This window comes from Faecalibacterium sp. An77 (assembly GCF_002161315.1).
In the GTDB taxonomy this organism is placed as follows: domain Bacteria; phylum Bacillota; class Clostridia; order Oscillospirales; family Ruminococcaceae; genus Faecalibacterium.
Window position 1 is genome coordinate 113066 of the sequence record NZ_NFHK01000001.1, and the last position, 57671, is coordinate 170736.

Sequence of the window (57671 nt, forward strand, 5' to 3'; positions counted from 1 at the left end):
CTCGCTGGTCTGCGGGCATCACGTCTACCCCCAGAACATCCCCACCCGCGGCATCCGTGACGTGACGGTGGAGGATATCCAGTCCGCCGACAAGCTGGGCTGCGTCATCAAGCTCATTGCCTGGATGAAGCTGCTGCCCGGCGGCGGTGTGGCCGCCGGCGTGGAGCCCTGCCTGGTGCCCAAGGTCAACCAGCTGGCCGGCGTGGACGACGTGTTCAACGCCGTCAAGGTCAAGGGCGATATGCTGGGCGACGTGGTCTTTTACGGCAAGGGCGCCGGCAAACTGCCCACCGCCAGCGCGGTGGTGGCCGACGTGGTGGACGCTCTGAAACACGGGGTCCAGATGCACGACAGCCTTTTCTGGCAGCCCGCCCAGCCGGCGGAGGGGATGCTCACCGACCCCGCCCCCGCGGCATACTATGTGCGTGTGGAGGGGGCCGCGCCGGCGGTGGTGGAAGCCATTTACGGCAAGGGCCGCCTGGTGGCGGAACACTTCGACGGCTGCGCCTACCTGGTCGAGAAGGCGGACGCCTCCGCCCTGGAGGAAGCAGCCCGCAAGATCAGCGCCGTGGGCGGCAGCGTCAAGCTGGTGCTCCGCCGCCTGCCCGAGGAAGAATAAAGAGGGGAGAGACGGAAGATGAAAATTAAGGTATCCGTCCCGGCCACCAGCGCCAACGTGGGCTCGGGCTTCGACGCCCTGGGCCTGGCCGTGACCCTGTACAATACCGCAACCTTTGAGGAGAGCGACAAGCTGGATATTTCGGCGGCGGACGGCACTCGCATCCCCCGCAACGAGTCCAACCTGATCTATCGCTCGGCCAAGAGCCTGTTTGACCGGGTGGGCAAAAAGATGCCGCCCCTCAAGATCGTCCAGACCAACCCCATCCCCATGGCCCGGGGCCTGGGCTCCTCGTCGGCCTGCATCATCGCGGGCCTGCTGGGCGCCAACCGGATGCTGGGGGATGTGCTCAACACCCAGGAGCTGCTGACCCTGGCCACCGCCATCGAGGGCCACCCCGACAACGTGGCCCCGGCTCTGCTGGGCGGCCTGACCTCCAGCGTCTTTGAGGATGGGCAGGTCTATTCGGTCAAGCGGGATGTGGACCCCAGCCTCTGCTTTGCGGCCATCGTGCCCGACTACAAGCTGCTGACCGAGGCGGCCCGGGCGGCTCTGCCGGCCCAGGTGCCCCACAAGGATGCAGTCTATAACCTGTCCCGGGCGGCGCTGCTGCCGGCGGCCTTCTGCGACGGGCGGCACGATCTGCTCCCCATCGCCACCGGCGACCGCCTCCACCAGCCCTACCGCATCCCCCTGATGCCGGGGTCCAAAGAGGTCTTTGCCCTGGCCAAAGAGTGCGGAGCTCTGGCTGTTTATGTCTCGGGCGCAGGCAGCACCGTCATGGCGGTGGCCGAGCGCAGCGGGGCGGAGAAGTTCTACGCCGGTCTGGAACAGGGCCTGGAGGCTCTGGAGGGGCTGGACGGATGTGAAGCATTTACACTGCTGCGCCTGGACGCGGACAACACCGGCGCGACAGTTGAATGACAGAGGGAAAAGGGAAGAACCAAAACCATTTGGGGATGAACGCCCACTGTTGACAGAGGAAGAAAAAGAGGAGAGTGACAAGTATGGCGTTGATCGTACAAAAGTTCGGCGGCTCATCGGTCCGTGACCGCGAGCGTATTTTCAACGTGGCGCGCATTGTGGCCAACACCCACAACGCAGGCAACGACGTGGTGGTTGTGGTGTCCGCCCAGGGCGACACCACCGACGACCTGATCGCAAAGGCGGCAGAGATTACCCATAATCCCTCCGCCCGTGAGATGGATATGCTGATGGCCTCGGGCGAACAGATCAGCATCGCCCTGCTGGCCATGGCGCTGAATGAGATCGGCTGCCACGCCACCAGCCTCACCGGCTGGCAGGCAGGCTTCCGCACCGACCGTGCCTACACCAAGGCCCGCATCAAGCGGATGGATACCGAGCGGATCACCTCGGAGCTGGAGCGCAACCGCGTGGTGGTTGTGGCCGGCTTCCAGGGTCTGAACAAGCTGGATGACATCACCACCCTGGGCCGCGGCGGCTCGGATACCAGCGCAGTGGCCATTGCAGCGGCCCTGCACGCCGACCGGTGCCAGATCTTCACCGATGTGGAGGGCGTCTACACCGCCGACCCCCGCAAGGTGCGCAACGCCCGCAAGCTGCCTGAGATCACCTTTGACGAGATGCTGGAGCTGGCCAGCCTGGGCGCTCAGGTGCTGAACAACCGCAGCGTGGAGCTTGCCAAGAAATACAATGTCGAGCTGGAGGTCCTCTCCAGTCTGAACCCGGTGCCGGGCACAGTGGTTAAGGAGGTTGCAAAAGAAATGGAAGGTATGCTGATTAAGGGTGTTGCAAAAGACACCGACGTGGCCGTTATCACCATCATGAACGTCCCCGACGAACCCGGCATGAGCTTTAAGATCTTCGGCATGCTGGCCCAGAAGAAGGTCAACGTGGACATCATCCTGCAGTCCACCGGCCGCGACGGCAAGAAGGACATCATCTTCACCTGCTCCCAGGGCGATGCTCCCATTGCAGTCCGCGCTCTGAAGGAGAGCGGCAAGTTCTCTGAGGTCAGCTGCGACAACAGCTACGCCAAGGTGTCCATCGTGGGCGCCGGCATGCAGAGCCACAGCGGTGTGGCCGCCAGCATGTTCGAGGCCCTGTCCAACAGTAACATCAACATCCACATGATCTCCACCAGTGAGATCAAGATTTCCTGCATCATCGACAAGGATGAGGCCGACCGCGCTGTCAGCGCTATCCACGACAGCCTGTTCCACTGATTCCGCCGCTTTTGCAGAAAACCCCGCGAAGGGGCAGAAAATGAGCGTCTTTTACGGCAGATTGTGCGCCTGGCCAGCGGCCAAGTACACGGTCTGCCGTAAAATTTTGCTTTTTGGCAGGGGAGACCCAGCCCGGCCCCCGGCGGGGCGGGGCAGGGGACGCAGGCCGCTTTTGCCGCGCTGTGACACAATTTTTTAACTTTTTTCATCGTTTACAGACCGGCGCAAAAGCGGTATACTAACATCCGAGCTCTGCGGGGGCCCGTCCCCCGGCCCGGAGCGCGGACTACCAAACGATGGAGCAATCATGGAACAGAAACAACGACCCCCGGCAGGAACCGCCGGCAGGCCCCGCCTGACGCGGGAACAGTGGCTGGCGCGCCGCCGTCGCCGCCGCATCCGGCTGATCCGCAACTGGATTCTTTTTTTGTCGGCCTGCGCCGTCCTGGTGGGGCTGATGACCGGCGTGATTCTCTGGGCCCTGCCCCAGATCAGCGGCATGCTGGGCAAGCATCAGGAATTCACCGCCCCCACCTACGATTTGTCGGGCTATGTCTTTGACCCCGACGACCCCTATCTGGTTCTGGCGAACAACAACCTTCCCCTGGAACAGACCGAGGCCCCCATTCTGGAGGTGGCCGACGAGTCCACCGGCCAGCAGCTGGAACAGCAGGCCGCCGCTGCCTGGAAGGCCATGGCGGCCGCCGCCCGGGAAGTGGGGATTGAGCTCACCCTGACCGAGGGCTACCAGACCCCCGAGCGCCAGCAGGAGGCCTTTGACGCCCGCAAACAGACCTATCTTCAGGAAGGAAAGAGCGAGGAGGAGGCCGACGCCCGCGCGGCGGCCATCGTGCCCCGGCCCGGCTGCAATGAGAGCGGCACCGGCCTGGCGGCAGATATCACCTCGGCGGATTACCCCGCCCTGGACACCGGCTTCGCCGACACCGACGCTTTCCGCTGGCTGAAAGCCTACGCCGCCGACTATGGCTTCATCCTCCGCTGGCCGGAGGACTGCCAGGCCGTCACCGGCATGGTGTATCAGCCCTGGCACTGGCGCTATGTGGGTGTGGACAACGCCCGCGCCATCGCCGCCAGCGGCCTGTCCCTGGAGGAATTTGTGGCGGTGCATCAGCTCAGCTGAGCCCGCACCCTTTGCGATGACACATATACGGCCCGGGGAGACGGGCCAGGAGGATAGACAGATTGGAACGTAAGCAGCTTGCACCTGGGGTGCATCTCTCCTGCGATCCGGCCGAGAAACTCAACCGCTGCCGGATCAGCATTCACTTTACTTTTCCCGCCCAGCGGGACACCGCCACCGCCCACGCCCTGCTGCCGCTGGTGATGGAGCGGGGGTACGCTGGCTGTCCCGACATGACCGGCCTGACCAAAAAGCTGGCCCGGCTCTATGGGGCGGACCTGACGGTGGACGGCCGTCCCATGGGGGCCAACCGAAACCTGTGCATCAGCGTCACCGGCATCAAGAACCGGTTTGCCCTGGCCGGGGAGGACCTGAGCCAGGAATACACCCAGCTGGTGCTGGGGGTGGCCTTCCATCCCTGCATGGCGGACGGCGCCTTTGACGCCGAGGCGGTGGCCATCGAAAAACAGATGCTCCGCCAGTCCCTGGAAGACGAACTGAACGACAAGCGGCTGTACTGCATGCGCCAGACCGCCCGGGAATTCTATGGGGACAGCCCCATGGGCATCCGCCAGGAGGGCTATCTGGAAGAAGTGGACGGCCTCACCGGGGCCGACCTGGCCGCCGCCTATGAGGACATGCTCCGCACCGCCTCCATTGAATTGATGGTGCTGGGCTGCACCCCCGACGAGACCGCCCGCATCGAGGCGGCTTTCCTGGCTGAGCTGGACAAGATTTCCCGCCGTCCCCAGCCCATGGCCCCCTTCCTGGCCATGCCCCGCCAGACCACCGTCCACAAGACCGAATACTTTGATATGGTCCAGGCCAAGCTGTGCATGGCCTTCACCCTGGGCCAGCCCATGGACCTGGCCGACCTGGCTGCCTGCCGCCTGGCCATGGCCCTCTACGGCGGCAGCGTCACCAGCCGCCTGTTCCTGAATGTCCGGGAGCGGGACCACCTGTGCTATTACTGCGCCTCCTCCTTCCAGAGCTTCACCGGCAGCATGACGGTGTCCAGCGGCATCGAGCCGGGGGACGCCGCCCAGGCCGAGGAGGCCATTCTGAACGAGCTGGCCGACCTGTGCACCGGCCCCATCACCGACCAGGAGCTGGAGGACTGCCGCCGGGGCCTCATCGACGGGCTGGAAGGGGTAGAGGACTCCCTCAGCAGCCTGGAAAGCTGGTACGGCATGGAAATCATCCGGGGCGGGGCCATTACCACCCCCGCCCAGGCCCGGGCCGACCTGGCCGCCGTCACCGTGGACCAGGTCCGGGCGGTGCTGCGGCGGTTCAGCCTGTCGGTCAGCTATCTCTTGACCAAAAAGGAGGGGCCCTATGTCTGAGCATCTGCGCGCCATTCTGGACTGTGCCGGGAATGAACGGTACGTCCTGCCCTCGGGCCTCACCGTCCTAGTGCGGCCTATGCCCGGCTACGCCGCCGCCCACGCCATTGTGGCGGCGCGGTTCGGCTCCATTGACCTTCATTTCCGGCTGGGGGAGGAGGAACTGACCCTCCCCGCCGGCGTGGCCCACTACCTGGAACACAAGATGTTTGAGGACCAGGAAGGGGATGCCTTCGCCCAGTTCGCCCGCACCGGCGCCAACGCCAACGCTTTCACCAGCTTTGACCGCACCTGTTACTACTTCACCGCCACCAACGCGGTGGACGAGAGCCTGGACGTCCTGCTGAACATGGTGACCCATCCCTATTTCACCGACGAGACGGTGGCCAAGGAGCAGGGAATCATTGCCCAGGAGATCAAGATGTATGAGGACAGCCCTGACTGGCGTCTGATTACCGAGCTGTGCCAGTGCCTGTACTATACCCATCCCATCCGCAGCGACATTGCGGGCAGCTGCGAGAGCATCGCCCGGATCACCCCCGCCATGCTCTACGACTGCTGCCGGGCCTTCTATGCCCCCTCCAACCTGGTGCTGGCCGCGGCGGGCAACATCACCGCCCAGCGGGTGCTGGAGGCCTGTGCCCGGGCCGGGCTGGACAAGCCCGCCGCCGCTCCGGCGGCCCGGCGCCTGTTTGACCTTGAGCCCATGACCCTGCCCTGCGCCGAAAAGACCCTGAAAATGGCGGTGGCCAAGCCCTGTTTCGGCATCGGCTTCAAGGAGGAGCCTCTGGCCCCCGGCGACGGCCGCACCGAGGCTTTGTACGATTTGATCCTCTGCTGTATCAGCGGGGGAATGTCCCGGCTGTATCGCCGCCTCTACGATGAGGGTCTGGTGAACCCCGGCTTTGGGGGCGAGGTGCTGCGGGTGGACGGCTGCTGCTGCATCCTGTTCACCGGCGAGAGCGACACCCCCGACACGGTGGAGCAGCTGCTGCTGGAGGAGATTGAGCGGATTCGCGCCGAAGGGGTGGACCGGGAGATCTTTACCCTGTGCAAAAACGAAAAGTACGGCCAGCTGGTGGAAAATCTGGAAAACGTGGAGGATTCCGCCAGCCAGATGGCAGACTTTGCCCTCATGGGCCAGACGGTGGCCCAGCAGATCGAGATGCTGGCCGGCCTCACCCCCGAGGACGCCGACGCCGCTTTGCAGCGGATTTTGCAGCCCGGCCGGATGGCCCGGGTGCGGATTCTGCCCGACGGCTCTGCTGCCCCCGATTCCGACGAGACCGACTGAAACCCCAAGGAGGTACGTAATTATGACAAATCTTGTGACCTTTCCCGGGCTGGGCCTCAGCTTTGAGATCAGCCGGGTCGCCTTCACCATCGGGGGCGTGAACATCTACTGGTACGGCGTGGTCATCGCTGTGGGCCTTGTGCTGGCTATGATCTTCGCTATGCGCCACTGCACCGAGTTCGGCATCGACGGCGATTCTATGGTGGACGTCCTGGTGGTGGGCGTGGTGCTGGGCATCCTGTCCGCCCGGGCCTACTATGTGGCCATGGCCCCCTTCAAGTACCAATCCATCCGGGAGATCCTGTCCCTCCGGGACGGCGGTCTGGCTATCTATGGCGGCATCATCGGGGCGGTGGTCTTTGGCGGCCTGGCCTGCAAGTGGCGCAAGGTGCCGGTGCTGCCCATGTTTGACCTGACCGGCATGGGCTTCCTTATCGGTCAGTGCCTGGGCCGCTGGGGCAACTTTTTCAACCAGGAGGCTTTCGGCTGCAACACCACCCTGCCCTGGGGCATGTACAGCGCCGCCACCGAGGCCTATCTGCGGGGCAGCACCGTGACGGTGCCCGCCGGCGTCACCATCGACCCCACCATGCCGGTGCACCCCACTTTCCTGTATGAGAGCATCTGGTGCCTGGTGGGCTTTGTGGCGCTGCGGTTCTACATGAAAAAACGCCGCTTCAACGGCGATATCGCCCTGCTGTACGCCATCTGGTACGGCCTGGGCCGGTTCTGGATCGAGGGCCTGCGGACCGACAGCCTGCTGCTGGTGCCCTCCATGGGCCTGCGTGCGTCCCAGCTGGTGGCGGCCATCGCTGTGGTGGGCGGCATCATCGCCGAGGTGATCCTCCGCCGCAAGTACAAGGATCAGACCCTCATGGTGCATCTGGCCATCACGGCGGACAACCGCAAACTGCAGGCCCAGGTGGCCAAAAAGGAGGGCGTCGCCGTCAAGGACGTGGTCCTGCCGGTGGAGGAGGCTTATGCCGGCCTGTCCCGCGCAGAGTTTGCCGACCGCACCAAGACCTACAATGACCAGCTGAAGGAAATGCTGGAAGCCCGTCTGAAGGGCGAGCCCCAGCCCGACGCCCATACCGACGCGGACACCGGCGCCGACGGCCAGTAAGGCCCCGGCGGATGGTGCTCTCTCACAAAAAGCAGTCCGGTTTTTTGTGCTTTGTGCCGATGGACGGGAAAATGCGATTGTGATAGAATAAGGAAGAAATCAAGGCGTTACTCCCCGGAGGCGCTACTTGTACATCTGCCCTTAGAGGGGTAGGTGTATGTTGTAGTCGCTTCAGGGGATTTTTTTATTGGTTTGAGCGGTGCCCGCGTGACCGGGCCGGCCGGGGAGGAAAGTGGTTCCGACGTGCGCATCATCAAAAAGATCAACAACAACGCAGCGCTGGGGCTGGATGGCAGCGGCACCGAAGTGGTGGTGCTGGGCAAGGGGATCGGCTTTGCCGACATGCCCTACGAACTGACCGATTATTCCAAGATACAGCGTACTTTTTACGATATGGACCCCCGCTATGTCCAGATGGCAGCCGGCATCCCGGACGCGGTGCTGGAGGCCAGCGCCGACATTGCCGAGCTGGCCGAGATGGAGCTGGAGTGCGAGCTGAACCCCAATTTGCCCTTCACGCTGGCGGACCATCTGAACTTCGCACAGGAGCGGCTGCGCAGCGGCACCGTCCTGTCCACGCCGCTGTCCTACGACGTGCGGCACCTGTACCCCAAAGAGGCCGCCCTGGGCCGCAGGGCCCTGGACATCATGGAAGCCTATACCGGCACCCGCCTGCCCGACTGTGAGGCGGTGAGCGTGGCCCTCCACCTCATCAACGCCGAGAACGAGTCGGGGGATATCCATTCCACCATGCTGGCCCTCAAGATCACCGAGGACGTGGACGCCATCATTGAGAAGGAGCTGCACATCCGGCTGGACAAGGACAGTTTTCAGTATTCCCGGTTCGCCATGCACCTGCGCTACCTGATCCAGCGGCTGATGAGCGGCCGCCAGGTGGAGGACCAGGCCGTGGGCCTGCTGGGCCAGATGCGGCGGGAATACCCCCAGATTTATGTCTGCGCCAAAGCGGTGGTGGAGTATTTCGCCTCCGCCTGGAGCTGGCAGTGCAACGACGAAGAACTTTTGTACCTGATGCTGCACATCTACCGCGTGCAGCAGAAAGGGGACTGACAGGCCCTGCCTGTCCCGCAATCAGAATGGACCGGTCTATGGCGCGCGTGGCCCGGTGCAGATAAAAAGGAGAGATCAACCGTGAATCAGGAGCAGTTTTTGCAGCAGGTATACCCGTACATCGGCGGCCAGGCCAACGTGGGCCGTTGGCAGGCCAGCGGAGACAAGCTGTATATCACCGTCAAGGACCGCAGTATGGTGGATCTCGCATCGGTACGCGGGGTGCCCGGCGTGGCGGCGGCAGAACTGGGCCGCAGCCGCCTGAGCATCACGGTACAACCAGACTCTCAGGAGGAATTGTACATGGCTAAAAAAGGAAACTACGACGAGCTGGCCAAAAAGATCATCGCCCTGGTAGGCGGTGAGGCCAACATCGCCAACGTCACCCACTGCATCACCCGCCTGCGCTTCAATCTGAAGGACGAGAGCAAGGCCGACACCGAGGCCATCCGCAGCACCCCGGGCGTGGTGGGCGTCACCTCGGCCAACGGCCAGTATCAGGTCATCATCGGCGCCGAGGTCACCCAGGTGTATGAGAAAGTGGCGGCCCAGCTCCACAATCTGGAGGGCGGCTCCGCCGCTCCCGCCAAGCAGGAGGGCTCCTTCGTCAGCCGCCTGATCGACACCATCACCGGCATCTTCACCCCCATCCTGCCCCCGCTGACCGCCGCCGGTATGCTGAAGGCCGTTCTGGCCATCCTGGTGGCCTTCAAGCTGGTGGACAGCGCCTCCAGCACCTACCAGGTCATCAACTTCATGGCCGACGCCACCTTCTACTTCCTGCCCATCCTGCTGGCCAACTCGGCCGCCAAAAAGCTGGGCTGCAACCCCTACCTGGCCATGATGCTGGGCGGCATCCTCATCCACCCCAACTTTGTCAGCATGGTCACCGCCTCCAAGGAGACCGGTGACGCCATCACCGTCTTTGGCCTGCCCATCTACAACGCCACCTACTCCTCCTCGGTCATTCCCATCCTGCTGGGTGTGCTGCTGATGTCCAAGGTGGAGCCTCTGGCCAACAAGTTTGCACCCAAGGCGGTCCGCTTCTTCACCGCACCTCTGATCACCATGCTGGTGGTGGGCATCGCCACCCTGTGCGTCCTGGGCCCCATTGGCTACGTGATCTCCAACATCCTGGCCTCCGCCATCAACGGCCTGAGCGCCATCGCTCCCTGGCTGGCTCCCACCATCATCGGCGCGCTGCTGCCCTTCCTGGTCATGACCGGCACCCACCACGCTCTGACCCCCATTGGCATCAACAACCGTATGACCATCGGCTTCGACACCATCATCTACCCGGGCCAGCTGGCTTCCAACATCGCTCAGGGCGCCGCCGCTCTGGCTGTCTCCTTTAAGACCAAGAACATGGAGCTGAAGGAGCTGACCTCCTCCACCGGCATCACCGCCGTCTGCGGCATCACCGAGCCGGTGCTGTACGGCGTCACCATGAAGATCCGCACCAACATGATCGCCGCCATGGTGGGCGGCGGTGTGGGCGGCTTCTTCATGGGCCTGATGAACACCAAGAACTACTCCGGCGGTTCGCCGGGCCTGCTGACCCTGCCCAGCTACATTGGCCTGGATGCACCCATGAGCAACTTCTACTTTGCCTGCGCCGGCGCAGCCATCGCCTTTGTGGTGGGCTTCGTGGTGTCCTTCATCCTGTACAAGGACCCCGTGGAAGGCCAGGAAAACGCCTGATTCTCTAAAAGAAGGAGCTTGCAGCCTATGTATTTCCCGAAAAATTTCCTGTGGGGCGGCGCCACCGCCGCCAACCAGTGCGAGGGCGCCTATGACGAGGACGGCAAGGGCCTGTCCATCCAGGACGTCCTGCCCAAGGGGTTCAAGGTCATCACCGACGGCCCCACCCCCGACAACCTCAAGCTGAAGGGTATCGACTACTACCACCGCTACAAAGAGGACATCGCCATGTTCGCCGAGATGGGGTTCAAGGTTTACCGGTTCTCCATCGCCTGGAGCCGCATCTTCCCCACCGGGGAGGAGGCTGTGCCCAACGAGGCCGGCCTGAAGTTCTATGACGCGGTCATCGACGAGTGCCTCAAGTACGGCATCGAGCCCCTCATCACCATCTCCCACTACGAGACCCCTCTGGCCCTGGCCAAAAAGTACAACGGCTGGAGCAACCGCATCATGATTGACCTGTACCTGAAATACTGCCAGGTGCTGTTTGAGCGGTACAAGGGGAAGGTGAAGTACTGGGTCACCTTCAATGAGATCAACTCCATCCTGCATCAGCCCTTCATGAGCGGGGCCATCCTGACCCCCAAGGCCCAGCTGAGCAACCAGGACCTGTACCAGGCCATCCACCACGAGCTGGTGGCCAGCGCCCGGGCGGTGGAGCTGGCCCACCGGATCGACCCCAACTACAAGGTGGGCTGCATGATTCTGGCGGTGACCATCTATCCGCTGTCCCCCAACCCCGACGACATCATCGAGGTGATGCGTCTGGACGACGAAAACTACCTGTTTGCCGACGTCCAGGCCCGGGGCGCCTACCCCTATTTTGCCAAGCGGCTGTTTGAGGAGAAGGGGGTTCAGCTGGAGATCACCGACGCCGACCGGGAGGCCCTGACCCATACGGTGGACTTTGTCTCCTTCAGCTACTATTCCAGCAACTGCGCTTCGGCCGACCCCACCAAGGGCGAGCCCACCGGCAGCAACATGACCACCAACCTCAAGCGCAATCCCTACTCTAAGGTCAGTGAGTGGGGCTGGCAGATCGATCCCCAGGGCCTGCGCTATACCCTGAACCGGCTCTACGCCCGCTACCAGAAGCCCCTGTTCATCGCCGAGAACGGCCTGGGCGCCAACGACACCCTGGTGCCGGACGGCAAGGGCGGCTTCACGGTGGAGGACGACTACCGCATCAAGTATATGAACGACCACCTGGTCCAGGTCAGCGAGGCGCTGCACGACGGGGTGGACGTGATGGGCTATACCGCCTGGGGCTGCATCGACCTGATTTCCTGCTCCACCGCCGAGATCAAAAAGCGCTACGGCATGATCTACGTGGACCTGAACAGCGACGGCACCGGCACCCTGGCCCGCTGGCGCAAAAAGAGCTTTGACTGGTACAAGGAAGTCATCGCCACCAATGGCGAGAGCCTGAAAGTCTGAGCCTCTGCATGACACTCTGAAGACGGCCGCCCGGGTGGAGATTCCACAGGGCGGCCGTTTTTGACTGGGAAACCCCGGGCCCGGCGGCCGGCCGGGACGGCTCCCCGCCGAAACCACGCTGCAAGGCGAAAAGATTCGCCGGAAAATCCGAAAAACCCCTTGCAATGCCCCCGATTTTCTGGTATACTATATCAGCCGCTTGGCGTGGGCGCCCAAAATGGCCCGGATGCGGGCCTGCCTTGACAGCCAGCGAGTACACAGAAAAGGATGAAACACATGTACGCAATCATTGTTACCGGCGGTAAGCAGTACCGCGTGGAGCAGGGCGACATCGTCTACATTGAAAAGCTGGACGTTGAGGCTGACTCCGAAGTGAAGTTCGATCAGGTCCTCGCTGTGGGCGAGGAAGGCTCGGTGAAGGTGGGCGCTCCCGTCGTGGAGGGTGCTTCGGTCACTGCCAAGGTCATCAAGAATGGCAAGGGCAAAAAGCTGAACATCATCACCTATCGTCCCAAGAAGCACAGTGCTCGCCGCATGGGCCATCGTCAGCCCTACACCAAGGTTGAGATCACTGCGATCAACGGCTAAGGAGGAAGTATACAATGGCACACAAGAAAGGCGTAGGCAGCACCAAGAACGGCCGCGACTCCATGGCCCAGCGTCTGGGCGTGAAGCGTGCCGATGGGCAGAAGGTTCTGGCTGGCAACATCCTGGTCCGGCAGCGCGGCACCCACATTCAGCCGGGTGAGAACGTTGGCAAGGGCAGCGATGACACCCTGTTCGCTCTGGTGGACGGCACCGTCCGTTTTGAGCGCGTGGGCAAGTCCGGCAAGAAGTGCAGCGTCAAGCAGTAACTTCCCAAGGACCTGACAAACTGCAGATCGAAGAGCCGGACCGTTTGGCCCGGCTCTTTTATGTGTAAGAGAGTTTGGATGACGCCCCGGATGCAGGGGAATGCTGAGAGCAGAATCTCCGCAGCCCGGGCGCCGGCCCGCTCACCTGCGGCAGAATAAAGGAGAAACACATGGCAGCACAGACAAATTTCATTGATATCGCCACCATCTGGCTCCACGCGGGCAAGGGCGGCGACGGGGCGGTCAGCTTCCACCGGGAAAAGTTCGTGGCGGCGGGCGGCCCCGACGGCGGCGACGGCGGCCGCGGCGGCGACATCATCTTTGTGGTGGACGATCACCTGACCACCCTGATGGATTTCCGCTATAAGCGCAAGTACACCGCTCAGGAGGGCGGCCCGGGCCGGGGCAGCAACTGCCACGGCGCCAACGCCCCCGACCTCATCATCAAGGTGCCCATGGGCACCGTCATCAAGGACACCGCCAGCGGCCTGGTCATTGCCGACCTGTCCACCCACGACCCCGTGGTGGTGGCCAAGGGCGGCCGGGGCGGCTATGGCAACGCCCATTTCGCCACCCCCACCCGCCAGGTGCCCAAGTTCGCCAAGCCCGGCATGCCCGGCGAGGACATCCAGGTCACCCTGGAGCTGAAGCTGATCGCCGACGTGGGCCTGATCGGCTTCCCCAACGTGGGCAAGTCCACCCTGATTTCCACCATCAGCGCCGCCCGGCCCAAGATCGCCAACTACCACTTTACCACCCTGGTGCCCACGCTGGGCGTGGTGTCGGTGGGTGAGGGCGCCAGCTTTGTCTGCGCCGACATCCCCGGCCTGATCGAGGGCGCCAGCGAGGGCGTGGGCCTGGGCCACGATTTCCTGCGCCATGTGGAGCGGTGCCGTCTGCTGCTCCATGTGGTGGACGTCTCGGGCAGCGAGTGCCGGGACCCCATGGACGACTTTGAGAAGATCAACCAGGAGCTGGAGCGGTTCAGCCCGGCCCTGGCCCAGCGGCCCCAGATTGTGGTGGGCAACAAGTGCGACCTGGCCACCGAGGAACAGATCGAGGCCTTCCGCCAGTATGTGGAGGCCAAGGGTCTGACCTTTGTGCCCATCTCGGCGGCCACCATGCAGGGGGTCAAGGCCCTGCCCGGCCTGGTGTACAACCGTCTGAAGGATATCCCGCCGGTGCCGGTCTTTGCGACCGAGTACAAAAAGCCGGAGGTCAAGCCCGACGACCGCAGCTTCACCATCACCCGGCTGGAGGCCCACCGCTGGTCCATCGACGCTCCCTGGCTGGAGCGGATTCTGGCCGGCAGCAACGTGGACGACTACGAGAGCCTGCAGTTCTTCCAGCGGCAGCTGGGGGAGAGCGGCATCCTGGACGCCCTGGTGGACAAGGGCGTGGAGGAAAACGACACCATCCTCATCGGCGATTATCAGTTCGACTATATCTTCTAACCGGAGGGCAGCGCCATGGACAAGACACCCGCGGAAAAGATCGACCTGCGTGAGATCAGCCCCCTGGCCCTGGCCTTTGTGGGGGACAGCGTGCTGGAACTGCTGGTGCGCCGGCGGCTGGTGGAATATCACCGGCTGGCTCCCGGCCGCCTGAACGCCGAAAAGATCAAATATGTATCCGCCCGGGCCCAGTTCCGGGAGGAGCAGCTGCTGGAGCCTCTGTTCACCACGGAGGAGCTGGAGATGTTCAAGCGGGGCCGCAACGCCAGCCGCGCCGCCGTCTCCAAGCACGCCACACCCCAGGAATACCGGGCCTCCACCGGCTTTGAGTGTTTGCTGGGCTGGCTGTACCTCCAGGGGAACACCGCCCGCATCGGCGAGCTGTTCGAGGCGCTGTGGGCGGGGTATGACCCCGCCGCGCCCGGCAGCTGACCCTGACCCCCAGAGGGCCCGCCATCCCGACGGAAAAAGCCCGCTGCTTCCCGCACGGGAATCCGTGAAGGGGAGGCAGCGGGCTTTTCAGGTGTGTGAAAGGTCAGGGAAGGGAAGATGCGCCCGGAAACGGGTTACGCTCCCGGACCAAAGCCGGGGAATCAGCGGCAGTTCTTGCTGCTGGTCTTGGTGGACTTGGCGTTCTGTGCGCCCTCGTCGTCAGCGCCCTTGGTGTACTGGTTGGGGTGCTTGTGCTCGTTGGTGGAGCTGGTGGTGCGGCTGTTGGACGCACGGTTGCTGTGGGTGCTGGACTGGGCGCCGGACTGCTTGACGTTGTTGCTGCGATTTTCCATGATTTGATTGCTCCTTTCGGATTGTGGTCAGGTTGTGGTCGCATTTCCTGCGGGGACGGCTGCCCCCGCTGGTCATAGTTTGGCCGTTTGCGACGGCTTTATACATCTGCCGCAAGGGCACAAGGGGGAGATTTTCTTGCCGACCGAATACTTTGAACAGCGGGAGCGGGCTTTGTTGGGTTCCCGCTATGAGGAGCTGTACGCCCCGCCGGCGGCTCAGGCCGCCCGGGGGGTTACCGTCTCGCCGCTGCGGATGTCCCCGGCGGATTTCGCAGCCGGGGCCGGCTTTGCCGTGACGCCTTCCCCCTTCTGCGGGGCGGGGTTCCTGGTGCAGGAAGAGGACTTCAAGCCGGGGCGGCACCCCTGGCACCATGCGGGGGTATTCTATTCCCAGGAGCCCTCGGCCTCGTCGGCGGCCCCCCTGCTGGGGGTCCGGCCGGGGATGCGGGTGCTGGATCTGTGCGCCGCGCCGGGAGGCAAAACCAGCCAGCTGGCCGCCGCCCTGGCGGGGGAGGGCCTGCTGATCGCCAACGAATACGTGGCCGCCCGGGCCGAAATCCTCAAGAGCAACCTGGAGCGTATGGGAGTGGCCAACGCGGTGGTTCTGAACGAGAGCCCCGAGCGGATTGCGGCGGCCCTGCCCGAGTTCTTCGACCGGATTCTGGTGGACGCCCCCTGCTCGGGCGAGGGCATGTTCCGCAAGGAGCCCGCCGCCCTGGCCCAGCATTCGGCGGCCCTGGTGGCCCAGTGCGCCGCCCTGGGCTCCTCCATTCTGGACAGCGCCGCGGCGGCTCTGGCTCCCGGCGGCGAGATCGTCTACTCCACCTGTACCTTTGCCCCCGAGGAGGACGAGGGCCAGGTGGCGGCCTTTCTGGCCCGGCACCCGGAATTTGCCCTGGCCGACGTGATGGAACGGGCTTTTGCGCCCTTCGGCAGCCCGGGAGAGGAAAACCGCACCGGCGGCCTGCCTCTGGATGTGAGCCTGGTCCGCCGGATCTGGCCCTGCCAGGGGGGCGAAGGGCATTTTATGGCCCGTCTGGTGAAGGCGGGGGCCACCGATCCCGCCCAGCGGGCCGCCGAGGAGGAGGTGTGGCTGGCCCGGCTCCAGAAGCCCCAGCCCGACCGCAAATCCTCCGCCCCCAAAGGGAAAAACCGCACCCCTGCGGGCCGCAGTCCCCGGGGCGGAAAGCCGGAACCCGTCCCGGCAGGGCAGATGCTGGCGGCGTGGAAGGATTTTGCCGCCCAGTTTTTCCCCGCCCTGGCGGATAAGCCCGCCGTGGTGCTGGGAGAATCGGTGCTGCTGCCCCCGGTCTGCCCGGCCCTGGGCCTGCATATCCTGCGGGCGGGGGTGCTGGCCGGCACCGTCCAGAAGGGACGATTTGTGCCGGGACATCACCTGTTCACCGCCTTCGGCAAAGAGTGCGTCAATACAGAGGCCCTGACCCGCAGCGATCCCCGCTGCCGGGCCTACCTGCTGGGGCAGGAGATCGAGGCCGCATCGGCCAAAGACGGCTGGTGCTGCGTGACGGTGGACGGCTGCCCCCTGGGCGGCGGCAAGGTGTCGGGGGGACGGGTGAAAAACCACTATCCCAAGGCCCTGCGGCTGCTGGGCTGAGGCGGCGGCCAAACTGGCGCTTGAAGAAAGAACCAGTTTGTGCTAAAATTGATAAGAAAGTCTGATGAAAGATACCTTCAGGACTTCACCAGAGGGAAAGGACACGCCGCGCCGGGTCGGCTGGCATCGGGGCGGCACGTGAAAGATACAGCTAGGAGGCTCAATCCCATGTCAGGACACAGCAAATGGAACAACATCAAGCGCAAGAAGGAAAAGACCGACGGCGCCCGCGCCAAAGTCTTTACCAAGATCGGCCGCGAGATCAGTGTCGCGGTCCGCAACGGCGGCCCTGACCCCGCCTCGAACGGCAAGCTGGCCGACCTGATCAGCAAGGCCAAGCGGATGAATGTTCCCAACGATAACATCCAGCGCATCATCAAGAAGGCCGAGGGCGGCGACAAGACCGAGTACGAAGCCATCAACTACGAGGGCTACGGCCCCGGCGGTGTGGCCGTCATGGTGGAAACCCTGACCGACAACCGCAACCGTACCGCTGCCGACCTGCGCCACTATTTTGATAAAAACGGCGGCAATCTGGGCACACTGGGCTGTGTGGGCTTCCTGTTCACCCAGAAGGGCGTCATTGACATCTCGCTGGAGGACAAGGACGCCGACGAGGCCATGATGGACGCTCTGGACGCCGGCGCCGAGGACTTCGACGCAGGCGAGGACGCCGCCGAGATCACCACCGATCCCGACAGCTTCTCGGCCGTGTGCAACGCACTGGAGGCCAAGGGCTATGAGTTCATCTCGGCCGACCTGGCCATGGTGCCCATGACCACCACCCGGCTGACCGACCCCGATCAGCTCAAGCTGATGGGCAAGCTGCTGGATGCTCTGGAGGAGGATGACGACGTCCAGAACGTCTGGCACAGTCTGGAGAACGAAGAGGACCTGCCGGAATAATCCGCACACACAAGCCGGGCCGTGGCTTTGGCCCGGATGAAGCGTGTCTGTGACACGCTCCAGGGGGAACCCATTTCTGCCTGCCTGCGCAGGTCAGAAATTCCTTCCCCCTGGTATATCCCTCTTGCGCTTAGCCGATTTTTGCAGCGCGCCGTAGCGGCGCTTGCAAAAACGGAGCGCTGCGCCAGCGGCGGCTCCCTGATTCATCCACTGGATGCGGTTGCCGCCGCTGCCCAGGGGACAAAATTGCCCGCAGAACCGCGCACTCGCCCTGATGGGCTCGCACACTCTCTGCGGGCAATTTCCCTGTATGTGTCCAGACCGTACGCACTTGTCGTCCGGTCTGGACTTTTTCTACAGGTTGATAAATCAACACAAACCACCGGAGAGGGGGAGCGCAGATGGAACCGCAGAAGATCCTTTGCCCGTACTGCCGGGCCGAACTGACCGAGGGGGCCGCCAGCTGTCCCCATTGCCGGCGGAGCTTTGCCGGGCGGAATCCGGCGGGGGCCCTGCCGGTGGGCACTTTGCTGGCGGGCCGGTACACGGTGGGGGAGATGCTGAGCATCGACGGCGAAGGCATCCTCTATCGCGGCGTGGAAAACCGGGGCCGGTTCCGGGTGACCATCAAGGAATACCTGCCCATCACCCTGTCGGCGGAGCGGGGCAGCGACTGTCAGCTGCGGGCCAAGCCCGGCAGCGAGGTGCTGCTCAAGACCACCCGAATGGATTTCGCCGACCTGTACCGGTCCATCCAGCGGATCACCCCGGCCACCGGCCTGGAGGCGGTGCTGGATGTGGTGGAGGCCAACAACACCGTCTATGCCGTCCTGGAAAACCCCGGCGGCGTGCCGCTGGACCAGTGGCTGGACAAGCAGCGCCGCACCATCACCCCCGAGGAGGCCTGCGCCATGCTGCAGCCGGTGTTCAACGGGGTGGCCGCCATGCATCAGGTGGGGCTGGTTCACCGGGGCATCTGCCCTGAGAACATCCGGGTGCTGGACAATGGCCGGGCCCGGCTGACCGGCTACGCCACCATCGGCCTGCGGACGGCAGGCAGCGGCCTGCACGGCCAGCTGTATGAGGGATATTCGGCCCCGGAACAGTATTCGGCTGTGGAGTTTGAGGGCCGCTACACCGACGTGTACAGCCTGTCGGCGGTGCTGTACCGGATGGTGTGCGGCCAGAGCCCGGTGCCGGCCGCCCAGCGGATGGTCACCGACTCCAACCCCAAAGCCCGCACCGTCAACCCGGCGGTGCCGCCCTATGTATCGGAAGCGCTGGCCCTGGGCCTGCAGCTGGACCCGGCCCGCCGGATTCAGACGGTGCCCCAGCTGAGCCGGGCCCTGTCCTCGCCGTCGGCGGCGGAGGAGGAAGCCCGCACCGTCCATGCGGCCGGACGCCGCAAGGCGCGGGAGAAAAAGCAGAAGCCCGCTCTGACCCTGACGGCCATTCTGACCGGCATTCTGGTTTTGCTGGCGGTGCTGACCCTGCTGACGCTGTGGAGCCTGCTGGGCCGCAGCCAGCCTCCCGCCGACCAGACTGCCCCCTCCGAGTCCACCAGCGCACCCAGCGTTGTGACGGTGAACTACGTCCCCAACTTTGTGGGGATGAGCTATTCCCAGATTCAGAACAACCGGGAATACACCGGCATCTATCTGTTCTACGTCACCGAAGAATACAGCGACAGCGCCCCGGCGGGCACCGTCCTGACCCAGGACCCCGCCCCCGGCACCGCCATCACCGAAGGGGAAAACTCCACCATCCGCCTGGTCATCAGCAAGGGCCCCCAGATGGTGGAAATGCCCAATACCATCGGTTTCACCCAGGAGGGAGCCATCCGGGAGCTGGAAAGCCGGGGCCTGGTGCCCAGCTGCTTCATGGTGGTGAACGACGGGTCGTATGCGTCGGGCTGCGTGGTGGCCTGCAGCGTGGAGCCGGGCACCATGGTGGAGGCAGGCAGCACCATTGTGGTGTATATTGCTGCCGACCGGGATGTCCAGATCACCACCACCCCCGATACCGTCCCGGATGCGGGCGGCGCCCTGACCGAGGAGGACATCGACACCAGCGGCGTGGATACCGACTGAGGCAGTACTCCGGTTTTGCAAGCATCCGCCGCCCCACCTTTAACACTTTTTTCTTTTTCGTCTTTGTCCGCTCCGCTGGGGCCAGAGGGCCAGGGAGGGGGTTTCGACTCCCCCTCCCTAACGACCAGGCCTCTTGCGCTTAGCCGATTTTTGCGGCGCGCCGCGGAGGGCGCTTGCAAAAACCGGAGCGCTGCGCCAGCTTCGGCCCGGCTGTTTCGTCCACTGGACGCGCCGGGCCAAAGCTGCCCTGGACCCAAATGAGGAAGTCGCGGCGTTCAAAAGCCTAAAAAACACTGTCATGCCTGGCCCGTTTAAACTTAGAGAGCCTCAAACGGCGGCACGGGTGTTTTTCTTAACGGCTTTTGCCCGCCGCTCCGATTGCTGAGAGCGCCCGCTTTGGCGGGCGCGGGGCTCATGAGCAAACCCACACCAACAGAAAACCCCCGCCTCTTTTTGAGAAGCGGGGGTTTTGTTATAGTTTTTTTAGGGCGTACCGGGTAATAGAATTAAGTCAAAACAGGCTTTGTTCTCTTGTGCTTAGCCAATTTTTTCTGCGGGCATGAATGCCCTTGTAAAAATTGGAGCGCTGCTCCGGGTTGCGGTGCCCTGCTTTTGCTTCGAGCGTCGCCGCGCTCTCGCAAAAGACAGACCGCTGTCCCTGCTCCGCCTCGGCTGTTTCTGCCGCAGACAGCGCCTCGGCTGCGCAGCCAAACACACCTCGCTGCATCGTCCACTGGCCGCGCTTCGGTGTGCTTGCCCCAACTCCGGCTCGGCTGTTTCTGCCACAGGCAGCGCCTCGCCTACGTTGCCGAACGCAACGAGCGAGCCGGGGCGTAAAGGTCCCGTGGAACCTTCGGAGACCCGCAAACTTCATGGTACACAGTGAAACCCCCGCCCCGGTAGAGGGCGAGGGTTATTTTATTTATAGATTGTCAGAGCATACCGGTTGAAAAAAGCGAGCTAAAATGGACTTTGTATCGCACTGCGCCGCAGGCGCAAACGTAACAAGGGAGCCGGGGCGTAAAGGTCCCGTGGAACCTTCGGAGACCCGCCAACTTGATGGTACACAGTGAAAAGTCTTTTGCCTACTTTTCTTCAGAAAAGTAGGTTGGTGTAGCCCATGAGGTACTGGTCCACCTGGGCGGCACAGTCGCGGCCTTCACGCAGGGCCCAGACCACCAGGCTCTGGCCCCGGCGCATGTCGCCGCAGGCAAAGATTTTGTCCGCGCTGGTTCGGTAATCGGGTGCGTCGGCACAGCCCCGGGCGTTCAGATTCACCCCGAAAGCCTCAGCTGCATAGGGCTCGCAGCCCACAAAACCCGCCGCAATCAGCGCCAGCTGACACTCGTAGGTAAAGGTTTCCCCGGTGGGCACCATCGACGTGCGCCCCGTCTCCGGGTCCCGCTCGGGCCGCAGCCGGGCAATGACCGCCCCGCACAGCTTGCCTTCCTCGTCGGTCAGGAACTCCTGAACCGTGGTCTGGTAGGCCCGGGGATCTTTGCCCAGCCGGGCCAGACTCTCCACCTGACCGTAATCCGTCTTCTTCACCCGGGGCCATTCGGGCCAGGGATTGGATGCGGTGCGCTGGGCGGGAGGCTCCGGCATCATCTCCAGGGCCAGCAGGTCGGTGCAGCCCTGGCGCAGGGCGGTGCCCTGGCAGTCGTTGCCGGTGTCACCGCCGCCAATCACCAGAACGTTTTTCCCCGCCGCCGAAATGGCTTTGCCGTCCGACAGGTCCGAGTCCAGCAGACTCCGGGTGACGCTGGTCAGGTAATCCACCGCAAAGCAGACCCCCTGGGCATCCCGGCCCGGAACGTTCAGGTCCCGGGGCCGCTTGGCTCCACAGCAGAGCACCACTGCGTCGTAGTGGGCCGCCACCTCGGCAGCGTCCACCGTATGGCCCACATCCATCCCGGTGAGGAACTCGATCCCCTCCGCCTGCATGATCCGGATGCGCCGCTCGATGACCTCTTTCTCCAGCTTCATGTTGGGGATGCCGTACATCAGCAGGCCGCCGGGCCGGTCCTCCCGCTCGTAGACGGTGACGCTGTGGCCCCGCCGGTTCAGATATTCCGCTACCGCCAGGCCCGCCGGGCCGCTGCCGATCACCGCCACGCTCTTGCCGGTGCGGGCCGGAGGCGGGGCGGGCTTCATCCAGCCCTTGGCGTAGCCGGTCTCGATGATGGCGTGCTCGTTCTCCCGCACCGTCACCGGGCTGCCGGTGACGCTGCCGCAGGTGCAGGCCGCTTCACACAGGGCCGGGCAGACCCGGCTGGTGAACTCAGGGAACCGGTTGGTGGCCAGAAGCCGCCGCAGCGCCAGCTCCCATTTGCCCTGCCACACCAGCTCGTTCCACTCGGGAATCAGGTTGTGCAGGGGACATCCCGACGCCGCCGGGCCGATCATCAGCCCCGCCTGGCAGAAGGGGACCCCGCAGTCCATGCAGCGGCCCGCCTGGGTCTGCTGCTCCTCCCGGGAGAGGAAAGCATGAAACTCGTTGTAATGCTCCAGCCGCGCCAGGGGCTCGGCGTCGGCGCTGACTTTGCGCTCAAACTCCATAAATCCTGTGGTTTTGCCCATGATAGGTTCCCTCCCTCACTTGACTTTCTGCTGGGCGTAGAAGGCTTCGATCTGGGCCTGCTCGCCGTCCAGGCCGCGCTCCTCCATGGAGGCGATGATCCGAAGCATCCGGTCGTAATCGTAGGGCAGGACCTTCTTGAACTTGGGCAGGTAGTCGCTGAACTGATCCAGGATTTCCTGGCCCCGGGGACTGCCGGTGGCCTCCACATGGGCCCGGATCAGCTCTTTCAGGGCGGCCACGTCGTGCTTGTGCTCCACCGGCTCCAGGCTGACCGTCTCCTTGTTGACCCGCTGGTAGAAGTCCCAGTTTTCGTCCAGAACGTAGGCGATGCCGCCGGTCATGCCGGCCGCAAAGTTCTTGCCGGTGGGGCCCAGGACCACCACCGTGCCGCCGGTCATATACTCACAGCCGTGGTCGCCCACGCCTTCCACCACCGCCGTGGCTCCCGAATTGCGGACGCAGAACCGCTCGCCGGCCACGCCCGACAAAAACGCTGTGCCGCCGGTGGCGCCGTACAGGGCCACGTTGCCGGTGATGATGTTGTCCTCGGGACGGGATGCCATCCCCTCGGGGGGCCGGACGATGATCTTGCCGCCCGACAGGCCTTTGCCCAGATAGTCGTTGCAGTCGCCGGTGAGGCGGAGGGTCAGGCCCTTGGGAATGAAGGCGCCGAAGCTCTGGCCGCCGGCCCCGGTGCACCGCACCGTAAAGGTATCGTCGGGCAGGGCGTTGCCGTATTTCCGGGTGATTTCGCTGCCAAAGATGGCGCCGAAAGCCCGGTCGGTGTTGGACACCGCTACATCCACCGTCTGGGGATTCTTGCTGTTCAGGCGGAATTTCTTCATCAGCACCCGCATGTCCAGGGTCTGTTCCAGGTGAAAGTCGTAGGCATCGGCGGGCTGATAGTGCACGTTCAGATTCTCAATGGCGGGGTTGTGGAGGATGGACTCCAGATTCAGTTTGACGGCCCGGCCGGCGGCGGGCTTCACCCGCAGCAGGTCGGTGCGGCCCACCAGCTCGTCGATGGTGCGCACACCCAGCTTCGCCATATACTCCCGCAGCTCGGAGGCCACAAAGGTCAGGTAATGGATGATATACTCCGGCTTACCCATGAAGTTCTTGCGCAGCTCGGGGTTCTGGGTGCAGATGCCCATGGGGCAGGTGTCCAGGTTGCACACCCGCATCATGACGCAGCCCTCGGCCATCAGCAGGCTGGTGCCGAAGCCGAATTCCTCTGCGCCCAGCATGCAGCTGATGGCCACATCCCGGCCGCTCAGCAGCTTGGAGTCGCTCTCGATCCGCACCCGGGTCCGCAGGCCGTTGAGGATCAGGGTCTGATGGGTCTCGGCGATGCCCAGCTCCCAGGGCAGGCCCGCATTCTGGATGGAGGTGCGGGGGGCTGCGCCGGTGCCGCCGTCGTAGCCCGACACCAGAATCACCTGGGCGCCGCCCTTGGCCACGCCGGCGGCGATGGTGCCCACGCCGGCCTCACTGACCAGTTTTACGTTGATCCGGGCGTCCCGGTTGGCGTTCTTCAGGTCGTAAATCAGCTGGGCCAGGTCCTCGATGGAATAGATATCGTGGTGGGGCGGGGGAGAGATCAGCCCCACGCCGGTGGTGCTGTGGCGGGTGCGGGCAATCCAGGGATAGACCTTGCTGCCGGGCAGCTGGCCGCCCTCGCCGGGCTTGGCGCCCTGGGCCAGCTTGATCTGGATTTCCTCCGCCGACACCAGGTACTGGCTGGTGACGCCGAACCGGGCCGAGGCCACCTGTTTGATCTTGGAGTTGCTGGGGCTGTGGTACCGCTCGGGGGGCTCGCCGCCCTCGCCGGTGTTGCTGCGGGCCCCGATCTGGTTGAAGGCCAGGGCAATGGTCTCGTGGGCCTCGCTGCTGAGGGCGCCGTAGCTCATGGCCGCACCCTTGAACCGCTTGAGGATGGAGGACACCGGCTCCACCTCTTCCAGAGGGATGCCTCCCTCCTGAGGATAGGCGAACTCCAGCAGGCTGCGCAGGTGGACGCCGTTGTCGCCCATCTGGTCCACCGCCCGGGTGAACTGTTTGAAGGCATCGTAATCGTTCTCAAAGCAGGCCTTCCGGAACAGGTGGATGGTCTGGGGGGTGAACAGGTGATCTTCGCCGCCGGCGCGGTACTTGTGGTCGCCGCTGGAGGCCAGCTGCATATTGATGTCCAGTCCCAGGGGGTCGAAGGCGGCGGAATGCCGGGCCTCCACGTCGGCCTGGATCTCCTCCAGCCCAATGCCCCCCACACGGCTGACGGTGCCGGTGAAATACTTGTCGATGACCTCTTTGGAGATGCCCACCGCCTCGAAAATCTGGCTGCCCTGGTAGCTCTGGATGGTGGAAATGCCCATCTTGGAGGCAATCTTGACGATGCCGTTCAGGACGGCGTTGTCGTAGTCCTGCACCGCGGCATAAAAATCCTTGTTCAGCAGGCCGTCCCCGATCAGCTGGCCGATGGCCTCATGGGCCAGGTAGGGGTTGACGGCGCAGGCGCCGTAACCCAGCAGGGCCGCAAAGTGATGGACTTCCCGGGGCTCGGCGCTCTCCAGAATCAGGGCCAGGGCGGTGCTCTTTTTGGTGCGGACCAGGTACTGGCTCACCGCCGACACCGCCAGCAGGCTGGGAATGGCCACATGGTATTCGTCGATGTCCCGGTCGGACAGGATGATGATGTTGGCCCCGTCCTTATAGGCCCGGTCCACCTCCAGGAACACCCGGTCGATGGCTTTTTCCAGGCTGGTGTTCTTGTAGTAGTTGATGGAGACGGTGGCTACCTTGAACCCCGGCACGTTCATGGCCTGGATTTTCAGCAGGTCGGTCTCGCTGAGAATGGGGTTGTGGACCTTGAGCACCTTGCAGTTTTCGGGCCGGTCCTCCAGCAGGTTGCCGTGGGCCCCGATATAGACGCTGGTGGAAGTGACCACCTTTTCCCGGATGGCGTCGATGGGCGGATTGGTGACCTGGGCGAACATCTGCTTGAAATAGCTGAACAGGGGCGGGTGACGGCTGCTGAGCACCGCCAGGGGGGTGTCGGCTCCCATGGCGCCGCTGGGCTCCGCGCCCTGGCGGGCCATGGGCAGAAGCAGCTCGTGAATCTGCTCGTAGCTGTAGCCAAAGGCCTTTTCCAGCCGGGTGAGCTGGTCGGGGGTGTAGGAGGGAACCTTCCGGTTGGGAATTTTCAGGCTGCTCAGCTGCACCAGGCACCGGTCAATCCACTCGCCGTAGGGCTCCCGGGCGGCATAGGCTTCTTTCAGCTGCTCGTCGTCCACCACTTCGCCCTTGACCGTGTCCACCAGCAGCATCTTGCCGGGGCGCAGCCGGTCTTTCACCAGGACGTTCTCGGGCGGGCAGTCCAGAACCCCCACCTCCGAGGACAGGATCACCCGGCCGTCCCGGGTGATGGTGTAGCGGCTGGGCCGCAGGCCGTTGCGGTCCAGCACCGCGCCCACCACGTCGCCGTCCGAGAACAGGATGGCCGCCGGGCCGTCCCAGGGCTCCAGCATGGTGGCGTAATACTGATAGAACGCCCGCTTTTTGGGGCTGATGTTCTGGTTGTTCTCCCAGGGCTCGGGAATGGTGATCATCACCGCCAGGGGCAGGTCCATCCCGTTCATCACCAGGAATTCCAGGGTGTTGTCCAGCATGGCCGAGTCGGAGCCGGCGGTGTTGACGATGGGGAGAATCTTGTTCATGTCCTCCTGCAGGATGGGGGAGGAGATGGACTCCTCCCGGGCCAGCATGGCGTCGGTGTTGCCCTTGATGGTGTTGATCTCGCCGTTGTGGAGGATGAACCGGTTGGGGTGGGCCCGCATCCAGCTGGGGGTGGTGTTGGTGGAAAAGCGGCTGTGGACCATGCCGATGGCGGATTCATAGTCCTCGTCCTGCAAATCCAGGTAGAACTGCCGCAGCTGGTGGACCAGGAACATCCCCTTGTACACGATGGTGCGGCTGGACAGGCTGGCCACATAGGTGCCGCTGGAAGCCTGCTCAAACACCCGCCGCAGCACATACAGCCGGCGGTCAAAGTCGATGCCCTTGCTGACCTTGGCCGGCTTCTTAATGAAGCACTGCCAGATGGAGGGCATGCAGTCCCGGGCCTTCTGGCCCACGGCGTCGGGGGCCACCGGCACCGCGCGCCAGGCCAGAAACTCCAGCCCTTCCTTTCGGGCCACCACCTCGAACAGTTTCATGGCCCGGGCCCGCAGGTGTTCGTCCTGGGGGAAGAAAAACATACCTACACCGTATTCCCGCTCGCCGCCGATGTCGATGTTGAGCCGGTCGGCGACCTTGGAGAAAAAGCGGTGGCTGATCTGGAGCAGAATGCCCACGCCGTCGCCGGTTTTGCCCTCGGCGTCCTTGCCGGCGCGGTGCTCCAGGTGTTCCACGATGGTCAGCGCGTCGCTGACGGTCTGGTGGGTTTTGCGGCCATGGATGTCCACCACGGCCCCGATGCCGCAGGCATCGTGCTCGAACCGGGGGTCATACAGGCCGGCAGGCGCTGTGCGTTCGGTCAAATGATCCATTTCCTTTCCCATCCTTCTATCGTATCTGAAATGGCAGGCCGCCGGGGCACCATCCCCGGCCGGCGGGAAAAACAAAAAAGGCGTTTCCGACAGGCATAGCGTGCCCGCCGGAAACACCTTTGTTTCCCTGGATCTATTATACAGCGTATTGAAATAGTTTCAAGTGACGGATGCAACAAACAACACACCACCCCGCCCGCGGATTTTCTGCGAAAACCACAAGAGAGACGGATGGAACCGGCGGCCCGTTCACAATTTGTTCATGTGTCACTCTCACCACTCCCACCACTCTCACCACTTTCACCACTCCCACCGGGGGACGCAGCATCCTGTGGGAAAAGCGCCAGAAAACCGCGGCCCAAAGGACACACTGGCCGCCGGAGGGGGCGGGGTGTAGACTGGATGCGGAAAGGGGAGAGCATCCCCGGTCAAACGAAAGGAGAGATGATCGATGAATCACGCCCATACCGCGCCCGCCCGGAGCCGAAAGGCAGGTGAGGACGCATGATGGAGGAGGACCGCTTTCTGGAGGAGCTGATGAAGCTGACCCGGGCCGAGGTGCTGAGCAGCCGGGCTTTTGCCCTGTGCTGGGACTGTCCCGACCAGGGCACCCGTGCCGACCGCACCCATGCGCTGCAGCTGCGGGCCACCAACCCTATGGATTCCAGCCCGCTGCCGGGGTGGGGGCTGGCCCTGGAACGGTTCCAGGAGGCCCGGGCCAACGCCTGGGAGGCCTACAAGGCCGACAAGGAGGGCTTTCTGGAACAGGCGCTGTCGGGCGGGCTGTGGGAATCGGCGGCGGTGCTCACCGCCCGGACCCTGCCCGCCATCCACTATGTGGTGGAGGGCCTGCTGCCCCAGGGGCTCACCATATTGGCATCGCCCCCCAAGTACGGCAAGAGCTGGCTGATGCTGGACCTATGCGTCCAGACCGCCCGGGGCGGCCAGCTGCTGGGACGCCGGTGCAGCCGGTCCAGCTGTCTGTATCTGGCTCTGGAGGACAGCCCCCGGCGGCTGCAGGACCGTCTGTGCAAGCTGCTGGCAGGCCAGCCCTGCCCGCCGGGGTTCTATTACCAGACCAGCTCCCCCGGCATCGGGGAGGGGCTGCTGGCCAACATCGAACTGTTTGCCCAGCGGCATCCCGACTGCAGGCTGGTGGTGATCGACACCCTGCAGAAGGTGCGCACCAACGCCGACCGCACCGCCGGCGGGGCCTATGCGGCGGACTACAGGGACGCCGGCGCGCTGAAAGAGCTGGCCGACCGGCTGGGGCTGTGTCTGGTGCTGGTGCACCATCTGCGAAAGATGGAGGATACCTCCGATCCCTTTAACCGGATCGCCGGCACCAACGGCCTGTCGGGCGCGGCGGACACCAATATCGTGCTGGCCCGGGCCAGCCGCCAGGACGCCGAGACCGCCTTTCACCTGACCGGCCGGGACGTGGAAGAGCAGCACCTGGCCATCCGGTTCAATAAGGAGCGGTTCCGGTGGGAGGTGATGGGGGATGCCGCCGACCTGGAAACCCAGCGCCTGGCCGCAGCCTATGAGGAAAACCTATGGGTGCAGACCATACGGCGCGGGGTGGACCAGGCCCCCGACCACCGGTGGCAGGCCACGGCCGTGGGCCTGATGAAGGGATGTGCGGCCCTGTACGGCCGGTGTCCCGCCGATACGCCCCAGGCGGCAGGCCGCCAGCTGGAAGCACTGTTCCCCCTGCTGCTGGAACGGGACTGCATCCAACATACCAGCCGGTACAGCAGCGGCTCTCGGGTGCATATCTTCCGCCGTCTGTCGGAGGAGGAGGCCCTCTTTGGCCCATCCGCCGGTGGAAGTGGTGAGAGTGGTGAGAGTGGTGGGAGTGGTGAGAGTGGCACATGAACAAATTGTGAACGGGCCTCGTCCCACTCTCGTCCTGCGGCAGCAAAAGACGCAGTGAACCACCGCCCGCCGCTCCGATTGCGGAGAGCGCCCGCTCTGGCGGGCGCGGGGCCCGTGAGTGAGCCGACACCAACAGAAAACCCCCGCCCAGATAAGTAGGGCAGGGGTTGAGGTATTTTATAGGCTTTCAAGGCGTACCAAACGAAGAAACCAGGCTACGCGAAACTTTGCATCGTACCGCGCCGCAGGCGCAAACGCCGGGGGCGAGCTGCAAACACAGCGACCGCGTCCAGTGGACGATGCAGGGAGCTGTGTTTGGCGCAGCGCTCCGGTTTTTGCAAGCGCCATCTCTGGCGCGCCGCAAAAATCGGCTAAGCGCAAGAGTGGCGTAACGGCCCCGCGGAACCTTCGGAGACCCGGAAAGTGTATGGTACACAATAAAACCCCCGCCCAAAGGATGGGCAGGGGTTGAGGTATTTTATCGGTTTTCAGGGCGTACCAAACAAAGAAACCAGGCTAAAAAGGGCTATTGCCCTCTTGCGCTTAGCCGATTTTTGCGGCGCGCCAGGGCCGGCGCTTGCAAAAACCGGAGCGCGGCGCCAAACACAGCTCCCTGTTTCGTCCACTGGACGCGGTCGCTGTGTTTGCATACCGCGCCGCAGGCGCAAACGCCGGGAACGAGCCAGGGCGTAAAGGCCCCGCGGAACCTTCGGAGACCCGCAAACTTGATGGTACACAGTGAAGCTTTTTGCCAAGCTTTTTCTCGAAAAAGCGGGGATTAGTAGGTGATGCCCTGGGCCAGCATGGCGGTGGCCACCTTCAGGAAGCCGGCGCAGTTGGCGCCCACCATCAGGTTGCCCTCGGCGCCCACCTCGACGGAAGCGTCGTAGCTGGCGTGGAAGATGCCCTCCATGATGCCCTTCAGCTTGGCGTCCACTTCCTCGAAGCTCCAGCTCAGGCGCTCGCTGTTCTGGCTCATCTCCAGGCCGGAAGTAGCCACGCCGCCGGCGTTGGTGGCCTTGGCGGGTCCGTACAGGACGCCGTTGGCCAGGTAGACCTCGATGGCCTCGGGGGTGCTGGGCATGTTGGCGCCCTCGCACACCACGGTGCAGCCGTTCTTCACCAGGATCTCAGCCGAAGCCTTGTTGATCTCGTTCTGGGTGGCGCAGGGCAGGGCGATGTCGCAGGGGGTCTCCCAGATGCGGGTGCAGTCGGCCACGTAGGTGGCGCCGGGATGGGTCTCGGCGTACTCCTTGATGCGGCCGCGGCGGACCTCCTTCAGGTCCTTGACGTAATCCAGGTCGATGCCGTTGGGGTCATAGACGTAGCCGTTGGAGTCGCTCATGGTGACCACCTTGCCGCCCAGCTGGGTGGCCTTCTCGCAGGCATAGATGGCCACGTTGCCCGAGCCGGAGATGACCACCGTCTTGCCTGCAAAGCTGTCGTTGCGCATGCACTTGAGGGCCTCGGCGGTGAAGTAGCACAGGCCGTAGCCGGTGGCCTCGGTGCGGACCAGGGAGCCGCCGAAGGTCAGGCCCTTGCCGGTGAGCATGCCGCCCTGGAAGCTGTTGGTCAGACGCTTGTACTGGCCGAACATGTAGCCCACCTCGCGGCCGCCCACGCCGATGTCGCCGGCGGGGCAGTCCACAAACTGGCCGATGTGGCGGTACAGCTCGGTCATGAAGCTCTGGCAGAAGCGCATGACTTCCATGTCGCTCTTGCCCTTGGGATCAAAGTCGGAGCCGCCCTTGCCGCCGCCCATGGGCAGGGTGGTGAGGCTGTTCTTGAAGATCTGCTCAAAGCCCAGGAATTTCAGGATGCTCTGGTTGACCGACGGATGGAACCGCAGGCCGCCCTTGTAGGGGCCGATGGCGCTGTTGAACTGGACGCGGTAGCCGCGGTTGACCTGGACCTTGCCCTGGTCGTCCACCCAGGGCACACGGAAGGTGATGATCCGCTCGGGCTCCACCAGCCGCTCAATGAGGCCGGCCTTCTCATATTCGGGGTGCTTCTCCACCAGGGGCTGGATGCTCTCCAGCACCTCGGCCACAGCCTGCAGGAACTCAGGCTCGTGGGCGTTGCGTTGAGCCAGACCGTCGTAAACACGCTTGAGGTATTCGTTTGTCAGCATAACAGAAACTCCTTTCCCTACTGAGGCCGGCGGCAGGGCCGCGGGCCGCTCTATACCAGATGCCAGACCCCGGCCGCTCCAACCGGCGGCGGAAGATGCGGGGGAAAAGCCGGTTCCCTCTTTGCAGCGGGGGTGCTTTATTATTATAAAGCATTCAGGAAAAATTTTCAATAGAAGCGGGGTGATAAAATTTAAAAAAACAGAATAAAACCTCAAACCGCTTCAGAAAACCAAAAATAAAACCGAAAAAGCAAGATTTGCTTCCGATCGTAAAGCGAATGGGGGCAAACAAAAACGTCCGGGCCGGGCGCAGCGCACCCACAGCCCGGACCAAGCCGGAAACACAGCGCCCTGCCCCGCAGCGGGGGCAAAGCGAAAAAACAGGGTTACAGCAGGGCCTGGACGGCGTCGGCAGCGCCCTCCAGATACTCTCCGCCGTAGGCCTCCACCCGGCCCTCGTCGGCCAGAGCGGCCAGAGAGGGGTCAATGGGCATCTTGGCCAGGACCTTCAGGCCGTACTTGGCGGCAATCTGCTCCACGTGGCTCTCGCCGAACAGGGAGATGTGCTTGCCGCAGTCGGGGCAGACCAGATAGCTCATGTTCTCGATGATGCCCAGGATGGGGACATTCATCTTCTGGGCCATGTTGACGGCCTTGGCCACAATCATGCTGACCAGTTCCTGGGGGCTGGCCACCACCACGATGCCGTCCACCGGCAGGCTCTGGAACACGGTCAGAGGAACGTCGCCGGTTCCCGGAGGCATATCCACAAAGAGGAAGTCCACGTCCTTCCAGACCACATCGGTCCAGAACTGCTTGACGGCGCCGGCGATGACGGGGCCGCGCCAGACCACGGGGTCCTCTTCGTTTTCCACCAGCAGGTTGATGCTCATGACATCAATGCCCATCCGGCTCTGGATGGGCCAGCAGCCCTGGTTGTCGGCCATGGCGCGGCCATGGATGCCGAACAGCTTGGGGATGGACGGGCCGGTGATGTCGGCGTCCAGGATGCCGCAGTGATAGCCGCGGCGGCGCATGGCGCAGGCCAGCAGGGCGCTGGTCATGCTCTTGCCGACGCCGCCCTTGCCGGACACCACGCCGATCACCTTTTTGACGCTGCTATGGGGGTTGGGTGCTTCATGCTGGGGGGCCTGCTGCCGGGACGGGCAGTCTGCCCCACAGCTGGAACAATCATGGGTGCATTCTTCGCTCATTCTCTCCTGCGCCCGCCGGTGAAAGCGGGCGTACCTCCTGTTTGATCATAATAATGCCAGGGGCGCGGGCCCCCGTTTGGCTTGCCTACCTATGATAGCACAAAACGCCGCCAAGTACAAGGATTCACTGGGTACCATACACTCTGGCTGCTCTTTAGAAAGCCCAGCCGGTGGAACAGTCTGCCTCGCTCACGTTACGTCCGGGCTGCGCCCGGGTGCGATGCGGCGTTTCGCATAGCCTGCTTTTCTCACCCGGTACGCCCTGAAAACCCATAAAACACAATACCCCCTGCCCAGCCCAAACAGGAAATCTATATTTTATAGGAAAACAGACTGGACAAAACCCCGGACTCACCGGGCCGCAGGCCGGGAGCCTTCTACAAAACCCCGGACTCACCGGGCCGCAGGCCGGGAGCCTTCTACAAAACCCCGGACTCACCGGGCCGCAGGCCGGGAGCCTTCTAAAGAGGTGAAAACCTGATCGCCGGCAGGGCCTTATGAAGCCCACAGCAGTCAGCGGTACCAGGTGCACCTCTTGCGCTTAGCCGATTTTTGCGGCGCGCCACGGCGGGCGCTTGCAAAAACCGGAGCGCGGCGCCAACGGCGGCTCCCTGTTTCGTCCACTGGACGCGGTCGCCGCCGTTGCCTTTGCCTACTTTTCTTCCAGAAAAGTAGGGATAGCGTAGTCATCGTCCGCATATCCTGTCAGGAAGGGAGGGGGTCGCTGTGCGGCAGAGCTATCTGAAAAATGCCGCCCTGCTTACCGTGTCGGACGTAGGGCTGCGGCTGGCGGGCATGGGCCTGCGGATTTACCTGGCAAACGCCCTGGGAGGCGAGGGGATGGGCCTGTATCAGCTGGTGCTGGCGGTGTACTCCCTGTTTGTCACGCTGGCTACATCGGGGGTGTCGGTGGCCTCCACCCGCCTGATGGCCGAGGAACTGACCGGCTCCCCGGCCCGGGCCAAAGGAATGCTGCTGCGGCTGTGCGGTATGGCGGCGGCCCTGGGCGGGGCCGCCATGGGCGCCCAGTGGATTCTGGCGGAGCCGGCGGCCCGGTGGTGGCTGGGCGACGCCCGGGCGGCGGCCGCCCTGCGGGCAGGGGCCTTCGGGATGCCCTTTATGGCGGTGGCGGCGGTGCTGCGGGGCTTTTTCGTGGCGCGGCAGCAGGTGGGGGCCAACGTGGCCAGCCAGGCCGCCGAACAGCTGTTCCGGATGGGGGTGATGGTGGCGGCTCTGGAACTGACCCAGGGTCAGGACGTGGGAGCCCGCTGCGCCTGGGTGATGGCGGCCACCGCCGGCGGCGAAATGGTGTCGGCGGGCCTGATGGCCCTCTTTGCCCGGCGGGAAGGAACGGCGGCCTTTGGCCATGACCGTAGCCGGGCTCCGCTCCACGCCGGACGGCGGATCTGGGAGATTTTGTGGCCGGTGCAGGGGGGACGGTGCCTGTCCAGCGCCCTCCATACCGCCGAAAACATGCTGGCCCCCGCCTGCCTGACCGCCTATCTGGGCGGACAGCGGAGCGTGGCGGTGACCCAGTACGGCTGTCTGAAAGGTATGGCCCTGCCCCTGATGAACTTTCCCTTTGGCCTGCTGGGCAGTCTGGGGGTGCTGCTGATGCCCGAGATCACCCGGGCCCATATCCGGGCCGACCGGGTGCGTCTGGAAGCGCTGCTGCGGCGGATGCTGCGCCTCACCATGTATGTGTCGGCGTTGGTGGGGGCGGTGTTCTGGGTGTGGGGCCGCCCTCTGACCGAGGCCCTCTATGGCAGCGCCGAGCCCGGGGGCTATCTGGAAATCCTGGCCCCCGCCATGCCTCTGCTGTACCTGGAAAGCATGGTGGACGGGGCTATGAAGGGGATCGGAGAACAAAAAGCCGTGTTCCGCTACAGCGTGTGGGACTCCATTCTGCGGATTGCGGGGGTGATGGTGCTGCTGCCCCGGTGGGGGATGAAGGGCTTTCTGTTTGTCATCCTGCTGTCCAGCCTGTTCACCTGCGTGTCCAATACCCTCCACCTGGTGAAAGCAGCTTCCATCCGGCCCGACTGGCTGGGCTGGCTGGCGGGCCCGGCCTTTGCGGCGGGCCTGGCTGGTCTGGCGGGCTGGGGAGTGCGCCAGGGCCTGACGGCCTGGCTGGCCGGGGGCCGGGTGACCCAGCTGGCGGCGGTGTGCGCCGGCGCTGCGGTCATGACGGCGGTGTGTCTGGGGGCGGGCTGGCCTCTGGGTCTTTCGGAGGAGGTGCGGGCCATCTGGGAAAGCCGCCGCCAAAAACCAAAAGTTCTGGACACCGGCCTGTGAACGGAGTATAATATAGGATGTGTATCTGCGCGGGGACAGCGGCTGTCTGGCCCTGCGCGGGCCGAAATCAACGGCGGTGCGCCGCCGGGAGAAGATGAGGACGTGTCTTTGAAAAAGGAAACCAAACGCAAGGGCGGGATCATGCTGCGGCGGGGACTGCTGTTTTTGATCGACCTTGTGATCGTATGCTTCAGCTTTTATCTGGGCCTGCTGCTGCGGGCCGACGGCGCCCCCGAGGTGGACGTCTGGTGGCCCCATAACCTGGCCCTGCTCTATCGGAACCTGCCCTGGATCGCGGCGCTGTATATGCTGTCCTTCCTGGTGGGCGGCCTGTACACCATTCTGTGGAAGTACGCCGGCGAGCGGGACCTGATCCGCCTGGCCTTCATGGTGGCGGTGCCCACGGTGGCCGTGTACTTTGTCAACCGGCTGTTTGTCCACGGCGTGCTGTTCAACTCGGCCAACTGCATCGCGGCGGTGTTCATCCTGCTGTTTGTGGGCGGCATCCGGATGGCGTGGCGGCTGTTCCTGGACCACCCCCTGGGCGCTGCCCTGCGGGGTGTGCCGGTGAACGACCCCAACCGCCCCGTTCTGATCGTGGGCGCCGGAGAGGCCGGCGCCTGGGCCATCAACGTCTGCAAGTCCAACAAGACCTATGGACGCCCGGTGGTGGTGGCGGACGACGACCCCGAAAAGCTCAATCAGACCATCCACGGCGTGCCGGTCAAGGGCACCCTGGAGGATATCCCCGAGCTGTGCACCCGCTATAATATCTATGGCATCATCATCGCCATCCCCACCCTGCGGGGCAGCCGGCTCAACCATGTCATCGACCTGTGCACCTCCACCCACTGCAAGGTCCAGATGCTCAGCGATCCCCAGTCGGTGGGTGCGGGCAGCATGCCCCAGAACGCCTTCCGTGAGCTGAACACCGCCGACTTCCTCTCCCGGGACGAGGTCACCCTGGACACCGAGAAGATCAGCGGCTACCTGAAGGACAAGGTGGTGCTGGTGACGGGCGGCGGCGGCAGCATCGGCAGCGAGCTGTGCCGCCAGGTGATGCGGTTTGGCCCCGCCAAACTGCTGATCTTCGACATTTACGAGAACTGCGCCTACGAGCTCCAGATGGAGCTGCAGCGCAAATATGGCCGCAATGCCCCCATTGAGGTGCTGGTGGGCTCCATCCGGGACAAGCACCGGCTGGACGAAGTGTTCGAGACCTACCATCCCCAGGTGGTGTTCCATGCGGCGGCCCATAAGCATGTGCCTCTGATGGAGGTCAACCCCGCCGAGGCGGTGAAAAACAACGTCATGGGCACCAAAAACCTCCTGACCAGCGCCAGCGAGCACGGGGTGGAGCGGCTGGTGCAGCTGTCCACCGACAAGGCGGTCAACCCCACCAGCGTCATGGGCTGCACCAAGCGCCTGTGCGAAATGCTGATCCAGACCTTTGCCCAGCACACCGAGATGAAGTGCATGGCGGTGCGGTTCGGCAACGTGCTGGGCAGCCACGGCAGCGTCATCCCGCTGTTTGAGTCCCAGATCAAGCAGGGCGGCCCGGTGACCCTGACCGACGCCAACATTGAGCGCTACTTCATGACCATCCCCGAGGCGGCCCAGCTGGTGCTGCAGGCGGGGGCCCTGGCCGAGAGCGGCAGCATCTACGTGCTGGATATGGGCGAGCCGGTGAAGATCATCGACCTGGCCCGCCAGATGATCCGCTTTTACGGCTATGAGCCGGGGGTCAATATGGAGATCAAGATTGTGGGCCTGCGCCCCGGCGAAAAGCTCTATGAGGAGCTGATGATGGACGAGGAGCAGGACAAGATGCGCCGCACCGAGCACAACAAGATTTTCGTGGCCCCGGCCCGGAATATCCAGCTGGATGTGTTCTATCAGCAGCTGCAGGATCTGTTCCACGCCGCCGAGCACAACGACGAGGGCGTGGTGGAGCAGCTGCAGAAGATGATCCCCACCTTTACCCCGGTGCGGGACAGCCTGAAAAAGTAACCCCGGGCCGGCCGCGGCCCCATCCAAATACCATGAGAGGGAAGTCGATGTTATGATGGAAAAGAAACCGTTTGTCACCGAGGCACAGATCCAGAACATTCTGCCCGATGTGCCCACCCCCTTCCATATTTACGATGAGAAGGGCATCCGGGAAAATGCCCGCCGGATCAACCAGGCTTTCAGCTGGAACAAGGGCTTCAAGGAATACTTTGCGGTCAAGGCCCTGCCCAACCCCTCCATTCTGGAGATTCTGCGGGAGGAAGGCTGCGGCGTGGACTGCTCCTCCCTCACCGAGCTGATGCTCAGCGAGGCGGTGGGCTTTGAGGGCAGCGAGATCATGTTCTCCTCCAACCAGACCCCCAGCGAGGACATGAAGAAGGCCTATGACCTGGGCGCCTATATCAACCTGGACGACGCCACCATGGTGGGCTTCCTGGAGCGGGTGGCCGGCGTGCCCGAGACGGTGTTCTGCCGGTACAACCCGGGCGGAACCTTCAGCCTGGGCCAGAGCAAAGAGGGCTTCCAGGTGATGGACAAGCCCGGCGACGCCAAGTACGGCATGACCGAGGCCCAGATGGTGGAGAGCTTCAAGCAGCTGAAAGCCAAGGGCGCCAAGAACTTCGGCATTCATGCCTTCCTGGCCTCCAACACCCTGTCGGATGACTATTACCCCGAGCTGGCCGGCATCCTGTTCCAGCTGGCGGTGCGGGTGTCCCAGGCAGCGGGGGTCCATATCGGCTATATCAACCTGTCGGGCGGCGTGGGCATCCCCTACCGCCCCGACCAGCGCGAAAACGATATCATGGCCATCGGCGAGGGCGTCCGCAAGAAGTTCGAGGAAATCCTGGTGCCCGCCGGCATGGGGGATGTGTCCATCTTCACCGAGCTGGGCCGGTTCATGACCGGACCCTACGGCGCTCTGGTGACCACCGCCATCCACGAGAAGCATATTTATAAGGAGTACATCGGTCTGGACGCCTGTGCGGCCAACCTGATGCGCCCGGCCATGTACGGCGCCTACCATCACATCACGGTGCTGGGCAAGGAGGACGCCCCCTGTGACCACGTCTACGACGTGGTGGGCGGCCTGTGCGAGAACAACGACAAGTTCGCCATCGACCGCGCCCTGCCCAAGATCGACATCGGGGACCTGGTGTATATCCATGACACCGGCGCTCACGGCTCGGCCATGGGCTACAACTACAACGGCAAACTCCGCAGCGCCGAGGTGCTGCTGTGTGAGGATGGTTCCCACCGGCTGATCCGCCGGGCCGAGACCCCCCACGATTACTTTGCCACCCTGGACTTCACCCCCTTCTTCAAGCAGATGTTCCCGGGGGACTTCGAGGATAAGTAAGGCCGCCGGCCCACGGCCCGGCCTGAGATGAGGAAAAAGCGATGTTTTTTGGTTTTCAGCTCACCTGCGGCATGATGCTGCTGTACTACGGCTACACCGTCATGAAAAATCCCCGGGTCTGGGGCGATCAGGGCCGCCAAAGCGTCAAGCCCGAAAACTTTGCCGAGTATGCCCGCCAGAACGGCCTGTTCTTCATGAAAGCGGGGTTCATCATCTGCGTCATCGGGGCGATGGACGCTCTGGGCTGGCTGGATGGCCTGCTGTACGTGCTGCTGTACGTCTTTGGCCTGGCCTTTGCCTTCTACCCCCTGGGCCGCTGGTGCAAAGAGAAGGAGGGACACTTCTGGCCCTGGCGTCACACCCAGAGCGAGAAAAAGCGGATTCGCGCCCTGCGCCGCCAGCAGGAGGCCCAGCAGGCCGACCAGAACCCGGACAGCCCGGAGGATTCGGACAGCGCCCGGTAAACCCTGCACATCGTATCATAGAAAAACCCGGCCAGGGAGGTACCCGGCCGGGTCTTTTTGTTTGTATTGTGTTCAGCGCACCTGGGTGCGGTCCTGCATCCGGTACTGGAGGGCTTCCAGCAGGGCGTCCTGCTGGATGTCGTCGGTGCCGGCCAGATCGGCAATGGTGCGGGCCACCCGCAAAAGGCGGTCGTGGGCCCGGGCCGACAGGCCCAGACGGTCATAGGCTGCCTGCAGCACCTGCTGGGCGGCGGGGGACAGACGGCAGACCCGCCGCACCTGCCCGGCAGACAGCTGGGCGTTGCAGTGGGTGCCGCGGTAGCCCAGCTGGGCAAAACGCCGGGTCTGGATCTCCCGGGCGGCCAGCACCTGACGCCGCAGCTGGGCGCTGCTCTCGCCCTGGGCCGCGCCGTGGAGCTCGCTGAACGCGATGGGGTCCATCTCGACGCACAGGTCGATGCGGTCCAGCAGGGGACCTGAGATGCGGCTGCGGTATTGGCGGATGGCGGTGGGGGTGCAGGTACAGGGCCGGGTGGGATGGCCGTAGTAGCCGCACTTGCAGGGGTTCATGGCGGCCACCAGCTGGAACCGGCTGGGATAGGTGGCGCTGCCGGCGGCCCGGCTGATGGTGATTTGTCCGTCCTCCAGGGGCTGGCGCAGCACCTCCAGACTTTCCCGGGAAAATTCGGGCAATTCGTCCAAAAAGAGAACCCCCGCGTTTGCCAGACTGCACTCTCCCGGGCGGAACTGGCTGCCGCCTCCCGCCAGGGAGACGGGGCTGGCCGAGTGATGGGGACTGCGGAAGGGCCGTGCGGTCACAAGCCCGCCGCCCCGGGGCATCAGCCCCGCCACCGAATAGATTTTGGCGGTCTCCACCGATTCCTCCCGGGTCATGGGAGGCAAAATGCCGGGCAGACGCTTGGCCAGCATGGATTTGCCGGTGCCGGGCGGCCCGATCAACAGGACGTTGTGTCCGCCGGCGGCCGCCACCACCATGGCCCGCCGCGCCACCGACTGGCCCAGCACGTCGGCAAAGTCGGGGTAGGCCGACCACCCGGCGTCGGGGTCAAAGGGGACGGGCTGCGTCGGCTTCAGAGGGCTGCGCCCGTCCAGGGCATGGACCACTTCGTGGACGGTGCGGGCAGGGTAGACCTGCATCCCGCTGTCCCCGCAGGCTTCGGCGGCCTCGGCGGCGTTGTCGGCCGGCAGGTACAGGGCTTTCACACCCCGCTCGGCGGCGGCCAGCGCCATGGGCAGCACCCCGGTCACCGGGCGCAGTGCGCCGTCCAGGGCCACCTCCCCCAGAAAGGCGGTGTCTGCCTGGGGCGGGTCAATCTGCCCGGCGGCGGCCAGCACCGCCAGCAGCAGAGGCAGATCGTAGACGGGACCGGTCTTGCGGACGTCGGCGGGGGCCAGATTCACCGTCACCCGCCCGGAGGGCCACCGGTAGTGGAGGTTGTGGACCGCCGCCCGCACCCGGTCGGCGCTCTCACGCACCGCGGAGTCGGGCAGACCCACGATGGAAAAGGCGTCGACGCCGCCCGACACGTCGGCCTCCACGGCCACGCCGAAACCCTGCAGCCCGTTCAGGCCGAAACTCTGCAATACAGCGTACATGGATGGGTCCCTCCTCCCGCGTGAACCGGTCAGCCGACCGGTTTGGTCTTGTCCAGGGCGTCAAACTGACGGACAATCTGAGGATCTTTCAGCTTGATGACTTTGCCGGTGAGATAGTGCAGGGTGTTTTCCTCGGGAATGTCCAGAAAACTCACCCGCACCGCACACAGGGCCTGGGTTTTGGCCCCGGCCCGCTCGTTGGCCTTGCGGTTGCCGTACTTGATGTCGCCCAGCACCGGACGGCCCAGATAAGCCAGATGAGCCCGGATCTGATGGGTCCGCCCGGTAATCAGCCCGATTTTGCACAGGGCATAGGGCCCCGCCGTCCGCAGCACGTCCACATCGGTGATGATCTGCTTGCGGCGGCCCGCCTGGTCGGAATGGGCATGGATGCTGACCTTGTTGGTCTTTTCGTCGTGCTCCCACCAGGCGGTGAACCGGCCCCGGGGCGGGATGCCCACCGTGATGGTGTAGTATTCCTTTTTCAGCCGGTCGGTGCGGATGATTTCGTTCATATCCCGCAGAGAGGCGTAGTTTTTGGCCGCAATCACCAGGCCCTCGGTGCCCCGGTCCAGCCGGTTGCACAGAGCCGGCGCAAACCGGTTTTCCCCGCCGGGGGTGTATTCCCCCTTGTCGGTGAGATACTGGGTGAAGGCGTCCACCAGATTGGCGTCGCCGGTGCGGTCGCTGTGGCACAGCAGATGGGCGGGCTTGTACAGGACGGCGATGTTCTCGTCCTCATAGATGACCTGGACTTTGGGCTGACGGGGCCGGGCGGGTTTGGCCGGCTTGGATGCCCGGGCCGGAGCGGCCTCGGGCGGGAAAAACTCGTCGTTGATGTACAGCTCAATCAGGTCCCCGGCGGCCAGCCGGGCGTCGGGGGCGGCCTTTTTGCCGTTGACCTTGATCCGCTTGTTGCGGAAGCTCTTGTACAGCAGGCTGGTGGGCAGGCCCTGGGTCACGCTCTGCACAAAGCGGGACAGGCGTACCCCTTCGTCGTTGGGGGTTGCGGTAAATTGTTTCATAGCAGATTCCTCACTTTGTACCCATGATAAACGATTTCGGGGTGCAAGTCAATTCGTGGGGAAAATTTGCCCCCGGGGTCTTGTCTTTTGGCCCAAAGAAAAGTATCCTTTAAATAAAAAGACCAGACCGCGCCGGCAGCCGGCCGGAGAGAGGAGGGGGCGTCATGGCGCAGAAAAAGGAACCCAACAAGAGCATACACGCCGGGCACCGCCAGCGGATGCATCAGCGTGTGGAGAAGTATGGTCTGGAGAGCCTGGCGGAACATGAAATGCTGGAGTACCTGCTCTACTTCACCAACGCCCAGAAGGACACCAACGCCATTGCCCATGACCTGCTGGAGACCTTCGGGGACTTTGCCGGGGTGCTGGAGGCTGATGAAAAGGAGTTGTGCGCCGTGAAGGGAATCGGGCCGGCATCGGCCCGTCTGCTGCACCTGCTGCCCCAGGTGGCGGCCTGCTATCAGCACAGCCGGGTGAAGGACGGCCGCCGCCTGCGGACCACCGAACAGCTGGGCGCCTACGCCATGGCCCGCTACCAGGGCATCCAGAAGGAGCGGGTTTTGCTGATTTGTCTGAGCCGCCAGCATCGGATCACCTCCACCGCCTGGATCAAGCAGGGCGGGGAGGACCGGGTGGCCCTTCCCATCCAGGAGGCGGTCCGTCAGGCATTGCGTGCCCGGGCCGAGAGCGCCGTCCTCTGCCATAACCATCCCGGCGGCAGCGTTCTGCCCTCCCGCCAGGACCTGGAAGCCACCGCCAGCCTGGCCAAGGGAATGGCCGTGGTGGGCATCGAGCTGCTGGATCATATCATCGTCACCGATACCGAATACGCCTCCCTCCGTCAGCGGTGCGGCCTGGACCTTGTGACGGTGGGCCAGCCCCGCATGGCCATGCTGCGGGAGCCGGACGCCGCAGAAACGCCCGCCCCCGAGGAAGCCGCCGCTTCCGGCGAGCCCGACCCCGCCGGCGGGTGAAGGCCCCGGGTGCATACCGGCGGGACGCCGGGCCAGACTGAGAGAAAAAGGCGGGAAAAAGATTTGTGGGATGGACTGTACAGAATAAATCAAACGTGGTATAATCTTTGTGAGAGATACAACTATTGATTGTGAAGCCTGCGCCGGAATCCCGGCGGGGAGGAGGCCGTCTATGGCAGAAAATCAATTCAAACTGGTGTCGCCCTATCAGCCCACCGGCGACCAGCCCCAGGCCATCGAACAGCTGACGGCGGGGGTGGAGCGGGGCGACCGCTGCCAGACCCTGCTGGGCGTCACCGGCAGCGGCAAGACCTTTACCATGGCCAACGTCATCGCCCGGTGCAACCGGCCCACCCTGGTGCTGGCCCACAACAAGACCCTGGCCGCCCAGCTGTGCACCGAGTTCCGGGCGTTTTTCCCCGAGAACGCGGTGGAATACTTTGTCTCATACTACGACTACTACCAGCCCGAGGCCTATATCCCCAGCACCGACACCTATATTGAAAAGGACAGCGCCATCAACGACGAAATCGACCGCCTGCGCCATTCGGCCACGGCGGCTTTGTCCGAGCGGCGGGACGTCATCATTGTGGCGTCGGTGTCCTGCATTTACTCCCTGGGTGACCCCATCGACTACCGCAGCATGGTCATCAGCCTGCGCCCCGGTATGGAAATGAGCCGGGATGACCTGTGCCGCCGCCTGGTAAACCTGCAGTATGAGCGCAACGACGTGAATTTCGTCCGCAACAAGTTCCGGGTGCGGGGGGATACGGTGGACATCTACCTGGCCTATATGAGCGAAATGGCCATCAAGGTGGAGTTTTTCGGGGATGAGATCGACCGCATCACCGAGTTCAACCCCCTCACCGGAGCCAAACAGAACATCGTCAAGCATGTGGCCATCTTCCCGGCCAGCCACTACATTGTCAGCGCCGAGAAAAAGGCCGCCGCCATCGAGAAAATCCGGGCCGAGTGCGACGCCCAGGTCAAACAGTTCACCGCCGAGGGCAAGCTCATCGAGGCCCAGCGCATCGCCCAGCGCACCAACTACGACATCGAGATGCTCAACGAGGTGGGTGTGTGCAAGGGCATCGAGAACTATTCGGCGGTGCTGTCGGGCCGGGCTCCCGGCAGCATGCCCACCACCTTGCTGGATTATTTTCCGGAGGATTTCCTCCTGTTTGTGGACGAGAGCCACGTCACCCTGCCCCAGGTGCGGGCCATGTACGGCGGCGACTACGCCCGCAAAAAGACTCTGGTGGAGTACGGCTTCCGGCTGCCCTCTGCCTTTGACAACCGCCCCCTCAAGTTTGAGGAGGTGGAATCCAAGCTGAACCAGATCATCTTCGTGTCGGCCACCCCCGGCCCCTATGAAAAGGAGCATAGCACCCAGGTGGCCCAGCAGGTGATCCGGCCCACCGGCCTGCTGGACCCGCTGATTTCGGTCCGCCCGGTGGAGGGCCAGGTGGTGGACCTGTTGGGCGAGATCAAGGCCCGCACCGCCAAGGGCGAGCGGATTCTGGTCACCACCCTGACCAAAAAGATGGCCGAGGACCTGACCGATTACCTCACCGACCAGGGGGTCAAGGTCAAGTATATGCACCACGAGGTGGATACCTTTGAGCGGATGGAACTGATCAAGGACCTGCGCCTGGGCGCCATCGACGTGATTGTGGGCATCAACCTGCTGCGGGAGGGCCTGGACCTGCCTGAGGTGAGCCTGGTGGCCATCCTGGACGCCGACAAAGAGGGCTTCCTGCGCAGTGAAACCAGCCTGATTCAGACCATCGGCCGGGCGGCCCGCAACGCCGAGGGCCTGGTCATCATGTACGCCGACACCGTCACCGACAGCATGGAGCGTGCCATCACCGAGACCGAGCGCCGCCGGGCCATCCAGATGGCCTACAACGAAGCCCACGGCATCGTCCCCAAGACCATCGTCAAGGAGATTCGGGATACCATCGAGATCAGCGACAAGGCCGAAAACGCCAAGGCCAACACCCGCCGGATGGGGGCCAAAGAGCGGGAGGCTGCCATTGACCGCCTGACCCGGGAGATGAAGGAGGCCGCCAAGCTGCTGAACTTTGAGCATGCGGCCTTCCTGCGGGATCAGATCGACCGGCTGCGCCGGGGTGAAAACCCCACCACCGACTCGGACGCCGAGAACGAGCGCCGCCAGAACCACGCACAGACACAGAGAAAAGGAAGAAAATACTTTGGCAAACGATAAAATTGTCATCAAAGGGGCCCGGGAACATAACCTGAAAAACGTCAGCCTCACCCTGCCCCGGGAGAAATTCATTGTCATGACCGGCCTGTCGGGGTCAGGCAAATCCAGCCTGGCCTTCGATACCATCTACGCCGACGGCCAGCGCCGCTATGTGGAGAGCCTGTCCAGCTATGCCCGGATGTTCCTGGGCCGGATGGACAAGCCGGACGTGGACGAGATCACCGGCCTGTCGCCGGCCATCTCCATCGACCAGAAAACCACCAGCCACAACCCCCGGTCCACGGTGGGCACCGTCACCGAGATTTACGACTACCTCCGCCTGCTGTACGCCCGCATCGGCGTGCCCCACTGCCCGGTGTGCGGGCGGGTCATCAGCCAGCAGACGGTGGATGAAATGGTGGACGCCGTCCTCAAGCTGGAGGAGGGAACCAAGTTCCAGGTTCTGGCGCCGGTGGTCCGCCAGCGCAAGGGCACCCAGCAGAAAGAGCTGGACGCAGCCCGCCGCAGCGGCTACACCCGCGTGAAGGTGGACGGCAGCCTCTATGACCTGGATGAGGAGATCACCCTGGAGAAAAACATCAAGCACACGGTGGAAATCGTGGTGGACCGCCTGGTCATCCGCAAAGGCGTCCGCAGCCGTCTGGCCGACAGCCTGGAGACGGCGCTGGGTCTCACCGGCGGCGTGGCCGAGGTGGAAGTCATCGGCGGCGAGACCATGACCTTCAGCCAGAACTTCGCCTGCCCCGAACACGGCATCTCCATCAGCGAGCTGACCCCCCGGCTGTTCTCCTTCAACAATCCCCAGGGCGCCTGTGAAAAGTGCACTGGCCTGGGCATCTTTATGAAGGTGGACGAGGACCGCATCATCCCCAACCGCAGCCTGTCCATCCGCGAGGGAGCCATCAAGGCCAGCGGCTGGTATTACGCCGAGGGTTCGGTCAGCGAGATGTACTACATTGCCCTGGGCAAAAAGTACGGCTTCGACCTGGATACCCCCATCAAAGATTTCAGCCGCCCCGCCCTCAACGCCCTGCTCTACGGCACCAACGGGGAAAAACTGGAGCTCCACCGCACCAATGAGTTTGGCAGCGGCCAGTATTACGCCGAATTCGAGGGCATTGTGGAAAATCTGGAGCGCCGTTTCCGGGAGACCAACAGCGAGTGGATCAAGGAAGAGATCGCCGGGGTGATGTCGAGTGTGGAGTGCCCCGCCTGCCATGGCCAGCGGCTCAAGCCGGTGGTGCTGGCGGTGACGGTGGGGGATCTGAACATCAGCCAGTTCTGTGAGATGTCCATCCGGGACGAATTGGCCTTCATCCGGGCCAACGAGGGCAACCTCACCGAAAAACAGCGCCAGATCGGCGATCAGATTATGAAGGAGATCCGCACCCGCCTGGAATTCCTCCAGAGCGTGGGCCTGGACTATCTGACTCTGGCCCGCTCGGCAGGCACCCTGTCGGGCGGCGAGAGCCAGCGCATCCGCCTCACCACCCAGATCGGCAGCGCCCTGTCGGGGGTGCTGTACGTCCTGGATGAGCCCAGCATCGGCCTGCACCAGCGGGACAACGACAAACTGATCGACACCCTCAAGCACCTGCGGGACCTGGGCAACACCGTCATCGTGGTGGAACACGACGAGGACACCATCCGGGCGGCGGATTATATCGTGGACGTGGGCCCTGGCGCAGGCGTCCACGGCGGTGAAATCGTGGCCGCCGGCAAGGTGAAGGATATCTGCAAGGCCAAGCGCAGCGTCACCGGAGAGTACCTGTCCGGCCGCAAGCGGATCGCGGTTCCCGAGACCCGCCGCCCCGGCAACGGCCACTGTCTGCGGGTCACCGGCGCCCGGGAGAACAACCTCCACAACCTGACGGTGGACTTCCCCCTGGGGACCTTCACCTGCGTCACCGGCATTTCCGGCTCGGGCAAGTCCAGCCTGGTGAATGAGATTCTGTACAAGACCCTGGCCGGGGAATTGAACGGCGCCCGCAGCCGTCCCGGCAAAAACGACGGCATCATCGGCCTGGAATATGTGGATAAGGTCATCGGCATCGATCAGCAGCCCATCGGCCGCACCCCCCGTTCCAACCCCGCCACCTATACCGGGGTGTTCAACGACATCCGCAACGTCTTTGCCCAGACCCAGGACGCCAAGATGCGGGGCTATGGGCCGGGCCGGTTCAGCTTCAACGTCAAGGGCGGCCGCTGCGAGGCCTGCGAGGGCAACGGCATCCTTCAGATCGAGATGCACTTCCTGCCCGACGTCTACGTCCCCTGTGAGGTCTGCAAGGGCGCCCGCTATAACCGGGAGACCCTGGAGGTCAAATATAAGGAGAAAACCATCGCCGAAGTGCTGAACATGACGGTGGAGGAGGCCTGTGTCTTTTTCGCCAATCAGCCCAAGATCGCCCGCAAGCTCCAGACCCTGCTGGACGTGGGCCTGGGCTATGTGACCCTGGGCCAGAGCGCCACCACCCTGTCGGGCGGCGAGGCCCAGCGGGTCAAGCTGGCCAATGAGCTGGCCCGCCGTTCCACCGGCAAGACGGTGTATATCCTGGACGAGCCCACCACCGGCCTGCATATTGCGGACGTGCACCGCCTCATCGAGGTGCTGCAAAAGCTGGTGGACGCCGGCAACACGGTGATTGTCATCGAGCACAACCTGGATCTCATCAAATGTGCCGACTATATCATTGACCTGGGCCCCGAGGGAGGCAGCGCCGGCGGCGAAATTGTGGCCGTCGGCACTCCCGAACAGGTGGCCGAGGTGCCGGGCAGCTTTACCGGCCAGTATCTGAAACCGCTGCTGGAACGTGATCTTTTGGCCCGCGCCCAGGAGAAGGCCGAAAAAGAACAGAAAAAATAAAAAAATGGGTTGACAAGCGGCCCCAAAGTGAGTATAATAGCCCATGTCGCCCCGCTCTGGTAGGATCGGGGGCCGATATCCGGGTGTAGCGCAGTTTTGGTAGCGCGCTTGAATGGGGTTCAAGAGGCCGTGAGTTCGATTCTCGCCACTCGGACCAGAATCCGGGCTGTATCTCGCAGGAGATGCAGCCCGGATTTTTTTATTTTCCACACAGAAAGGATTCACCAACGTCTATGAAATGGTTTGTTTGTCTCCGGGCTTTGCTGGGGCCGGACCCCGCCCGGGAGAAAGGGGAGAGAGGAGAAAATCAGGTGGCAGCCCGCCTGGCCGAAAAAGGCTGGTTCCGGGTCAAGGGCCTGTGCCTGCGCAATTTGTACCTGCCGGCGGGGGAGAACGCCACCACCGAGGTGGATATGATCTACCTGACCCGGAAAGGGATTTACGTCATCGAGAGCAAAAACTACACCGGCCGGATCTACGGTGACGAGGACCGGCCCCAGTGGACCGCCGCCGTGTATGCGGGCCGGGGCTGGCTGGGCCGGGTCAAAACCGAAAAGCACAGCCTGTACAACCCCATCTGGCAGAATGCAGGGCATATGCGGGCCTTGTCCCGCCTGGTGGGGCCGGAGGTGCCCCTGTGGTCGGTGATTGTGTTTTCGGGCCGGTGCCGCCTGGCGGATGTCCGGTGGGACCGGGACGACACCGCCGTCTGCCGGGTGGAGGAGCTGCCCCGGGTCCTGCGGAAGCTGGGCCGCGGCAAACCCCTGTCCTGGCGGGAGGTGGAGGACCTGTACCGCCGTCTGGAGCCCTATACCCAGGTGTCCTGGTTCCAGAAACAGGCCCATATCCGCCAGGTGAAGGAGAAGGAGCGGGCCCGCCGCGGGCGGTAAAAAGTACGCCTCTTTTTCGCGGCGTGGAGAAAAAGACCCATATTTTGGACAAGGTGCATAAAAATTGCACGACGCCGTTCGACAAATGAGAAAATCTGGTGAAAGTTTGTCCTCAAACTATTTACAAATCGGTAACAGCTGCGTTAAACTAATCACAGAAAGTTCACCGGAAGGGATGAGGCAAACTTGGAAACACAGTGCAGATGGCGCCGCCGGATTGCGGCGCTGATGTTGACCGTCGTGCTGCTGGTCACCTGTATGCCGGGTGCATGGGCAGCCGACCTGAACGTAGACGCAGGCTTTTATATGAAACAAAGCCAAAGCGGAACCTGCACCCTGACGGCGGCGGCCATGATGCTGCGCCGCCGGGCCTACCTGGACGGCCTGTCCGACTGGGTGGATGTGACCGAGAACTCGGTTCGTCCGGCTGCCTGGTCCAATGGCCTGGCCCACAGCTTTACATACAAGTCCATGAAGGTGCTTTACGCCACCCTTCCCTCGGACAACACCGTCAAAACCCAGACCCTCATCAATCTGCTGGCCGCACACCCCGAGGGAATTGTCCTGTATGACCGGACCGAGCCCCACGCGGTTCTACTGACCGACTACACCAACGGTGTGTTTTATTGTTCCGACCCCGCCGGCAATATCTCGGCCGGCCGGGTGCCCCTCTCGGAGGCCATGGTCTCCCTGGCGGATGCCTCCTGCTACTGGTACATCGCCGAGGATCAGAACGCCGCCGCAGCCGCGCCCCAGACCGGGGAACTGCAGCTGGTGGGGGTTACATATCCCGTCAATGTCCACGCCGGTTCGGGCCTGAGCCTGAACGGCACCGTCACCGCCACCGCAGGCAGCACCCTGGCGGAGGTGGCCGTCCTGGTGGAGGATGCCGCCGGCAACACCGTCCTGAGTGCCTCCGCCAACCTGACCGGCGCCGAGAGCAGCTGGTCGGTGCGGGAAGTGGACAGCCAGATTCCCTTCGGCATCCTGCCCGCCGGCAATTACACCTATCTGGTGATTGCCGAGGACACCACCGGCGCAAGCCTCTGCTTCACCAGCAGCTTCACGGTGTCGGATGCCGCCGCCAGCAGCGGGTCCTATTGGTCCGTTCAGGACCCCGACGGCTCCATGCTCCAGGAGGAGCCCGCCGCACAGCCCGCCGCCGACAGTTCCAGCGGCAGCCTGATGGGCCTGGAAGATCTGTTTGGACTTTTTGGTTCTCTGTTCTGAGTTTTTCCTGAAATAAGACATGGCCCCGGCGCTGTCTTGAAACGCCGGGGCCGTTTTGTTCCTGAAAAAGGGGAATCCTAAGTCTAAGGATCAAGGGTGGTGCCGGGGAAGTAGTGGGCCAGAATCTCGATCCAGCTCTTGCCCTGCTCGGCCAGGGCCTTGGCGCCCCATTGGCTCAGGCCCACCCCGTGGCCATAGCCCCGGGTGGTGATGGAAAACGCATCCCCCCGGGCCTGGATGGTGAAACAGGCGCTCCGCAGCCCCAGCGCCGACCGCAGGGCGGTGCCCTTCACCGTTTGGCCGCAGACCGGCAGGCTGTCCACATAGCCCGAGGGGGTGTAGCTGGGGGTGCCGAACCAGGCCGACGGGTCGATGCCGGCGGTGGAAATCCCCAGGGCCGACCCCAGCGCCCCGCTGACCTGTTCGGCCGACAGGGTCACCGTCACTTCATAGTCCTGGGCGGTCAGGTCGGTGCTGCTGTCCACCGCGGTCAGATAGGGAAGGGCGGTGTCCCAGACGTTTTCGCTGGCCTCGGTCATGCCGTTGGAGATGGCGAAGTAGCTGGCCCCTGCCGGGGCCCCGTCGTAGTACAGCACCTGCCCCGCCACCTGGTCGATGAGGGCGGACAGCCGGGCGTAGTTGGCCTCGTAGGCGGTGCCCCAGTAGCTCCGCAGCACCGTGTCGGTCAGGCATCCCTGACGCCGGGCCGGGTCCACCGCCAGCCAGGGGCCGTCGGGATCATCGCAGTGGTCCCGGCAGTAGAGAATGTAACTGTGACAGGCCACCGCCTGGGCCTTGAGGGCCTCGTCCGGCCAGCTGACCGGCATTTCGGACGCCACCGCCCCGATGAGATAGTCCCGCATGGACAGGGTGAGGGTCTGGCCGCTGTTCTCATCCTGCAACAGGACGGTGGTGTTGTCGCCCTCCGTGCCGGTGCCGGCCAGGCCCGCCAGGCCTCCCGGCTCCTGGGACTGGGGCGCCGGGGCCGCCCCGCTGTCCGCCAGCCCGGGGGCGGAAGCCCCCAGCAGCTGCTCCATCACCAGATAGCTGGCCAGGGGCAGCGCCGTGCCCAGCGCCAGCAGCAGGGCCCATAATAGGATAATCGCTTTTTTCAAGCCGGAACAAGCCTCCTTTCTGGGGTACAGGATACCACTGAACCCTCGCGGGAAAGGCCGAAACGCGCCTGGATCTGTGCGTGCCCCAGCGACGAAATGTGAATAAAATTCGAATATTCTTAAAATATTTCGTATTTCGGGCCGGGTTTGGACAGTTTTGACTTGAATTTATTTAACAAAAGCGATATCATAAGCACATCCATCGCATTTTAGTGGAAAGGGGATCTTTGCACACCAGAGAGGCAAAACAAACGATACCGGCCGCGGGTGCTCTCTGCGGCCGTATGGAGAAGGGAAGGGGATTCGTCATGATGAATACAAATTCGGGAACCAAAGAGCACGAGGCCATGAAAACCCTCTGTGAGGAGTATCTGGCCAATAACTACATCGACCCCGAGACCAGCGAGCGGCTGGGCGTCAAGCGCGGCCTGCGCAACCCGGATGGCACCGGTGTTCTGGCAGGCCTGACCAACGTCTGCGACGTTGTGGGCTACAAAAAGGATCAGGAAGGGCACATCATCCCGATTCCTGGCCGTCTGATTTACCGCGGCGTCAACATCAACGAAATCGTGGAGGAAGCCTACCGCAACGACCGCTTTGTGTTTGAGGAGGTCATCTGGCTTCTGCTGTTCGGCAGCCTGCCCACCAAAAAGCAGCTGGAGAACTTCCACGACATTCTGGCCGAACACCGCGACCTGCCGGAGGGCTTCATGGACACCATGAACGCCCCCTCGCCCAACATCATGAACAAAATGCAGCGGTGTGTCCTGGGCATGTACTCCTACGACGAGAACCCCGAGGACCTGAGCCTGGAGAACCTGCTGCACCAGAGCATCGCCCTCATCGGCGGCATGCCCACCATGATGGTGAACGCCTACCAGATGAAGCGCCGCTTCTACGATAAGCAGAGCATGTTCTTCCACCTGCCCCAGCCGGGCCACTGCACGGCGGAGCATATCCTCAGCACCTACCGCCCGGACCAGAAGTTCACCCATGAGGAAGCCAAGCTGCTGGACACCTGTCTGCTGCTCCACGCCGACCACGGCGGCGGCAACTGCTCCACCTTTGCCACCCGCGTGGTGTCCTCTTCCGGGTCGGACACCTATTCGGCCATTGCGGCGGGCATCGGCGCCCTGAAGGGCCCCAAGCACGGCGGCGCCAACCTGGCCGTCAACCGCCAGCTGAAAGATATCCTGGCCCACGTGGAAAACTACGACGATGACGATGAGGTCCGCGAGTACCTGCGCCGCATCCTGCGCAAGCAGGCCGGCGATGGCAGCGGCCTGATCTACGGCATGGGCCACGCCGTCTATACCATCAGCGATCCCCGTGAGGTGATCCTGAAGGAGCGCGCCCGCCATCTGGCCTACGAAAAGGGCTTTGAGGCCGAGTACAATATGCTGTGCAGCATCGAGCGCCTGGCCCCGGCCATCTTCGCCGAGGAGAAGGGCAGCTCCAAGCCGGTCTGCGCCAACGTGGACCTGTTCAGCGGCCTGATCTACCAGATGCTGGGCATCTCGGAGGACCTGTACACTCCGCTGTTCGCCATCGCCCGTCTGCCGGGCTGGTGCGCACACCGCATCGAAGAAGTGGTCTTTGCCAACCGGATCATCCGTCCGGCCTATAAATATCTGGGGGTGCGTCAGCGCTATAAGCCCCTCGAGGAGCGTTAACCGAAGATGAAAGCAAAGGTAATGGCATACCTGGCCGCTGGGGCCGTGTTCTGCGGCATCCGCTGGGCGGACCTTGCCCTCTGGACCGACCCCGAGACCGGCCTGGTGACCGCGGGGGCCGTGTGGCAGCGGTATCTGGTGCTGGCCGTGTTCGCAGCGGCCGCCCTTCTGGTGGGACGGCTTGCCGGCGGCAGCCCGGCGCCCCTGAACCGCCGCCAGCCTCTGGCCGCCCTGCCCGCTCTGGCAGGGGCTGTCCTCTGCCTGTGGCAGGGGATCGCCGGCCTGCTGGGAGCCGCCGGTGTGGCCGCGGCAGTGGAAAGCGTCCTGGCTCTGGCCTGCGGGGCCTGGCTGGGGTATCTGGGGGTGGGCTGGCTGGCCGCGCCCCGCAAAAATCCGCCTCCGGCCTGGTTCGGCGTGGCGGGCAGCCTGCTCTTTGTGTGGGAGATTCTCCTGAGTTTTATGACCAACGGCTCCAGCTGGCACCGCACCGTCCCCACCTCGGCGGTCTGGCAGCAGCTGGCCGCCCTGCTGTTCCTGGCGGCTTTGCTGCGGGCGCTCTGCCTGCCCGATGCGGCCGACGGCCGGGCGCTGGGGGGCTATGGGCTGCTGGCTTTCTGCCTGTGCCTGTGCTGGCAGCTGCCCCGGTGCGTCCTGTGGACCGCCGGCCCGGGTGACTGGGCTCTGGCCGCCATCGGCCTTTTGGGCGGCGTCTGCGCGGTGCTGTGCGCCGCGCCGTCTCCCCATAGCAAAGGCTCCCACGCGGCGGGCTGATTTGCCAAAAGTACTAAAAACGTTTGAGTGAAATGATATAAAATCTATAAAAACGAAAAACCGCTTGTTATTTCTTTGTCGGGCACTTGAAGGTTTGGCGTTTTTGGTCTATAATAAAGACACCGTGAGATTTATCCTATTTCAAAGGGTAAAAATTTTAGGAGGTATATAAAATGGCTGTAAGAGTTGCTATCAATGGTTTTGGCCGCATTGGCCGCCTGGCTTTCCGTCAGATGTTCGACGCTGAGGGTTACGAGGTTGTCGCTATCAACGATCTGACCAGCCCCAAGATGCTGGCTCACCTGCTGAAGTACGACACCGCTCAGGGCTCCTTCTGCGGCAAGATCGGCGAGAACAAGCACACCGTTTCTTCCACCGAGGACTCCATCGTTGTCGATGGCAAGGAGATCAAGATCTACGCCATTAAGGACGCTAAGGATTGCCCCTGGGGCGAGCTGAACGTCGATGTCGTTCTGGAGTGCACCGGCTTCTACACCAGCAAGGATAAGAGCATGGCTCACATCGAGGCTGGCGCTAAGAAGGTCGTCATCTCTGCTCCCGCCGGCAACGACCTGAAGACCATCGTCTACTCCGTCAACGAGAAGACCCTGACCGCTGAGGACAAGGTCATCTCCGCTGCTTCCTGCACCACCAACTGCCTGGCTCCCATGGCCGACACCCTGAACAAGGCCTTCCCCGTTGTCTCCGGCATCATGACCACCGTTCATGCTTACACCGGCGACCAGATGATCCTGGACGGCCCCCAGCGCAAGGGCGACCTGCGCCGTGCACGTGCTGGCGCTCAGAACATCGTTCCCAACAGCACCGGCGCTGCTAAGGCCATCGGCCTGGTCATCCCCGAGCTGAACGGCAAGCTGATCGGCTCTGCTCAGCGTGTGCCCGTTCCCACCGGCTCCACCACCATCCTGGTGGCTGTTGTCAAGGGCAAGGACGTCACCAAGGAAGCCATCAACGCCGCTATGAAGGCTGCTGCTTCTGAGTCCTTCGGCTACAACGAGGACCAGATCGTTTCTTCCGACGTCATCGGCATGCGTTACGGCTCTCTGTTCGACGCTACCCAGACCATGGTCGCTAAGATCGACGACGACACCTATCAGGTTCAGGTCGTGTCTTGGTACGACAACGAGAACTCCTACACCTCTCAGATGGTCCGCACCATCAAGTACTTCGCTGAGAACTGCTAAGTACTGAGGGTACTCCAAAGGGCTTATCAGGGGCCGCCAGCTTTCGGGCTGGCGGCCCCTTTTTTGTTTGCCGTGCCGCTGTTTTAGGCGGGCGCCGGAGAAAATCGCAGGCCCATCCGGGCCGCCCTGCACTTTATTTTCCCTGCAGGCTGGACATTTGTTGGTTAAAAGAGTTTAATAAGATTATCTCCACATTTCCAGGGAAGGGGCGATTGTATGCCAGAGGGACCGCAGGGCGCCGGGCGGGAGAGTTTCCGCCTGTTGTATCCGCCGCATAAGCCAGCCAGAGGGGCCGCGCTGCCCGATTCCAGCTTTTTCCACACCCTCCAGATTGACCAGATGGTCTCGGTGCGGCGGGAGAGCTGGCGGGGCCTGCCCGACCTGCGCCTGGAACAGTTTTATACCACTGACACCGACGTCCTGGCCTGGCGGCTGGACGTGGTGGCGGACCTGGTGGCCAGCCAGGACCTGCGGGATTTGATCCGGGACGCCCTGCCCATGCTGCGGGACGCCGCCGAGATGCGAAAAGTCCTGAACAGTTCCTCTTCCTCGGTGGAGAGCAGCCTGGCCTCGGTGCGGTATCTGGAGATTTATCTGGAACTGGTGGAACTGTTCCACAGCCGCCTGGCGTCGGCCCCCATCCGGAGCGAGGGCTTTAGCGCCCTGCGGCAGGAGGTGGAAAAACGGCGCACCAGCGATTCCTACCAGGCCCTGACCCGCCAGCTGGAACAGACCGAATACCAGATCGGCCATATCAAGAGCATCGCCCTGGGCATCAACCTGGACGGCACCCTGCGGGTCACCGACGTGGGCCTGCTGGCTTTGAACACCGACAAATACCGCCAGGGCAGCGTCCTGGACAAGCTGCTGGGCCGGGATAAAAAGGACCCCATGGTCTGCATCTCGGGCTTTGCCAACCTGGCCAAGACCGCCCGGGAGGAGGAAAAACACGCCCTGGACCAGGCGGTCTGCCGGGCGCTGGACACCGCCTTTGCCCGCACCATCCGCAGCTGGGAGCCGGTCATCGACCAGTATTTCCGGGACGAAACCGCCTTTTTCATCGGGCTGCTGGATGATTTCCGGTTCCTGTCGGCGGCGGTCAGCTTTTTGCTGGAACTGAAAAGCCAGGGCTGCGCCCTCTGCCGCCCCGCCATCCGCCCCATGGAGGAAAAAGCCCTCCACCTGAAAGACGTCTACAACCCCATGCTGGTCCTCCGCAGCGAGGACAAGGGGACGGTGGTGGCCAATGACTTCGGCTACGACGCCAAAGGCCGCTTTTATCTGGTCACCGGCCCCAACCACGGCGGCAAGTCCATTTTCTGCTACTCGGTGGGGATGGCCCAGGCCCTCTTTCAGCTGGGCCTGCTGGTCCCCGCCAAAGAGGCGGTTATGAGCCCGGTCCGGTGCATCTTCACCCACTTTCCCACCTCGGACGAGGACAACTACGGCAAGGGCCGCCTGGAGAGCGAGTGCGCCCGGATGAGCCAGATTCTCCACCTGCTGACGGGGGAGGACCTGCTGCTGATGGACGAGAGCTTCAGCTCCACCAGCCTGCTGGAGGGCGGCTATATCGCCGGGGAAGTGCTGTCGGCCATTGCGGTGATGGGCTGCGGCGGGGTCTATGTGACCCATATCCATGAGCTGACCCAGGAGGTGGACCGCTTCAACGCCACCCCCGGCCGCACCGGCTGCATTGACAACCTGGTGGCCCAGATGGAGAACATCGCCGACGGCACCCGCAGTTACCGGGTGATCCGTGCCACCCCCGACGGCCTCAGCTACGCCAAGGACATCGCCCGCAAATACGGCCTCAGCTGTGAGGAAATTCTGGCCGCCCGCCAGGGCTGAACAAGACAAAAAGAAAACCGCGCATCTCCCGCCGCCGGACGGTGAGGGATGCGCGGTATTTTTTATGGAGTGGAAAGGTTAGAACTGAACGGGGTAGAGGCCCTCCTCGGTCAGACGGGCCAGAGCGGCCATGACCCCGGGCTTATCCTCCCGATAGGTGACGCCGTACCACTTGTCGGTGCTGTGGAGCATCCGAACCTGGGCCTTGCCCTCGCCGATCAGATCGGAGATGATGGTGGGCAGGAAGTACTCGCACTTCATGGGATCTTTGGGCAGGCTCTCGGCCAGGAAGCCGGAGAACCGGTCCTGTGCCTCCTGCATGAAGCTGGCGGTCAGGCCCCAGATGCCCATGCTCACCAGGGTGTCGCCGGGCAGGTCTACCCAGCCGTCCCCGTCGGCGTAGCGGATGACGCCGTCCTTGTCCTGGACGATCTTGGTCCGCTCGGTGACGCTCTCCAGCATCCCGTCGCTGCCCACGACGCAGACGCCGCGGGAGACACTGCCGTTCTCGGTGACGGTGTTCTTGACCTGGTAGCCCACCATGCAGTACTGGTACTGCTGGGTGTCGGCGTGGGTGGACAGGTATTCATACATCACGCGGAAGGCCTCGGGGCCGTAGTAGTCGTCCGAGTTGATGACGGCGAAGGGGCCGTGAATCAGATTCCGGGCGCTGAGCACCGCCTGACCGGTGCCGAAGGGCTTGGTGCGGCCCTCGGGGGCGGTGTAGGGAGCGGGCAGGTCGTCCAGGGACTGATAGGCGTACTCCACCTCCATTAGGCGGGACAGACGGTCCCCGATGGCCTTGCGGAAATCCGCCTCGAATTCCTGCCGGATGATGAAGATGACCTTCTCAAAGCCGGCCCGGCGGGCGTCAAAAATCGAATAGTCGATGATCAGCTGCCCGGAAGGACCAACCGGGTCCAGCTGCTTCATGCCGCCGTAGCGGCTGCCCATACCGGCAGCCAGTACGACCAGAACGGGTTTATCCATACAAGTGTTCCTCCTTTGTATGCCAGCCTGTCAATATTCGGTTTCGCCGCCGGCCCGGTCAGCATCCGCATACAGGCCGGCCACCGACAGGACATTCCCGGCAGGAGGTAGGGCCGTAAGGCTGAGCGCGCGGTTTTGCGGTGCGTGTGTCGTTCGTCCGACACGCTGGATGTGGAGCCGGCTGCTTGAGCCTATTATAGACCCGGAGCTCCGTTCTTGACAAGTCTGTTTTTCCCAAAAGCACCCAGAATGCATTTTTTTCCTCCATTGAAGCATGTTTGCCAATGAATTATCAAAGAACTGCTTGCTTTGGGCCGCTGAATTGTATATAATAGAACTATCCACGGGGAGACCCGACGATGACAAAACTCACTTCAGGCAAACAAAAGGATTTGAGAGGAGTTTAGAACAATGGGTTTAGGTAAGAAGACCATCGACGATCAGAATTACTGCGGCAAGAAGGTTCTTGTCCGCTGCGATTTCAACGTCCCCATGAAGGACGGCGTCATCACCAATGAGAACCGCATCAATGCGGCCATGCCCACCATCCAGAAGCTGGTGAACGATGGCGCAAAGGTGATCCTGTGCAGCCACCTGGGCAAACCCAAGAACGGCCCCGAGGCCAAGTTCAGCCTGGCCCCCGTCGCCAAGGCTCTGAGCGCCAAGCTGGGCAAGGAAGTTGTCTTCGCTGACGACGACAACGTCGTGGGCGAGAACGCCAAGGCCGCTGTCGCTGCTATGAACAACGGCGACGTGGTCCTGCTGCAGAACACCCGCTTCCGCAAGGAGGAGACCAAGAACGTGGCCGCCTTCTCGGAGGAGCTGGCCAGCCTGGCTGACGCTTACGTGGACGACGCCTTCGGCAGCTGCCATCGCGCACACTGCTCCACCGCCGGCGTCACCGACTACATCAAGGATACCGCTGTTGGCTACCTGATGGAGAAGGAGATCCGCTACCTGGGCAACGCCGTGAACGATCCTGTCCGTCCCTTCACCGCCATTCTGGGCGGCGCCAAGGTGGCCGACAAGCTGAACGTCATCTCCAACCTGCTGGAGAAGGTGGATACCCTGATCATCGGCGGCGGCATGGCTTACACCTTCATCAAGGCTCAGGGCTACGAGA

41 protein-coding genes and 1 tRNA gene (2 of these 42 running past the window's edge) are annotated in these 57671 nt (G+C 63.4%); 33 read left to right on the forward strand and 9 right to left on the reverse strand.

Annotated elements, in window-relative coordinates:
- The 14 genes from B5G28_RS00535 to B5G28_RS00600 form a co-directional block, all read left to right on the forward strand.
- Positions 1 to 619 carry the 3' portion of a homoserine dehydrogenase gene (locus B5G28_RS00535; protein WP_087245349.1) on the forward strand. It extends 617 nt beyond the left edge of the window, so only the last 619 of its 1236 coding nucleotides appear in the window; the start codon falls outside the window, past its left edge; it ends in the stop codon at positions 617 to 619.
- 18 nt (positions 620 to 637) lie between these two features.
- The gene (thrB, locus tag B5G28_RS00540) at positions 638 to 1543 is read left to right on the forward strand and encodes a homoserine kinase (RefSeq protein WP_087245351.1); all 906 of its coding nucleotides are present in this window, start codon (positions 638 to 640) and stop codon (positions 1541 to 1543) included.
- Positions 1544 to 1626: 83 nt separating this feature from the next.
- Entirely contained in the window at positions 1627 to 2826 is a 1200-nt protein-coding gene (locus tag B5G28_RS00545) for an aspartate kinase (RefSeq protein ID WP_087245353.1), read from the forward strand.
- Between the two features lie 307 nt (positions 2827 to 3133).
- Positions 3134 to 3967: a M15 family metallopeptidase gene (locus tag B5G28_RS00550; RefSeq protein WP_087245355.1), complete on the forward strand. Its 834-nt coding sequence runs from the start codon at positions 3134 to 3136 to the stop codon at positions 3965 to 3967.
- A 62-nt stretch (positions 3968 to 4029) separates the two neighbouring features.
- A complete protein-coding gene (locus B5G28_RS00555) occupies positions 4030 to 5310 on the forward strand; it encodes a pitrilysin family protein (protein ID WP_087245357.1) in 1281 nt (426 codons plus the stop codon).
- Positions 5303 to 6604, forward strand: coding sequence for a pitrilysin family protein (locus tag B5G28_RS00560; RefSeq protein ID WP_087245359.1), 1302 nt, complete (start codon positions 5303 to 5305; stop codon positions 6602 to 6604). Before B5G28_RS00555 ends, B5G28_RS00560 begins: the two co-directional genes overlap by 8 nt.
- A gap of 22 nt (positions 6605 to 6626) precedes the next feature.
- Positions 6627 to 7727 (forward strand): prolipoprotein diacylglyceryl transferase, encoded by a 1101-nt coding sequence (gene lgt, locus B5G28_RS00565; protein WP_087245361.1) that lies wholly within the window; start codon positions 6627 to 6629, stop codon positions 7725 to 7727.
- Positions 7728 to 7970: 243 nt separating this feature from the next.
- Positions 7971 to 8798, forward strand: coding sequence for a PRD domain-containing protein (locus B5G28_RS00570; RefSeq protein ID WP_087245363.1), 828 nt, complete (start codon positions 7971 to 7973; stop codon positions 8796 to 8798).
- Between the two features lie 81 nt (positions 8799 to 8879).
- Positions 8880 to 10499, forward strand: coding sequence for a PTS transporter subunit EIIC (locus B5G28_RS00575; protein WP_242967419.1), 1620 nt, complete (start codon positions 8880 to 8882; stop codon positions 10497 to 10499).
- A gap of 27 nt (positions 10500 to 10526) precedes the next feature.
- Positions 10527 to 11936 (forward strand): glycoside hydrolase family 1 protein, encoded by a 1410-nt coding sequence (locus tag B5G28_RS00580; protein WP_087245365.1) that lies wholly within the window; start codon positions 10527 to 10529, stop codon positions 11934 to 11936.
- Positions 11937 to 12212: 276 nt separating this feature from the next.
- Complete coding sequence (rplU, locus tag B5G28_RS00585) at positions 12213 to 12524, forward strand: 50S ribosomal protein L21 (protein WP_164488780.1); 312 nt, start codon at positions 12213 to 12215, stop codon at positions 12522 to 12524.
- A gap of 14 nt (positions 12525 to 12538) precedes the next feature.
- Entirely contained in the window at positions 12539 to 12790 is a 252-nt protein-coding gene (gene rpmA, locus B5G28_RS00590; protein WP_087245369.1) for a 50S ribosomal protein L27, read from the forward strand.
- Positions 12791 to 12960: 170 nt separating this feature from the next.
- Positions 12961 to 14244, forward strand: a complete 1284-nt coding sequence (gene obgE, locus B5G28_RS00595; protein WP_087245371.1) for a GTPase ObgE — start codon at positions 12961 to 12963, stop codon at positions 14242 to 14244.
- Between the two features lie 15 nt (positions 14245 to 14259).
- Complete coding sequence (locus B5G28_RS00600) at positions 14260 to 14676, forward strand: ribonuclease III domain-containing protein (RefSeq protein ID WP_087245373.1); 417 nt, start codon at positions 14260 to 14262, stop codon at positions 14674 to 14676.
- Between the two features lie 161 nt (positions 14677 to 14837).
- Here the strand turns inward: B5G28_RS00600 and B5G28_RS00605 are convergent, their stop codons facing one another.
- Positions 14838 to 15029, reverse strand: a complete 192-nt coding sequence (locus B5G28_RS00605) for a hypothetical protein (RefSeq protein ID WP_087245375.1) — start codon at positions 15027 to 15029, stop codon at positions 14838 to 14840.
- Positions 15030 to 15165: 136 nt separating this feature from the next.
- Between B5G28_RS00605 and B5G28_RS00610 the strand changes: the two genes are divergently transcribed.
- The 3 genes from B5G28_RS00610 (at position 15166) to B5G28_RS00620 (ending at position 19640) form a co-directional block, all read left to right on the forward strand.
- On the forward strand, positions 15166 to 16644 hold the full coding sequence (locus tag B5G28_RS00610) for an RsmF rRNA methyltransferase first C-terminal domain-containing protein (protein ID WP_087245377.1): 1479 nt from the start codon (positions 15166 to 15168) through the stop codon (positions 16642 to 16644).
- Between the two features lie 168 nt (positions 16645 to 16812).
- Positions 16813 to 17550, forward strand: coding sequence for a YebC/PmpR family DNA-binding transcriptional regulator (locus tag B5G28_RS00615; RefSeq protein ID WP_087245379.1), 738 nt, complete (start codon positions 16813 to 16815; stop codon positions 17548 to 17550).
- Positions 17551 to 17951: 401 nt separating this feature from the next.
- A complete protein-coding gene (locus B5G28_RS00620) occupies positions 17952 to 19640 on the forward strand; it encodes a PASTA domain-containing protein (protein ID WP_087245381.1) in 1689 nt (562 codons plus the stop codon).
- Between the two features lie 1095 nt (positions 19641 to 20735).
- On the opposite strand, the gene B5G28_RS00625 is transcribed toward B5G28_RS00620, so the two are convergent.
- Together B5G28_RS00625 and gltB are read right to left on the reverse strand one after the other, a co-directional pair.
- Entirely contained in the window at positions 20736 to 22220 is a 1485-nt protein-coding gene (locus B5G28_RS00625) for a glutamate synthase subunit beta (RefSeq protein WP_087245383.1), read from the reverse strand.
- A gap of 15 nt (positions 22221 to 22235) precedes the next feature.
- On the reverse strand, positions 22236 to 26765 hold the full coding sequence (gltB, locus tag B5G28_RS00630) for a glutamate synthase large subunit (protein WP_087245385.1): 4530 nt from the start codon (positions 26763 to 26765) through the stop codon (positions 22236 to 22238).
- Between the two features lie 504 nt (positions 26766 to 27269).
- On the opposite strand from gltB, the gene B5G28_RS00635 reads away from it, so the two are divergent.
- Positions 27270 to 28643 (forward strand): AAA family ATPase, encoded by a 1374-nt coding sequence (locus tag B5G28_RS00635; RefSeq protein WP_087245387.1) that lies wholly within the window; start codon positions 27270 to 27272, stop codon positions 28641 to 28643.
- A gap of 778 nt (positions 28644 to 29421) precedes the next feature.
- Here B5G28_RS00635 and gdhA read toward each other — a convergent pair.
- On the reverse strand, positions 29422 to 30774 hold the full coding sequence (gene gdhA, locus B5G28_RS00640; protein ID WP_087245389.1) for an NADP-specific glutamate dehydrogenase: 1353 nt from the start codon (positions 30772 to 30774) through the stop codon (positions 29422 to 29424).
- A 386-nt stretch (positions 30775 to 31160) separates the two neighbouring features.
- Complete coding sequence (locus B5G28_RS00645) at positions 31161 to 31988, reverse strand: Mrp/NBP35 family ATP-binding protein (RefSeq protein ID WP_087245391.1); 828 nt, start codon at positions 31986 to 31988, stop codon at positions 31161 to 31163.
- Between the two features lie 726 nt (positions 31989 to 32714).
- On the opposite strand from B5G28_RS00645, the gene B5G28_RS00650 reads away from it, so the two are divergent.
- The 4 genes from B5G28_RS00650 to B5G28_RS00665 all read left to right on the forward strand — a co-directional run bounded on the left by B5G28_RS00650 (position 32715) and on the right by B5G28_RS00665 (position 38114).
- On the forward strand, positions 32715 to 34283 hold the full coding sequence (locus B5G28_RS00650) for a polysaccharide biosynthesis C-terminal domain-containing protein (RefSeq protein WP_087245393.1): 1569 nt from the start codon (positions 32715 to 32717) through the stop codon (positions 34281 to 34283).
- A gap of 108 nt (positions 34284 to 34391) precedes the next feature.
- Positions 34392 to 36293: a nucleoside-diphosphate sugar epimerase/dehydratase gene (locus B5G28_RS00655; RefSeq protein WP_242967420.1), complete on the forward strand. Its 1902-nt coding sequence runs from the start codon at positions 34392 to 34394 to the stop codon at positions 36291 to 36293.
- A 55-nt stretch (positions 36294 to 36348) separates the two neighbouring features.
- Complete coding sequence (locus B5G28_RS00660; protein WP_087245570.1) at positions 36349 to 37650, forward strand: diaminopimelate decarboxylase; 1302 nt, start codon at positions 36349 to 36351, stop codon at positions 37648 to 37650.
- Between the two features lie 41 nt (positions 37651 to 37691).
- Positions 37692 to 38114, forward strand: a complete 423-nt coding sequence (locus tag B5G28_RS00665) for a hypothetical protein (RefSeq protein WP_087245395.1) — start codon at positions 37692 to 37694, stop codon at positions 38112 to 38114.
- 72 nt (positions 38115 to 38186) lie between these two features.
- Here the strand turns inward: B5G28_RS00665 and B5G28_RS00670 are convergent, their stop codons facing one another.
- Together B5G28_RS00670 and B5G28_RS00675 are read right to left on the reverse strand one after the other, a co-directional pair.
- Positions 38187 to 39731, reverse strand: a complete 1545-nt coding sequence (locus B5G28_RS00670; protein WP_087245397.1) for a YifB family Mg chelatase-like AAA ATPase — start codon at positions 39729 to 39731, stop codon at positions 38187 to 38189.
- A gap of 29 nt (positions 39732 to 39760) precedes the next feature.
- Positions 39761 to 40756 carry an RluA family pseudouridine synthase gene (locus B5G28_RS00675; RefSeq protein WP_087245399.1) on the reverse strand — a complete coding sequence of 332 codons (996 nt, stop codon included), beginning with the start codon at positions 40754 to 40756 and terminating at the stop codon, positions 39761 to 39763.
- A 164-nt stretch (positions 40757 to 40920) separates the two neighbouring features.
- On the opposite strand from B5G28_RS00675, the gene B5G28_RS00680 reads away from it, so the two are divergent.
- The 6 genes from B5G28_RS00680 (at position 40921) to B5G28_RS00705 (ending at position 48946) form a co-directional block, all read left to right on the forward strand.
- Positions 40921 to 41730 (forward strand): JAB domain-containing protein, encoded by an 810-nt coding sequence (locus tag B5G28_RS00680; RefSeq protein ID WP_087245401.1) that lies wholly within the window; start codon positions 40921 to 40923, stop codon positions 41728 to 41730.
- A gap of 172 nt (positions 41731 to 41902) precedes the next feature.
- Positions 41903 to 43960: an excinuclease ABC subunit UvrB gene (uvrB, locus tag B5G28_RS00685; protein WP_087245403.1), complete on the forward strand. Its 2058-nt coding sequence runs from the start codon at positions 41903 to 41905 to the stop codon at positions 43958 to 43960.
- Positions 43947 to 46826 (forward strand): excinuclease ABC subunit UvrA, encoded by a 2880-nt coding sequence (gene uvrA / locus B5G28_RS00690; protein ID WP_087245405.1) that lies wholly within the window; start codon positions 43947 to 43949, stop codon positions 46824 to 46826. Before uvrB ends, uvrA begins: the two co-directional genes overlap by 14 nt.
- A 79-nt stretch (positions 46827 to 46905) precedes the next feature.
- Positions 46906 to 46983, forward strand: a tRNA-Pro gene (locus B5G28_RS00695).
- A 76-nt stretch (positions 46984 to 47059) separates the two neighbouring features.
- Positions 47060 to 47716 (forward strand): nuclease-related domain-containing protein, encoded by a 657-nt coding sequence (locus tag B5G28_RS00700; protein ID WP_158099571.1) that lies wholly within the window; start codon positions 47060 to 47062, stop codon positions 47714 to 47716.
- 186 nt (positions 47717 to 47902) lie between these two features.
- Positions 47903 to 48946 carry a hypothetical protein gene (locus B5G28_RS00705; protein WP_144066501.1) on the forward strand — a complete coding sequence of 348 codons (1044 nt, stop codon included), beginning with the start codon at positions 47903 to 47905 and terminating at the stop codon, positions 48944 to 48946.
- A gap of 83 nt (positions 48947 to 49029) precedes the next feature.
- On the opposite strand, the gene B5G28_RS00710 is transcribed toward B5G28_RS00705, so the two are convergent.
- On the reverse strand, positions 49030 to 50061 hold the full coding sequence (locus B5G28_RS00710; RefSeq protein ID WP_087245411.1) for a SpoIID/LytB domain-containing protein: 1032 nt from the start codon (positions 50059 to 50061) through the stop codon (positions 49030 to 49032).
- A 308-nt stretch (positions 50062 to 50369) separates the two neighbouring features.
- Between B5G28_RS00710 and B5G28_RS00715 the strand changes: the two genes are divergently transcribed.
- From B5G28_RS00715 to B5G28_RS00730, 4 genes are all read left to right on the forward strand, one after another.
- Positions 50370 to 51734, forward strand: coding sequence for a citrate synthase (locus B5G28_RS00715; RefSeq protein ID WP_087245413.1), 1365 nt, complete (start codon positions 50370 to 50372; stop codon positions 51732 to 51734).
- A 6-nt stretch (positions 51735 to 51740) separates the two neighbouring features.
- Positions 51741 to 52505, forward strand: a complete 765-nt coding sequence (locus tag B5G28_RS00720; RefSeq protein WP_087245415.1) for a hypothetical protein — start codon at positions 51741 to 51743, stop codon at positions 52503 to 52505.
- Between the two features lie 173 nt (positions 52506 to 52678).
- Positions 52679 to 53710: a type I glyceraldehyde-3-phosphate dehydrogenase gene (gene gap, locus B5G28_RS00725; RefSeq protein ID WP_087245417.1), complete on the forward strand. Its 1032-nt coding sequence runs from the start codon at positions 52679 to 52681 to the stop codon at positions 53708 to 53710.
- Positions 53711 to 53926: 216 nt separating this feature from the next.
- Positions 53927 to 55558 carry a hypothetical protein gene (locus tag B5G28_RS00730; protein WP_087245419.1) on the forward strand — a complete coding sequence of 544 codons (1632 nt, stop codon included), beginning with the start codon at positions 53927 to 53929 and terminating at the stop codon, positions 55556 to 55558.
- A 78-nt stretch (positions 55559 to 55636) separates the two neighbouring features.
- Here the strand turns inward: B5G28_RS00730 and B5G28_RS00735 are convergent, their stop codons facing one another.
- A complete protein-coding gene (locus tag B5G28_RS00735) occupies positions 55637 to 56548 on the reverse strand; it encodes a sugar phosphate nucleotidyltransferase (protein WP_087245421.1) in 912 nt (303 codons plus the stop codon).
- Positions 56549 to 56959: 411 nt separating this feature from the next.
- Here B5G28_RS00735 and B5G28_RS00740 point away from each other — a divergent pair, with 411 nt between their 5' ends.
- A protein-coding gene (locus tag B5G28_RS00740) for a phosphoglycerate kinase (protein WP_087245423.1) crosses the window boundary here: on the forward strand, positions 56960 to 57671 show its 5' portion. Its footprint extends 497 nt past the window's final position; the window shows 712 of its 1209 coding nt (coding positions 1–712); it begins with the start codon at positions 56960 to 56962; its stop codon lies off the right edge, out of view.

Bases quoted from the DNA above. Each gene is read 5' to 3' on its own strand.
- thrB (WP_087245351.1), top strand. From the start codon at position 638: ATGAAAATTAAGGTATCCGTCCCGGCCACCAGCGCCAACGTGGGCTCG.
- B5G28_RS00545 (WP_087245353.1), top strand. From the start codon at position 1,627: ATGGCGTTGATCGTACAAAAGTTCGGCGGCTCATCGGTCCGTGACCGC.
- B5G28_RS00550 (WP_087245355.1), top strand. From the start codon at position 3,134: ATGGAACAGAAACAACGACCCCCGGCAGGAACCGCCGGCAGGCCCCGC.
- B5G28_RS00560 (WP_087245359.1), top strand. From the start codon at position 5,303: ATGTCTGAGCATCTGCGCGCCATTCTGGACTGTGCCGGGAATGAACGG.
- lgt (WP_087245361.1), top strand. From the start codon at position 6,627: ATGACAAATCTTGTGACCTTTCCCGGGCTGGGCCTCAGCTTTGAGATC.
- B5G28_RS00580 (WP_087245365.1), top strand. From the start codon at position 10,527: ATGTATTTCCCGAAAAATTTCCTGTGGGGCGGCGCCACCGCCGCCAAC.
- rplU (WP_164488780.1), top strand. From the start codon at position 12,213: ATGTACGCAATCATTGTTACCGGCGGTAAGCAGTACCGCGTGGAGCAG.
- rpmA (WP_087245369.1), top strand. From the start codon at position 12,539: ATGGCACACAAGAAAGGCGTAGGCAGCACCAAGAACGGCCGCGACTCC.
- obgE (WP_087245371.1), top strand. From the start codon at position 12,961: ATGGCAGCACAGACAAATTTCATTGATATCGCCACCATCTGGCTCCAC.
- B5G28_RS00600 (WP_087245373.1), top strand. From the start codon at position 14,260: ATGGACAAGACACCCGCGGAAAAGATCGACCTGCGTGAGATCAGCCCC.
- B5G28_RS00605 (WP_087245375.1), bottom strand. From the start codon at position 15,029: ATGGAAAATCGCAGCAACAACGTCAAGCAGTCCGGCGCCCAGTCCAGC.
- B5G28_RS00615 (WP_087245379.1), top strand. From the start codon at position 16,813: ATGTCAGGACACAGCAAATGGAACAACATCAAGCGCAAGAAGGAAAAG.
- B5G28_RS00620 (WP_087245381.1), top strand. From the start codon at position 17,952: ATGGAACCGCAGAAGATCCTTTGCCCGTACTGCCGGGCCGAACTGACC.
- B5G28_RS00625 (WP_087245383.1), bottom strand. From the start codon at position 22,220: ATGGGCAAAACCACAGGATTTATGGAGTTTGAGCGCAAAGTCAGCGCC.
- gltB (WP_087245385.1), bottom strand. From the start codon at position 26,765: ATGGATCATTTGACCGAACGCACAGCGCCTGCCGGCCTGTATGACCCC.
- B5G28_RS00635 (WP_087245387.1), top strand. From the start codon at position 27,270: ATGATGGAGGAGGACCGCTTTCTGGAGGAGCTGATGAAGCTGACCCGG.
- gdhA (WP_087245389.1), bottom strand. From the start codon at position 30,774: ATGCTGACAAACGAATACCTCAAGCGTGTTTACGACGGTCTGGCTCAA.
- B5G28_RS00645 (WP_087245391.1), bottom strand. From the start codon at position 31,988: ATGAGCGAAGAATGCACCCATGATTGTTCCAGCTGTGGGGCAGACTGC.
- B5G28_RS00660 (WP_087245570.1), top strand. From the start codon at position 36,349: ATGGAAAAGAAACCGTTTGTCACCGAGGCACAGATCCAGAACATTCTG.
- B5G28_RS00665 (WP_087245395.1), top strand. From the start codon at position 37,692: ATGTTTTTTGGTTTTCAGCTCACCTGCGGCATGATGCTGCTGTACTAC.
- B5G28_RS00670 (WP_087245397.1), bottom strand. From the start codon at position 39,731: ATGTACGCTGTATTGCAGAGTTTCGGCCTGAACGGGCTGCAGGGTTTC.
- B5G28_RS00675 (WP_087245399.1), bottom strand. From the start codon at position 40,756: ATGAAACAATTTACCGCAACCCCCAACGACGAAGGGGTACGCCTGTCC.
- B5G28_RS00680 (WP_087245401.1), top strand. From the start codon at position 40,921: ATGGCGCAGAAAAAGGAACCCAACAAGAGCATACACGCCGGGCACCGC.
- uvrB (WP_087245403.1), top strand. From the start codon at position 41,903: ATGGCAGAAAATCAATTCAAACTGGTGTCGCCCTATCAGCCCACCGGC.
- B5G28_RS00700 (WP_158099571.1), top strand. From the start codon at position 47,060: ATGAAATGGTTTGTTTGTCTCCGGGCTTTGCTGGGGCCGGACCCCGCC.
- B5G28_RS00715 (WP_087245413.1), top strand. From the start codon at position 50,370: ATGATGAATACAAATTCGGGAACCAAAGAGCACGAGGCCATGAAAACC.
- B5G28_RS00720 (WP_087245415.1), top strand. From the start codon at position 51,741: ATGAAAGCAAAGGTAATGGCATACCTGGCCGCTGGGGCCGTGTTCTGC.
- gap (WP_087245417.1), top strand. From the start codon at position 52,679: ATGGCTGTAAGAGTTGCTATCAATGGTTTTGGCCGCATTGGCCGCCTG.
- B5G28_RS00730 (WP_087245419.1), top strand. From the start codon at position 53,927: ATGCCAGAGGGACCGCAGGGCGCCGGGCGGGAGAGTTTCCGCCTGTTG.
- B5G28_RS00735 (WP_087245421.1), bottom strand. From the start codon at position 56,548: ATGGATAAACCCGTTCTGGTCGTACTGGCTGCCGGTATGGGCAGCCGC.